Raw genomic sequence first — 56665 nt, 5'->3', positions numbered from 1 at the left:
CATGATCGAGATCAAGGACCGTATGCGTCGCGAAAACCGCAAGACGCTGCTGCTCGGACCGAACTGCCCGGGCACGATCACGCCGGACGAGCTGAAGATCGGCATCATGCCGGGTCACATCCACCGCAAGGGCCGCATCGGCGTCGTGTCGCGTTCGGGCACGCTGACGTATGAAGCAGTCGGCCAGCTGACCGCGATCGGCCTCGGCCAGTCGTCGGCAGTCGGTATCGGCGGCGACCCGATCAACGGTCTGAAGCACATCGACGTGATGAAGATGTTCAACGACGATCCGGATACGGACGCCGTCATCATGATCGGCGAAATCGGCGGTCCGGACGAAGCGAACGCTGCCGAGTGGATCAAGGGCAACATGAAGAAGCCGGTGGTTGGCTTCATCGCTGGCGTCACGGCGCCTCCGGGCAAGCGCATGGGCCACGCCGGCGCGCTGATCTCGGGCGGTGCGGACACCGCTGAAGCGAAGCTGGAAATCATGGACGCATGCGGTATCAAGGTCACGAAGAACCCGTCGGAAATGGCGCGTCTTCTGAAGGCGATGCTGTAAATCGAATTCGCGTGCCGTGGGCGCGCGATTTTGATACGCTTTCGAAGTCCTTTCGTGAGCGAGCGGTCCCGAAAAGCGGGGGAGTGCAGACTCCCCCGCTTTTTTTCGTCCGTGCTCGCGTCGTGTTTCTGTCCGCGCGGTCGATTTTTTCTTATTCTTTTTGCATGCTGGAATTCTTCACGACGCTCAATTGGGGCGCGGTCTTTCAGATCATCGTCATCGACGTTCTGCTCGGCGGCGATAACGCGGTCGTCATTGCGCTCGCCTGCCGCAAACTGCCGCAGTCGGAGCGCATGCGCGGCATCGTGTGGGGAACCGCCGGCGCGATCCTGCTGCGGGTCGTGCTGATCGCGTTCGCGGTCGCGCTGCTCGACGTGCCGTTCCTGAAGTTCGCGGGCGGCCTGCTGCTGCTGTGGATCGGCGTGCGCCTGCTGGCGCCCGCGCACGACGTTCACGACAACGTGAAGCCGGCCGACAAGCTGATCTCGGCGGTGAAGACGATCATCATCGCGGATGCGGTGATGAGCGTAGACAACGTGATCGCGATCGCAGGCGCGGCCGAAGCCGCGGAGCACGAGCACCGGTTGGCTCTGGTGATCTTTGGCCTCGTCGTGAGCATTCCGCTGATCGTGTGGGGCAGCCAGCTGATTCTGAAGCTGCTCGATCGCTTTCCGGGCATCGTGCTGTTCGGCGCGGGTCTGCTCGGCTGGATCGCGGGTGGCCTGATGGTCAACGACCCGGCCGGCGACCGCTGGCCGATCCTCGATACGCCCGTCGCCGAATACGGGATGAGCATCGCGGGCGCGCTGTTCGTCGTGATCGTCGGTTATCTGTTGAAGCGCCGCAACGCGAAACGCGCGGCGGTGTGAGCACGGCATTGCCGGTGCGCCGCTGCCTAAGCCGTGATGCCGTCCGAATGCAAGCCTGGCCATCCGGCTGACTGTGCCGCGCGAGCGTCGCTCGCTACGATTGAAGCGCCTGTTCCCGATCCACGGGCCGGGCGTTTCTCGTATCAGGAGTCTGCCGATGATCGTTACCCTGCCATATTCCCCTTACTCTCAATCGACGCAATTCTCGCGTAGGTCACGCCGCGCACGCTGGCGCGAGAATTGGTTCACGCGCCTCTGCCGGCGCTGCGGCCTCGGCTTCACGTTGATCGAGTTGATGATCGTGCTGGCGATCGTCGGCGTGATCGCGGCCTATGCGATTCCCGCGTATCAGGACTATCTGGCGCGCAGCCGGGTCGGCGAGGGCTTGTCGCTCGCGGCGTCGGCGCGGCTCGCGGTGGCCGAAAACGCCGCGAGCGGCAATGCGTTCAGCGGCGGTTATGCGTCGCCGCCTGCCACACGCAACGTCGAGTCCATCCAGATCGACGACGACACCGGCCAGATCATGATCACGTACTCGACGCGCGTCGCGCAGGCCGGCGCGAACACGATCACGCTGGTGCCCTCGGTGCCGGACAACGCCGATGCGCCGAGCGCACGCGTCGCGTTGAGCAAGGACACGGTGCAGACCGGTGCGCTGACGTGGGAATGCTTTGCGAGCGGCAAGAGCGCGTCGTCGTTGCCGGCGCCGGGGTCGGGGCCGATGCCGGGTGAAGCGCCGACGCTCGCCGCGAATCTGGCGCCGCCCGAGTGCCGTTCGTAAGGGCCAGATGAACGAGCGAACGAGGCGACGGCCGAGCGCTGACCGGACGACTCGTAGCCACAACGTAAAGGGCTGATTTGCAGCCTATTTCGGCCGAACCGGCGCACAGTGCAACGAAATTTTTGTATAGTGCGCCGGTTGCTGACGCCCACCGTTGATTCGATGCCCACCCCTTTCGCGCGCTACCTGTCTCTCGTACTGCTGGCTCTTGCGTTGATCCTCCCCTATGCGGTTGCCAACCATACGTATCCGATCCCAACTTTCTACGCCGAATTCACCTCGCTCGGGCTGTATCTGCTGACCGGGGTGGCCGTCGTGCTGATGGTCGCGACCACGCGGCCGCGCGTGAGCTTCGCGTCGCCCACGGTCGCGCTCGTGCCCTTGCTGTTCGGCCTCGTGCTGGTCGTGCAGACCTTCGTGCTGCCGGTCGCGAAGCCGTCGATGAACTGGCTCGGCGCGGGCTTCCTGCTCGCTGCCTGGATGGCCGTGCACGTGGGTTATGGCTTCGCGCGCGTGAAACTCGACGAGACCGCGTTGCGCTGGGCGGCGGGGGCGTTGATCGTCGGCGGTCTGTTCGCGGTGTTCAGCCAGGTGATCCAGCTGTTTCACCTCGAAACGCGTGTGGCGCCGCTCGTCGTTGCGTACAACCTCACCGTCGATCGCCGGCCGTTCGGCAACATGGCGCAGGCGAACCACCTCGCGACCTATATCGCGTTCGCGATGGCGGGCGCGCTGTACCTCGTGCAGACGCGCCGCATCGCGCTGCCTATCTGGCTGCTCGTGTCGACGATTTTCTCGGTCGGCCTCGCGCTGACCGTGTCGCGCGGTCCGTGGCTGCAGATGGGTGTGATCGTCGTGGCCGGCTTCTGGATGGCGTTCGCGCAGACCCGCAACGAACCGCAATCGCGCCGTAGCAACCGTGACTGGCTGGTGCCGATCGCGCTCGCGGTGCTGTTTTTCGTGGTCAATGCGGTGATTCGATGGGCCAATGCGCGCTTTCACCTCGAACTCGGGCAGTCGGCGGCCGAGCGCTTCCAGGATGCCGGTCAGATCGCGCCGCGCATCGCGCTTTTGAAATACGGCTGGACGATGTTCAAGCAGCATCCGCTGCTCGGCGTCGGCTGGGGCGAATTTCCGAGCTATCAGTTTGAGCTCGTCAGGCAACTGGGCGGCGTCGAAATCGCCAACAACTCGCATGACATCTTCGTCGATCTGCTCGCCAAAACCGGTCTGATCGGTCTCGGGATCGTGCTCGTGGGTCTCGTCGCGTGGCTCGTGCGTGTCGTGCGTGCGCCGCAAAGCGCCACGCGCGTGTTCGGCATCGCGCTCATCGGCGTGCTGACGATGCATGCGCTCGTCGAGTATCCGCAGCAGTACATGTTCTTCCTGTTGCCCGCGATGTTCGTGTTCGGCTTGCTCGAAACGCGGCCGTTGCGCGCGGTGCCCGCGAATCTGTCGCTCGGCGCGTTCGCGGTCGTGGTATTCGGCGGACTCGCCGCGCTGTATCCGATCTTTCGCGACTATGCGCGTGCCGAGGTGCTGTACTACGGCCAGCGTCCAGCCGAACAGTACAGCGCCGCCCCGTCGTTCATGTTCGGCGCGTGGGGCGAATACGGTCTCGCGACGCTGCAGCCGATGAATCCGCTAAACCTGCAACGCAAGCTCGCGATGCACAAGCAGGCGATCGCGCTGTTGCCGGGCGAAACGGTGTTGCGTCGCTACGCGGTGCTGCAGGCGCTGACTGGCGATACCGCGGCGGCGCTCGATACGGTCGAACGCCTGCGGATTTTCGCCGAGGAGCTGAAGGACTGGCCCGCACAGCTCGGCTATCTGTACCAGCTCGTCGACGAGCAGAAGTCGCTCACGGGCTTCAAGGAGCAGTTGGTGAAGCGCTACGGCACGCCGGCAGCCGATGCGGTACCGGACGATGACAGCGACGAAGATTGATCGAACCGCGGGGGCTCGAGCATGCTCCCGCCAAGGCAGGCCTCCGCGCCTCGAAGTTCAAAGCTCTGAATACTTCGCGGCGGTGCCTTTCGCCTTGTCGACGGGGTAGCGCGCTTCGTTCAGCTGCAGTTTTTCCGCTGCCGCGTCGACGAGATCGAAGCCCGCGGTATGGGCCACCAGCAGCAGGTACATGAAGACGTCGGCGCACTCGTGCCGGAGGTTCGTCGATTGCTCGGGATCGCTGAGCAGCGTGTCGATCTGCGCGTCGGACTTCCATTGAATCGTCTCCAGAAGCTCGCCGGCCTCGATGCCGGTGGAGACGATCAGGTTGCGCAGCGTATGAAACTGCCGCCAGTCGCGCGCGTCGCGAAACGCCAGTAGCTGCTTGAGCAGTTCGTCGATGGTCATATTGCTACCCGGATAGTTGTCGATCCGCGCTTCAAGCTTGCGCGACCCAATCCCCCGATTTCCCCCCATGCTTTTCCATCACCTTCACATCGGTGATGGTCATGCCGCGATCCACCGCCTTGCACATGTCGTACACGGTCAGCAGCCCGACCTGCACGGCGGTGAGCGCTTCCATTTCCACGCCCGTGCGTCCAAACGTCTCGACCTGGACCGTGCAATGCACGCCGGGCATCTGCTCGTCGAGTTCGAAGTCGGCCTTCACGCGTGTCAGCGCGAGCGGATGGCACAGCGGAATCAGATCGGCGGTGCGCTTCGAGGCCTGGATCGCCGCGATCCGCGCGACGCCGATCACGTCGCCCTTTTTGGCGTTGCCGTCGCGGATCAGCGCGAGCGTGTCGGGCAGCATGCGGATCGAGCCACGCGCAATCGCGATGCGCCTCGTCTCCTGCTTGCCGCCGACATCCACCATATGCGCGTCACCAGACGCATCGAAATGAGTGAGTTCAGGCATGGTTGACTCCTTCAGAGGGCGCCTATCATAGCAGTGCGGCGTGGCCCCGAATCGTCGTGGCGACTGGTTACACTTGCGCTATGCCGTACCCTGCGTTTTGCCTCGTACGCGTCCTTCGACGCCCTTGCCCGCTATCTTAGTCCGGGCCACGGGCGACGTTTTTCGACTTCGTCAGACCGGCTTCGCGATGCATTCAAAACGATTCCTCGCTGCGTTGCTATCCGTCGCCCTCGCAATGCCGCCCGGCGCGTTCGCGCAATCGACCGGCGGGGTGGCCATCACGCCGGGAACCTCATCGTCCGAGGCGCCGCTCGTCAGCGGCCCGAGCGATGAGCATGCCGAGTCGATCCTGCCGCCCGACATCGTGCGCGGCGTGTTCGGCACCTACGGCGGCGCGCAGAGCCGTTTTTCCAATGGCGGCGCTAGCGGCAGCAATGGCGGCAAAACCGGCAGCAACGACTGGCGCGCGCCGATCGTCGCGCAGCAATTGCCCGATCTCGGCAGCGGCGGCGCCGGTTCGCTGACTCCACAGGCCGAACGCAAGCTCGGCGAGCGCGTGATGCGCGACATACGCCGCGACCCCGACTATCTCGACGACTGGCTCGTGCGCGACTACCTGAATTCGGTTGCCGCCAAGCTCGCGGCCGCGGCCAGCGCGCTGTACATCGGCGGTTATCGTCCGGATTTCGAACTTTTCGCGGCGCGCGACGCACAGATCAACGCGTTTTCGCTGCCGGGCGGTTTCATCGGCGTGAACACGGGGTTGATCGTGGCGACGCAGACCGAGTCCGAACTCGCGGCGGTGCTGGGTCACGAGATGGGGCACGTGCTGCAGCGGCATATCTCGCGGATGATCTCGAACGGCGAGCGCGGCGGCTACGCGGCGCTCGTCGGCGTGCTGTTCGGCGTGCTGGCAGGCGTACTCGCGCATAGCGGCGACCTCGGCAGTGCGATCGCGCTCGGCAGCGAGGCGTATGCGGTCGACAGCCAGTTGCGCTTCTCGCGATCGGCCGAGCAGGAGGCGGACCGCGTCGGCTTTCTGCTGCTCGCCGGCGCCGGCTACGATCCCTACGCGATGCCGACGTTCTTCCACCGGCTCGACCGCGCGGCGATGAACGAAAACGGCATTCCGGCCTACGCGCGCACGCATCCGCTGACCGGCGAGCGGATCGCCGACATGGAGGACCGCGCGCGCCGCGCGCCATACCGGCAGCCGCATCAAGACTCCGAGTACGGCTTCGTGCGGGCGCGCGCGGGTCTGTTGCAGGGCCATTCGCGCAGCGAATACGCGGATGAGATTTCGCGTTTGCGTTCGGAAATCGAGGACCGGACCGCGCTGAACGTCGCGGCGAACTGGTACGGCATCGCGTACGGGCAGATGCTGCTCGAGCGCTACGACGACGCGGCCGCCTCGCTCGCGAACGCGCGCGCGACCTTCGTCTCGGGCGCGCGTGCGGAAGGCGAGCCCGAGCGCGATTCGCCGAGTCTCGACGTGCTCGCGACCGACATCGCGCGGAGTGCCGGTCACGCCGACGAAGCCGCGCGTCTCGCCGAGTTAGCGCAGAAGCGCTGGCCGCAGTCGAACGCGGCGATCGACATGCATATCCGCACGCTGCTGACGCTGCACCGTTTCACCGACGCCCAGGCGCTCGCGAAAAACGAAACCCGGGCGCACCCCGATCAACCCGCGTGGTGGCTGTATCTCGCGCAGGCGAGTGCGGGCAGTGGCGATGCATTGACGCAGCATCGCGCGATGGCGGAGAAGTTCGCGCTGGAGGGTGCGTGGCCGTCGGCGATCCGGCAGTTGAAGGACGCGCGCGACCTGAAGACGATCGGCTATTACGACCTCGCGACCGTCGACGCGCGTCTGCACGAGATGGAGAACCGCTACAAGGAGGAGCGGCTCGACGAGAAGGGGTAGGATGGACGCAGGCGCACGCCGGGCGCGTGCGTCAGACCTGCGCCGCCGCCGGGCTCGCGACGAAGCCGAAGCGCGCGGCCACCTGATCGCGTCGCACGCCTTGCAGCGGCAGTGAGAGTTGAGCGCTCCAGTGGAATGCGCCGCTCAATGAGCCATCGTCGGCGAGCGTCGCGTGATCGGAGAAGATCTCCAGGTCGTGATCGTGCAGCGCCGCGATGCGTGCCGGCTGCGAGCGATCGGCGAACAGAATGCCGCCGTCTTCATCGACGAACACCGCCGCCGGCTCGAACGCGCCGCCGCCCTGGTCGTGCAGCGCGAGCGTGCCATCCGCGCGCGCGGACAATCTGACCACCCACGGCGTGTAAGCGAGCTCGACATAAACCCGCTGCGGCCCGTTCTGGAAATACCACTGCCCGCGCTCATCGGCCTCATAGTTCCGGTTGATGAAGCCCAGCAGCGCCTCGTGCCGGATCGGCACGCCGTGCGCGCCGCTCGCCTGGGCCGCTTCGTCGCGCATGCGCCAGTTGCCGCGCCGGTCGAGCATCAACCAGCCCGTGCAACTCGGCACGTTCGGCCATTTGGCGAGCGACTGTTTGACGATGTCATCCATGATCGACGTGTCGCTCCAGATAGCCGAACACGCGCCGCGACAGCCAGTCGATGCGGCCCGGGAACGGCCCGGTCATGAAACCCGCGTGGCCGCCGTGCTCAGGCTGATAAAGCTCGACCGCCGCCGACACCTCGTGTCGCGACGGCAGCGCTTCGGCCGGCAGAAACGGGTCATTGCGCGCGTTGAGCACCAGCGTCGGCACTTGAATGAGCGGCAGCAGCGGGCGGGTGGTTGCGGTGCTCCAGTAGTCGTCGGTATTGCGAAAGCCGTGCAGCGGCGCGGTCACGACGTTGTCGAACTCGTACATCGTACGGCTCGCGAGCATCGCGTCGCGATCGAACAGGCCCGGGAACTGCTCGAGCTTCTGATTGGCCTTGTGCTTCAGCGTCTTCAGGAAGCTGCGCGTGTAGACGAGGCCGAAGCCCTGCGATAGCGCGCGGCCGCCCGCATGGACGTCGATCGGTGTCGAAATCGCGGCGGCGGCGGCTACCACCTGCGCCGCATCGTCTTGCCGCTCGCCGAGCCAGCGCAGCAGCACGTTGCCGCCGAGCGACACGCCCGCCGCGACCACCGGCCCTCGATGCGCGGCGCGCAGGCGGCGCAGGATCCAGTCGACCTCGTTGCTGTCGGCCAGATGGTAGAAGCGCGGCAGCCGGTTCAGCGGGCCGCTGCAGCTGCGAAAGTGCGGCACCACGCCGTGCCAGCCGTATTCGCGCGCGGCGGCCATCAGCGCGACCGCGTAGTGCGAAGACGAACTGCCTTCGAGGCCGTGGAACAGCACGAAGAGCGGGGCGGTATCGGTGAGCGGTGTATCGTGTGCGACCCAGTCGAGATCGATGAAATCGCCGTCCGGCGTGTCCCAGCGCTCGCGCCGAAACGACACGGCGGGGCGGCGCGCGAACAGCGACGGGACGATCGTCTGCGCATGCCGGTTGGGCAGCCAGAGCGGCGCGCGGTACAGCAGCTCGACGGTCGCCTCGACGGCGGCCGCCACCTTGGCGGGGGTCGTACCGGAGGAAGCGGGTTTATGTGGCGTCGAACTCATACCGGCGGAAAAGCGAAAAAACGTGAATCTGAATCTGTCGTGGTGCCGCGTGTCAGTGCAGCGGGCCCTGGCCATGCCGCATCTTGGTCGCGAACTGGCTGGCGGCCTCGTTCGGCATCGGGCTCGCGTGAATATGCGCAATGCGCCATTCGCCGCGCTCGTGGACCATCACGTAGGTGGTGAAGACCATCGCGGGCGTGGCGGTCGGATCGGCCGGACGATGCGCTTCGGCAATCGCATAGACGACGGTGCCGAGGCTGTCGTAGACGCGGATGTCGAGCGGCTCGATCGACACCGGCAGCGCTTCGAGCTGAGTCTGCAGGCCATTGCGGATGTTCTCGAGACCGTGCAGATGCGAACCGTCCGCGCAGATGCAGCTGACGAACTCCTCGTCGATCCACAAACCCATCAAGCTGTCGATATTGACCTCGGCGACGGCCTGATAGTAGGCGTTCAGGGTATCGGCGGCGGCTTCGAAGATATGGGCAAAACGTGGCATGGCTCGTCAGTCTCTAGTGCGCGGCGCGCGGTTGCGGGTCAGCGGTAGCGGGACGGTCCAGAGCGCCGGACCATCGCCCCCCGGCGTCAGCTTGCCCGCGCCGCAAGGCGCGAACATGACGCGACGCGCTCGGGGGCGTGCGGTGTTGCGTGCAAGTACCAGTCGGCTCAGCGCTGCGCGAGCAGCATGCCGCGCAAATCGCCGAAAACCTGCTCGGCGCTCAAGTGCTTCAGGCAGTTCAGATGACCGAGCGGGCACTCGCGCTCAAAACAGGGGCTGCATTCGAGATGAAGCCATTGTACCTTCGCGAGCTCGGACAAGGGCGGGGTGTGGCGCGGATCGGTCGAACCGAAAACGGCCACGAGCGGGCGGCGCAGCGCGGCGGCGACGTGCATCAGGCCGGAGTCGTTGGTGACCACCGCGTTGGCCCGCGCGATCAGCGCGCAGGCCTCGCCGAGCGCGGTCTGGCCGCACAGGTTGCGCACGTTCGGCGCTTTTTCGGCGATCGCCTGCGCGAGCGGCGCGTCTTTCGGCGAACCGAGCGCGACGATCTGCGTGTACGGGAACGACTGGCCGACCATCTGCGCGAGCGCGGCGAAGTGCTCGGGCGGCCAGCGCTTGGCGGGACCGTACTCGGCGCCGGGGCAGAACACCAGCAGCGGCACGCGGGTATCGAGATTGAAGCGCGCCGACACGCGCGACGCCTCGTTCAGATCCGTGTCGAGACGCGGCATCGGCAGATCTTCGGGGACCTTGGCACCGGGCGCGTAGGCGAGGGCGGCGTAGTGGCCGACCATCGGCGGCCGCGCGTCCTTGCGCGGATTCGCGTGACGCACGTTCAGCATGCCGTAGCGACTCTCGCCGGTGTAGCCGATGCGCAGCGGAATGCCCGCCAGCCACGGAATCAGCGCCGACTTGAACGAGTTCGGCAGCACGTAGGCCGCGTCGTAGCCGACGTCGCGCAGATCGCTCGACAGCTGCCAGCGGCGCAGCATCTGCAGCTTGCCGTGAGCGAGATCGGTCGCGTAGACGTCGCGGATTTCCGGCATGCGTTCGAGCACGGGGGCGACCCAACTGGGCGCGACCGCGTCGATGACGATGCGCGGATGCAATTTCACGAGGCGCGCAAACAGCGGCTGCGCCATCAATGCGTCACCGATCCAGTTCGGTGCGATAACCAACGCGCGACGCATCAGAGTGGGTGTCCGGTGTCGATAACAAGCGCCGCGCGCGATGCGCGTGGCACTCGGATGGGTAAAAGGGGAAAGCGGAAAGCCGCGCGGCGCGAGGGCCTCGCGGGTCGTGCGATCGAGCCTGCGGCGCGGCGAGTGCGCGATCGGAAAGTCGCGCCTCGCGCCGCTGAAGCCGGCTCAGGACCGCTCGATGCGGGGGATCAATGACCCTTGATCACTTCGCCGTCGCGCAGCTTGTAGCGCGTGCTGCAATACGGGCAACGCGCTTCGCCGTGCGACACGTCGATGAACACGCGCGGATGCGCGCTCCAGCGCGGCATGGCCGGGTTCGGACAATATGCCGGCAGATCTTTTGCCGTCAGTTCGACCAGCGGCATTTCCTTGATTTCGCTCATGACACTTTCTCGTTGTATGCGGGGTGCTTGCAGTGCGCCGCCGATGGGCGGCGCGGCACATCTCGAAACGTCGCTCAGATTTTCGTGAGCCAGTGCGCGTACTTCTCGCTCTTGCCGTTCACGACGTCGAAGAAGGCGGACTGCAGCTTTTCGGTGATCGGGCCGCGCACGCCGGCGCCGATCTTGCGATTGTCGAGTTCGCGGATCGGCGTGACTTCGGCTGCCGTGCCGGTGAAGAACGCTTCGTCGCAGGTATAGACTTCGTCGCGCGTGATGCGTTTTTCGATCACCTGGATGCCCATGTCGCGCGCGAGCGTGATCACGGTGTCGCGCGTGATGCCGTCGAGGCACGACGACAGGTCAGGCGTGTACAGCTTGCCGTTGTTGACGAGGAAGAAGTTCTCCCCCGAGCCTTCCGACACGTAGCCGTCGACGTCGAGCAGCAGCGCTTCGTCGTAGCCGTCGGCGATCGCTTCCTGGTTCGCGAGGATCGAGTTCACGTACCAGCCCGACGCCTTCGCGCGCACCATCGACACGTTCACGTGATGGCGCGTAAACGACGACGTCTTCACGCGAATACCCTTGGTGATGCCGTCTTCGCCGAGGTAGGCGCCCCACGGCCACGCGGCGATCGCGACGTGAATCGTGTTGCCCTTGGCCGACACGCCGAGCTTTTCCGAGCCGACCCAGATGATCGGGCGCAGATAGCACGTCTCGAGCTTGTTCTCGCGGACCACTTCGCGCTGCGCGGCGGCGAGCGTTTCATGGTCGAACGGCACGTCCATCTGGAAGATCTTCGCCGAGTTCAGCAGGCGCTTGGTGTGCTCCTGCAGGCGGAAAATCGCGGTGGCGCCGTCGGCCGTCTTGTAAGCGCGCACACCCTCGAACACGCCCATGCCGTAGTGCAGCGTGTGGGTGAGCACGTGGATTTTGGCATCGCGCCAGTCGATGAGCTTGCCATCCATCCAGATCTTGCCGTCGCGGTCGGCCATTGACATACGGTTCTCCAGCAGGTGCGTTATGAGGTGCGGCCATGAGCGCAGGACATAGCCGGGAGCGCTATTTTAGCGTCTTTTGCACACACAACGGGCATTTGGGCGCACCCCGGACGCTATAATCCAGCGCACGCATAAATCAACTCCGGATGCGCCAGCGGGTGGTCTCGCAAGCTGGCGCCGGCCCGGCCTTCTTGACGGCGTTCCCTGCGCCCGCAATCTTCGCCCGATGCTCGCTCGACTGTCCGACACCGATCGCCGCGCTTTTCGTGAAGGCGCGCGCGCCTATGCCCCCACGCTGATGGCAATTTTTTCCTGGGGCCTCGTGACGGGCATCGCGATGAGCAAGTCCGTGCTGACGCTGCCGCAGGCGCTCACGATGTCCCTGCTGTGCTACGCCGGTTCGTCGCAGCTGGCGGTGCTGCCGCTCCTCGCGGCGAAGCTGCCGGTGTGGACCGTGCTGCTGACCGCGGCGATGGTCAACACCCGCTTCGTGATCTTCAGCGTCGGCCTCGCGCCGCACTTCTCGTATCTGCCGATGTGGCGGCGCATCGTGCTCGGCTATTTCAACGGCGACGTGATCTATCTGCTCTTCGTCAAGAAGAGCTTTCCGACCGGCTACGTGCCGGGCAAGGAGGCGTACTTCTGGGGCATGGCAGTATCGAGCTGGCTGTCGTGGCAGGTGTCGTCGATCGTCGGCATCCTGCTCGCGAGCCTGATTCCGGACAACTGGGGGCTCGCGCTTGCCGGTACGCTCGCGCTGTTGCCCATCATGGTGTCGGCGGTCGCGACGCGCTCCACGTTGGCCGCGGTCAGCGTGGCCGCCATCGTGGCGCTGCTCGCGCTCGATCTGCCGTATCGGCTCGCGCTGCCGTTCGCGGTGATCGCGGCGATCGTCGCCGGCAGCGCAGCCGACCTGATGATCGAGCGCGCCGACCTGCGCCGCATCCGCGGCGTGAACGATCGCGCCGGAGATTCCCGATGACCTCAACGCAAATCTGGCTCGCCATCTTCGGCATGACCTTCGTCACCGCGCTCACGCGCGCGATGTTCCTGATCGGCGGCGAGCGCACGGTACTGCCGGCGCGCGTGCAGAAGATGCTGCGCTACGCGCCGGCCGCCGCGCTCGCCGCCGTGGTGGTGCCCGACGTGTTGACGACACCCGACGGACTGTCGTTGGCGGCTTCCAATCATGAGCTTTACGCGACCCTCGCCGGCCTCGGCTGGTTTTTGTGGCGCCGCACCATGCTCGGCACGATCGTGACCGGAATGGTCGTGTTCACGCTGATGCGCGTCTTCCTGTGATGGTCCGGCTCCAAGTGTGGAGATGATGCCGCGCCGCGCGGCAGCGACGGCCTCGCGGTCAAATACGCGAGATTCGCCGCGTCGCGGTCAGATGGCCGTTGGGATCAGTTAAAATGCCCTCTTCCGGGTTGAGCGCGCCCCCGCAAGGCGCCTGGTGCCGCGGCCGGCCGCCGGCGCCCGATCCCGCGGAGCCGTTGGGCCGAAGCGCCGGAGTTCGCCGCGTCTCGTCCCCGCGCGCTGTCCGCCACCGCCTTCTCATCAACTCGCATACTCAAGCCCATGAACAAGGTATTGCGTCTCTCTGACCTGATCGCCGAAGGCAAGCTGTCCGGCAAACGCGTGTTCATCCGCGCCGATCTGAACGTGCCGCAGGACGATCAAGGCAACATCACCGAAGACACCCGCATCCGCGCTTCCGTGCCGGCTATCAAGGCCGCGCTCGACGCCGGCGCCGCCGTGATGGTCACCTCGCACCTGGGTCGCCCGACCGAAGGCGACTTCAAGCCGGAAGACTCGCTCGCGCCGGTGGCGAAGCGTCTCGCCGAGCTGCTAGGCCGCGACGTGCCGCTCGTCGCGAACTGGGTCGAAAACGGCGTGAACGTCACGCCGGGCTCGGTCGTGCTGCTCGAAAACTGCCGCGTGAACAAGGGCGAAAAGAAAGATTCCGACGAGCTCGCGCAGAAAATGGCCAAGCTCTGCGATATCTACGTGAACGACGCGTTCGGCACCGCGCACCGCGCCGAAGCGACCACGCATGGCATCGCGAAATATGCGCCGGTCGCCTGCGCGGGTCCGCTGCTCGCCGCTGAGCTCGAAGCGCTCGGCGAGGCGCTCGGCGCACCGAAGCGTCCGCTTGTGGCGATCGTCGCGGGTTCGAAGGTGTCGACCAAGCTGACCATCCTGAAGTCGCTCGCTGAGAAGGTCGACCAGCTGATCGTCGGCGGCGGCATCGCCAATACGTTCATGCTCGCGGCCGGCCTGAAGATCGGCAAGTCGCTCGCCGAAGCCGATCTCGTCGCCGAAGCGAAGGCGATCATCGACGCGGCCAAGGCCCGCGGCGCCTCGGTGCCGATTCCGACCGACGTGGTCACGGCCAAGGAGTTCTCGCCGACCGCGAAGGCCGAAGTGAAGGCCGTCGCCGATGTGCAGGACGACGACATGATTCTCGACATCGGCCCGGAAACGGCCAAGGTGCTCGCCGCACAGCTCGAGAAGGCCGGCACGATCGTGTGGAACGGCCCGGTCGGCGTGTTCGAGTTCGACCAGTTCGGCAACGGCACGAAGACGCTCGCGGACGCGATCGCGCGCTCGGCTGCGTTCTCGATCGCAGGCGGCGGCGACACGCTCGCGGCGATCGCCAAGTACGGCATCCACGATCAGGTCAGCTACATTTCGACGGGCGGCGGCGCGTTCCTCGAGTTCCTCGAGGGCAAGAAGCTGCCGGCGGTCGAAGTTCTGGAATCGCGGGCTTAACGTGGCGACGCGCTCCCCGGCGGCGAAGTCGACCAAGGCGCGTGGCGCGAAAGCGCCGCGCGGTAGCGCGACAACACCGGCACGGGAGCGCGCGACACGCGCGGCCGCTGCGTCGGCGACGGCCGGACAGGACGTGGCGGCCGAGGCGCTGATAGCGCCCGCGGCCGCCAACGTGCAGCAACTGCCAACTTCTTCACAAGCCGAATCTGGTCAACACGATTCGGCCCAGCCGGAACAGCCTTCCGGCAAGCAGGACAGCAAATCTCCGGCGCGCGAGGCGCCGGTCCCGAACACCGCATCACCCGCCTCACTCCACAAAGCGACACCGGCCCCAACCGGCGCGCGACCCCACGTAGCATCGTTCGATGCGCGAACTCCGCAGCAGCCCCGCAGCGCTCTTTCCAGCGATCCTATCCAGACGAGGAGACTCATGCATCGCGCCACCAAGATTGTCGCTACTGTCGGTCCGGCTTCCAGCACGCCGGAAATCCTGCTGCAAATGATTCAGGCAGGATTGGACGTGGTGCGGCTCAATTTCTCACACGGCACCGCCGACGACCATCGCCAGCGCGCCGAATACGTTCGCGAGGCGGCCCGTCAGGCGGGCCGCGAAGTCGCCATCATGGCCGACCTGCAAGGCCCGAAGATTCGCGTCGGCAAATTCGAGAACGGCCGCACGACGCTCGTCACCGGCAATCCTTTCATCCTCGATGCGGAATGCGAGCTCGGCAACGACGAGCGCGTCGGCCTCGACTACAAGGACCTGCCGCGCGACCTGAAGCCGGGCGACGTGCTGCTGCTCAACGACGGCCTGATCGTGCTCAACGTGCAGCGCGTGATCGGCCAGGAGATCCACACGATCGTGAAGATCGGCGGTGAGCTGTCGAACAACAAGGGCATCAACCGCCAGGGCGGCGGCCTGTCGGCGCCCGCGCTGACCGCGAAGGACATGGAGGACATCCGCACGGCGATGTCGCTCGGCGTCGATTTCATCGCGGTGTCGTTCCCGAAGAACGCGACCGACATGGAAATGGCCCGCCAGCTCGCGAACATCGCCGGCGCGCCGTACGGCATCAAGCCGAAGATGATCGCGAAGATCGAGCGCGCCGAAGCGATTCCGGCGCTGCAAGGCATTCTCGACGCTTCGGACGGCATCATGGTCGCGCGTGGCGACCTGGCCGTGGAAGTCGGCAATGCCGCCGTGCCGGCGCTGCAAAAGCGCATGATCCGCATGGCGCGCGAGTCGAACAAGTTCGTGATCACCGCGACGCAGATGATGGAGTCGATGATCCACGCGCCGGTGCCGACCCGCGCGGAAGTGTCGGACGTCGCCAATGCGGTGCTCGACGGCACCGACGCGGTGATGCTGTCGGCGGAATCGGCGGCGGGCAAGTACCCGGTACAGACCATCGAGACCATGGCCGCGATCTGCGTCGAAGCGGAAAAGTCCGAGCAGTCGGAGCTCGACAAGGATTTCCTCGACCGCACGTTCACGCGGATCGACCAGTCGATCGCGATGGGTGCCCTCTTCACCGCCTATCATCTCGGCGCCAAGGCGATCGTTGCGCTCACCGAATCGGGCTCGACCGCGCTGTGGATGTCGCGCCACTGGACCCACGTGCCGATCTTCGCGCTGACGCCGCGCGTCGGCAGCGAACGCGCGATGGCGCTATACCGCAACGTGACCTCGCTGCATCTGGACACCAACACCGACCGCGACACGGCGCTGCAGCAGGCGCTCGAAACGGTGGTCGGCAAGGGCTACGCGTCGCACGGCGATATGGTCGTGCTGACGGTCGGTGAGCCGATGGGGCAGGCGGGCGGCACAAATACGTTGAAGATCGTGCGGGTCGGTGAACCGTACTGATCAGGGCAGGACTGCTCGATCGGCACGGGCTCGATTGAGCGAAGCAGGCCGGCGAAACCCGCACGGTCCATGTGCGACGGCGCACCAAAGCGCCGGTGTCGCCGCGGGAACGCCGCGTGCTTCGCGATAAAATCGCCGCAAAAGATGCCGACGGCAAAAGAATTCGTTTCAATCCAAGGAGTTTAAGCATGCCTCTCGTATCAATGCGTCAACTGCTGGACCATGCCGCGGAAAACGGCTATGGCCTTCCGGCATTCAACGTGAACAACCTGGAGCAGGTGCAGGCGATCATGGCCGCGGCCGACAAGGTCAACGCCCCGGTCATCATGCAGGCGTCGGCTGGCGCGCGTAAGTACGCGGGCGAGCCGTTCCTGCGTCATCTGATCGAAGCGGCGGTCGAGTCGTATCCGCACATTCCGGTCGTGATGCACCAGGATCACGGTCAGTCGCCGGCAGTGTGTATGGCGGCGATCCGCAGCGGTTTCACCAGCGTGATGATGGACGGTTCGCTCGAAGCCGACGGCAAGACGGTCGCATCGTACGAGTACAACGTCGAAGTGTCGCGCAAGGTCGTCGAAGCGGCGCACTCGATCGGCGTCACCGTCGAGGCGGAGCTGGGCGTGCTCGGTTCGCTCGAAACGATGAAGGGCGACAAGGAAGATGGCCACGGCGCCGAAGGTACGATGACGCGCGAGCAGCTGCTGACCGATCCGGAGCAGGCCGCCGACTTCGTCAAGCTGACCCAGTGCGACGCGCTGGCCATCGCGATCGGCACCTCGCACGGCGCCTACAAGTTCAGCAAGAAGCCGACGGGAGACATCCTGTCGATTCAGCGCATCAAGGAAATCCATCAGCGCATTCCGAACACGCACCTCGTGATGCACGGCTCGTCGTCGGTGCCGCAGGAGCTGCTCGCGGAAATCCGCGAATTCGGCGGCGACATGAAGGAAACCTACGGCGTGCCGGTCGAGGAAATCCAGGAAGGTATCCGTCACGGCGTGCGCAAGGTCAACATCGACACCGACCTTCGTCTGGCGATCACGGGCGCGATCCGCCGCTACATGGCGACCAACCCGGGCAAGTTCGATCCGCGCGATTACCTGAAGCCGGCGCGCGAAGCGGCGATGAAGATCTGTATCGACCGTTACACGCAATTCGGCTGTGAAGGCCAGGCTGGCAAGATCAAGCCGGTTTCGCTTGATAAAATTGCGGAGAAGTACAAGTCGGGCGAGCTCGCGCAAGTCGTCCGCTAAGCTTTAGTTTTGGCTCCGCGCCTGGCCGCGCGCTTAGCCGTTTGGCCAGGTTGTCGTCCGATCGCCGTTCCCGCATCATCGGGGGAACGGCGTTTCCCATTTGTTCCGGTCACATTTTTTGCCCCACTTTTAGCGAACCTCGACGATGTCTACCCTTTACGAATCCACGCTCCGCTCTCTGCCGCTGCTCGGCCGCGGCAAAGTCCGCGACAACTATGCGGTGGGCAACGACCAGTTGCTGATCGTCACGACCGACCGACTGTCGGCGTTCGACGTGATCATGGGCGAGCCGATTCCGAACAAGGGCCGCGTGCTTAACGCGATGGCGAACTTCTGGTTCGAGAAACTGCAGCACGTGGTGCCGAATCACCTGACGGGCGTCGCGCCCGAGTCGGTGGTCGCGCCGGACGAAGTCGAGCAGGTCAAGGGGCGCGCGGTGGTCGTCAAGCGTCTCGAGCCGATCCTCGTCGAAGCGGTGGTGCGCGGCTATCTGGCCGGCAGCGGCTGGAAAGATTACCAGGCCACCGGGTCGGTCTGCGGCGTGCAACTGCCGGCGGGCCTGCAAAACGCGCAGAAGCTGCCCGAGCCGATCTTCACGCCGGCTGCCAAGGCCGAGATGGGCCACCACGACGAAAACATCACCTACGACGAGATGGAGCGCCGCATCGGCACAGAGCTGTCGGCGACGATTCGCGACATCTCGATCCGCCTGTACAAGGAAGCCGCTGATTACGCGGCGACGCGCGGCATCATCATCGCGGACACGAAGTTCGAATTCGGTCTCGATAACCACGGCAAGCTGTACCTGATGGATGAGGCGCTCACGGCCGATTCGTCGCGCTTCTGGCCGGCCGACCAGTACCAGGTCGGCACCAACCCGCCGTCGTTCGACAAGCAGTTCGTGCGCGATTGGCTCGAAACCCAGCCGTGGAAGAAAGAGCCGCCGGCGCCGAAGCTGCCGGACGATGTGGTCGCAAAGACGGGCGAGAAGTACCAGGAAGCGCTCGAGCGCCTGACCGGGCACAAGCTCGACTAATCTGATTGCGCGCGCCGTGTCAGGCGCGCATCGCCCGGAAACAAGGAAGCCGTAAAGATGAGTGAAGCACAAACCGCCCATAAGCATGACGCGCCGGTCGTCGGCGTATTGATGGGCTCCAGTTCCGACTGGGAAGTGATGAAAAACGCCGTCGCGATTCTGCAGGAATTCGGCGTGCCGTACGAAGCGAAGGTCGTGTCCGCGCACCGCATGCCGGACGAAATGTTCGCCTATGCTGAAAGCGCGCGCGAGCGCGGCATTCGCGCAATCATCGCGGGCGCGGGCGGCGCGGCGCACCTGCCCGGCATGCTGGCCGCGAAAACCACGGTGCCGGTGCTCGGCGTACCGGTCGCGAGCAAGTATCTGAAGGGCGTCGATTCGCTGCATTCGATCGTGCAGATGCCCAAGGGCGTGCCGGTCGCGACGTTTGCGATCGGCGAAGCGGGCGCCGCGAACGCGGCGCTGTTCGCGGTGTCGCTGCTGTCCGGCACCAGCGCCGAATACGCGGACAAGCTCGCTGCATTCCGCGTGCGCCAGAACGAAGCGGCGCACGCGATGGTATTGCCGGCGCTGTAAGCGCGCCGGTTGTTTGATAAGACGTCCCCTGTCCGACCCCCGGCCGGGTGCCCGCCGCTCGGTATGCGAGCGCGACGCGTATCCGGCTGCGACCGACCACCAAGATGAACCCTGACAACACACCGGTTTCACCGATTCTGCCCGGCGCATGGCTTGGCATGGTCGGTGGCGGCCAGCTCGGCCGCATGTTCTGTTTTGCCGCCCAGGCGATGGGCTATCGCGTTGCCGTCCTCGATCCGGACGAAACCAGCCCGGCGGGCGCGGTCGCAGACCGCCACCTGCGCGCGGCCTACGACGACGAAGCGGCGCTGACCGAACTCGCGCGGCTGTGCGCGGCGGTGTCGACCGAATTCGAGAACGTGCCGGCCGCGAGCCTCGACTTTCTCGGCAAGACCACCTTCGTGAGCCCGGCGGGGCGTTGCGTCGCCGTCGCGCAAGACCGGATCGCCGAGAAGCGCTTTATCGCGTCGTCGGGCGTGACGGTCGCGCCGCACGTCGTGATCGAGTCGTCGGATGCGCTTGCGGGGCTGGGCGATGCCGCGCTCGAAGCGGTGCTGCCCGGTATTCTGAAAACGGCGCGCATGGGCTACGACGGCAAGGGTCAGATTCGCGTGCGTAACGCCGAGGAAGTGCGCGAGGCGCATGCGTCGCTCGGCGGCGTGCCGTGCGTGCTCGAGAAGCGCCTGCCGCTGAAGTTCGAAGTGTCGGCGCTGATCGCGCGCACGGCGAGCGGGGCGTCGGTCGTCTATCCGCTTGCGCAGAACACCCATCGCGACGGCGTGCTGTCGCACACCATCGTTCCCGCGCCGGATGCATCGCCCGCGCTGGTGCAGCAGGCTCAACAGGCCGCGCTGCGGATCGCCGAGACACTCGGCTATGTCGGCGTGCTGTGCGTCGAGTTTTTCATTCTCGAAGACGGCTCGCTGGTCGCCAACGAAATGGCGCCGCGTCCGCACAACTCCGGCCACTACACGGTCGACGCGTGCGCGACGAGCCAGTTCGAGCAGCAGGTGCGCGCGATGACCAGCATGCCGCTCGGCGACACGCGCCAGCATTCGCCGGCGGTGATGCTGAACATCCTCGGCGACGTGTGGTTCCCGGACGGTCCGAAGCGCGCGGCGGTCACGCCGCCGTGGCAGGAAGTCGCCGCGATGCCGGCCGCGCGCCTGCATCTGTACGGTAAGGAAGAGGCGCGTTGCGGCCGCAAGATGGGTCACGTGAACTTCACCGCGTCGACGCTCGAAGAAGCCCGCACCGCGGCGCGCGATTGCGCGCGGCTGCTGCACATTGCTACCAGCTGAAGCGCGCGCCATGCCGGATCAACAGAAACCCGCCGAGGACGCTACCAACGCGTTGCCGGTCAGCGCCGCGCAGATCGAGCACGCGGCGGCCTTGCTCGACGCGGGTGGGCTGGTCGCGTTTCCGACCGAGACCGTGTACGGCCTCGGCGGCGATGCCGAGAACCCGGACGCGGTCGCGCGCATTTACGCGGCGAAGGGACGGCCGGCCAATCATCCGGTGATCGTGCATCTCGCGCCGCATGGCGATCCGAACTACTGGGTCGAGTATTTGCCGGCCGATGCGCAGCGCCTGATCGACGCGTTCTGGCCGGGGCCGCTCACGCTGATCCTCAAGCGCGCCGCGCGGATTCCCGCGGCGGTCAGCGGCGGGCAGGATTCGGTGGGACTGCGCTGCCCGTCGCATCCGGTAGCGCAGGCCTTGCTCGAAGCGTTCAGCGCGTTGCGCGGCGGCCATGGCGGCGTCGCCGCGCCGTCGGCGAACCGCTTCGGACATGTGAGCCCGACCACCGCGCAGCATGTGCGCGACGAGTTCGGCAGCACGATTCATGTGCTCGATGGCGGCGCGTCGGATGTCGGCATCGAGTCGACGATTCTGGATCTGTCGCGCGGCTTTCCGGCGCTGCTGAGGCCCGGTCGCGTGACGCCGCGGGATATCGCCGACGTGCTTGGCGAGGCGCCGCGTCTGCCCGACGGGTCGGATGCGACCGCGCCGCGCGCGTCGGGCACGTTGAAAGCGCATTACGCGCCGCAGACGCCGCTCGCGCTGCTGCCGTTTAGCGAACTCGAGCCGCTGCTCGCGGTGCGCGCGCCGGGCGAGCGCGTCGCGCTGGTCGCGCGCGCGTCGCGTGCGGGACAGTGGGCCGATGCCGACGGCGTGCATTTCGTCGCGGCGCCGGAAGACCCGCACGTCTATGCGCGCGAACTCTACGGCTTGCTGCGCGCGCTCGATCGCGCGAACGTCACGCGGATTCTGATCGAGAAGCTGCCCGACACGATCGAATGGATCGCGGTCAACGATCGGCTCGGGCGCGCGGCGGCGGCATTCGAAGCGCAGCGCTGAGGTGTTCGGCTAGCTGCGCGGCGTAGCGTGGCTGCCGGAAATAGACAAAGGCCCGGCTCGTTCAACGAGCCGGGCCTTTTGCTGTCCAGGCAAGCTTGACGCCGTGTTACTTGCCAAGCCCGCTAGCAGCGATCTGCTTCTCGACCTGCTGCGCGATCAGCGAGCCCATATGCGTGGTCGGATGCACGAGGTCGGCGAAGATGTAGGTCTGGTCCGCGCCGGCCACCGTGTAGGTTTCCGGCGAACAGAACAGCGACGACGCTAGCGAGTTGCCGAAAGCCGCCGCCGTCTGGCCGGATGCGAGCACGCTCGGGTTCTTCGTCGCGTACGCGGTCGCCGCCGCAGCCATCGACGTCAGGTTACACGCGGTGCCCGTATTCGACACGGTGAAGCCGAGCGCCTGGTAGTTGGCCAACGTCTGGTCCAGCAACGCGAACGAGTCCAGGTAAATCACCTGCGAGGTCGACGCGAGCCCTTGTTTCAGCACGCCGTTGTAGGTCTGAATCAGTGCGTTGATGAGTGCCTGGCCTGATGTGCCCGCGGCGAGACCTTGCGGCGTCTGCGCGATGTCCGGCACGTTTGACACCACCACATGCGTCGCGCCCGCGGCGACGATCTTTTGCACCGTGGCGACGAACGTGGTCGCCGCGGTCTGGATCGCCAGCAACTCGGTCTGCGTGGCCGTAGCCGACGCGGTGGCGGCCGCCGCCTGTGCGGCGGCCGCGCTGCCGCCGGCCTGGAGCACCGCCGTGGCCGCTGCCGTGCCGGCAGCCGAGACCGTTTGCACCGCGACGAAGATGTCGTTCGCGCCGCCGTTGATCAGCACGAGCTGGTTCGAATTGAAGCTGTTGTTGTGCGCAGACAGATACTCGCTGACCTGTGTCGTGACCGGCACCGTAGTCGCGGCCATGTTGTTCGGCGCGAAGCCGACGCCCGGCTGCAGATCGACACGCGAGCCGCCTTGCGCATAACCGAGACCGCCCGCCGCGGTGAGCGGGTTGCCGAAGCCGCCGACGTACGCGGGGGTGAGCGTGCCGCCATAGTACTCGGCGACCTTCTGCGTCCAGATTTCGCCCGGATTCGTCGTGAAGCGGCCGCCGCCCGTGCCGACGTTCGCCTGAACCGCCGCCTGGTAGGTGCCGACATCCGACAGGCTGTCGCCGAACGACACGACCTGCAGCGAGACGCCCCCCGGCGGCGTGTTGCTGCTCGAACTATTGTTGTCGCCGCCACCGCCGCACGCTGCGAGCGCTGCGAACGCTGCGCTCGCCACGGCGATCTGGGTGACGCGCAACCATTGCTGTTTCTTCGAAGCGGTTTTATTCATGTTGACTACATCTCCTCGTATGTGTGGCCCTTGATGCCATGTGTTGCAGGCGGCGTCCACCGCGTTGGCGGCGTGACGACAGCTTACAGAATCTTCTACGGCGTGCGCGATGTCCGCAGCGCGGCCATATGGTTTGGGTTCAAGCCGGGTAGTTCGGCGGTGGCTTTGCTCATGGTGTCGTTCCTACCCGCATGCGGATGCGCGTTCGATCCGGCGTGGAGGCCGCTGGCGCCGCCAGGCATCACCGCGCGCTGCGCATGATAAGCGGCGGCCCAGGCGGGCGGTGCGAACAGCGCGCGCCACTTGTTGCGCCAGCCGCGCACGCTTGCGAAGTCCGCGGCCATCGACGCCCATTCGTGGAACGTCGCTTTCAGCGGGTTGTACGTGTAAAGCGGCTCGACGATGCCGTATTGCGGCGTCTCGTGCGGATCTTCGTCGACGTAGCTGCCGAACAGGCGATCCCAGATCACCAGCACACCTGCGTAATTGCGATCGATGTAGCGATCGTTGCGCGCATGATGCACACGATGGATCGACGGCGTGTTGAACACGTACTCGAGCCAGCCGAGCTTGCCGATCACCTGCGTATGCACGAAGAACTGGAAGCCGAGATTGATCAGCACGATCGCGACGATCTGCTCAGGGGCAAAGCCGAGGAATGCGAGCGGCATCCAGAACACCCACATGCCGGCGATCGGGTACATCAGGCTCTGGCGGAACGCGGTCGAAAAATTCATCCGCTCCGACGAGTGATGCACGACGTGTGCGGCCCACAGCCAGCGAACCCGATGACTGCAGCGATGAAACACGTAATAGAGCAGGTCCTGCGCGACGAACAGCACGACGAACGACAGCCACGTCGCCGGCCATGTATGAATGCGGTAGTGCTCGTAGAAGAACGCGTAGACAGGGATGATCGCGAGCCACGCGAGTTTGTCGGCGGCCTGCTGCAGCAGCGCGAGCGCGGCGTTGCACAGCGTGTCGCGCCAGCTGTAGAGCCGCTCGGCCGGGCGCGTGCGGCTCACGTGCCACGCCTCCCAGCCGATGCAGGCAAGAAAGACGGGCGCCATGGCGAGCAGCAGCAATTCGGCATCGAATTGCATCGTGTCTCCCTTCCTGGTCCCTGACCGCCGCGCGGTACGCGGCGGGTGGTGTCGTTATCGTTGGTGAAGGTCGCGCGGTCCGACGACCGGCGCCCTGCGCTGCAAGCGCGTGGTGCCGCGCACCGCATGATGCCCGACAGCGTACACGGTTAGAAGCTTGCCGCGCGCGGCATCGCTAGAAGGAATACTCAGTGGCCGCCGCGCTTGCGCGGGTTTTTCCTGGGCTTCTCGCGCACTTCCTCGATGGGCGCGGCGACCTTCGTGAAGCCCTGCGACGGGCCTTCGTACACCCATTCGAGCAGCGCGTCGTGTGCGGCGCGCGCCGCTTCGGAATGCGGATCGTTGATCAGGCTGACGACGATGTAGCTGTTGCCGTCGGCCGATGCGACGTAGCCCGCGATCGCGCGCACGTCGCGCAGCGTGCCGGTCTTGATGTGAGCGTTGCCGCCCGCGCCCTGGCTGGTCAGGCGGTTGCGCATCGTGCCGTCGACACCGGCGATCGGCAGCGAATCGACGAACACCTGCGCGACCGGGCTCGCGTTCGCGCGCTGCAGCACATCGGCGAGCGCGAGCGCGGTGATGTGCTCGTCGCGCGACAGGCCCGAGCCATTGTCGAGCGACAGGTATTCGGTGTTCAGGCTGTCGCGGGTCAGGAAAGCTTCGACCGCGCGCGCGGCTTTCGCGGGCGTGGCGGGCGCTCTTTCCTCGGCGGCGCCGATGGTCAAGAACAGGTTGCGCGCCATCGTGTTGTTGCTGAACTTGTTGATGTCGCGAACGATGTCCGACAGCATCGGCCCCTCGTGCGTCGCGACGAGCTTCGCGCCAGCGGGCACCGCGCCTTCGCGGGTCGTGCCCGCGAAAGTGCCGCCAGTTTGCTGCCACAGCGCGAGGAAGCCGCGCGAGAAGAACGTCGAGTGATCGAGCACGGCGACGTTGATCGTGCGCGAATCGCAACGCACCGGCAGGTCGCCGATGAACGACGCAACGAGCGTGCCGTCAGGCTGTGGCGTGACGGTCGGCGTCGGCAGCTCGCCGCGGCATGGGCCGTTCGTCGCGCGCAACTGGTTGTCGATGCGCAACTGAGCGAGCGCGGGCAGCACGTCGATCGCCACCGTGCCGTCCGGCGATGGCGTCAGCGTGAACGACAGCGATTTGAACGCGTACAGCAGCGGATCGGGGCCGACGTTGTACGGTGCGTTCACGTCGTCGTCGAACGCGGGCAGGTCGCGGGTCGACGGATCGAAGTAGCGCTTGTCGAGCACTAGCGCGCCGTCGATGCCGTTGATGCCCGCCTTGTGAATCTTCTGCACGAGGTCGATCAGTTCTTCGGGCACGAGCTTGGGGTCGCCGGTGCCCTGGATGTACAGATTGCCGTGCAGCACGCCGTTCGCGTCGAGCGGGCCGTCCGCGTACGCGCTGGTGCGCCAGCGGTAGCCGGGGCCGAGGATCGACAGGCCTGCATAGGTGGTGACGAGCTTCATCGTCGAGGCGGGCATCATCGGCTTGCCGGCGTTCAGCGCGAGGATCGGCGTGCGATCGCCGACCTTTTCGACGACCACGCTGATCGACGACAACGGCACGTGCGCGCGGTGCAGACCGACCATCACCGGTTGCGGCAGTACCGTCGTGACGTTGACGCTCGGATGTGTGGCCTTGATGCGTGCCTGCGCGGCCAGCGGCAGCAGCGCGCCCGCGCCGAGCGTGGCGGCGCAGAGCCAGACGGCGGCGCGCGTCGCGAAGCGGTTAGGCATGAAGACTGCGCGATGGAGCATACGGCGCGAGCGCAGCGCCATACGGCGTGCGATGGAAGACAGAAAAGCGTGCGTCATGAACGGGTGAACGGGCAAACGGACGAGCGGGATTTCAAGGTGTGCGGCGTGCAGCGTGCGCGGGACAATGAAACGGCAAGCTGGTCGGATCGACGGCGCGGTAGCGCGCCGTCGCGCTACCCAACGGCCGTCGCGCGACGCAAAGCGCCCATTGTAGTGACATGCCGCGACGCTGCGGTGAAAAAAGCGCCACACACCGCGCAGGCCGGAAGCGGGCGCTAGAATGCGGCATCATCCAATCATTTGGAACGGACAACCATGCGCATCCTGCTAGTCGAAGATGACCGGATGATCGCCGAAGGCGTGCGCAAGGCGCTGCGCGGCGAAGGCTTCGCCGTCGATTGGGTCGAGGACGGCGACGCGGCGCTGCACGCGGCGGCAGCCCAGCCTTACGATCTCGCGTTGCTCGATCTCGGTCTGCCCAAGCGCGACGGTCTCGAGGTGCTGCGCGCACTGCGCGCGCGCGGCAATGCGCTGCCGGTGCTGATCGTCACCGCGCGCGACGCGGTCGCCGATCGAGTCAAAGGCCTCGACGCCGGCGCTGACGATTATCTTGTCAAACCTTTCGATCTCGACGAGCTCGGCGCGCGCATGCGAGCGCTGATCCGACGCCAGTCCGGCCGCAGCGATTCGACGATTCGCCACGGCAACTTGACCCTCGATCCCGCGTCGCACCAGGTCACGCTCGATGGCGCGCCGGTCGCGCTGTCCGCGCGCGAATTCGCGTTGCTCGAAGCGCTGCTCGCGCGGCCCGGCGCGGTGCTGTCCAAGAGCCAGCTCGAGGAAAAGATGTACGGCTGGGGCGAGGAGATCGGCAGCAATACCGTCGAGGTGTATATCCACGCACTGCGCAAGAAGCTCGGCGCCGATTTGATCCGCAACGTGCGCGGGCTAGGCTACATGATCGCGAAGGACGCCTGAGCCGATGCGCTCGATTCGCCGACAACTGTTGTTCTGGCTGCTCGCGCTCGTGCTGCTCGGCGTCGGCATCGCGGGTTGGCTGATCTACCGGCAGGCGCTCGCCGAAGCGAACGAACTGTTCGACTACCAGCTCGAGCAGATCGCCGCGGCGCTGCCGGCGGAGCCGTTCTCCCAGGTGCTCGGCCGCGATACCGGCGACGAGGGCATCGTGCTGCAGATCTGGAACCGCAACGGCATGCTGATGTATTACTCGCGGCCGCGCGCGCCGCTCGCGCCGCGCGCTGAACTCGGTTTTTCGACCGAGCGCACCGACCGCGGCGAATGGCGCGTGTATGGCGCGATTGTCGGTGACAACGTCGTGCAGCTCGCGCAGCCGCTGTCGGTGCGCAACCGGCTCGCCGCCGATGTCGCGCTGCGCACGCTGTGGCCGCTGATCGTGCTGCTGCCGCTGCTCGGGCTCGCGGTGTGGGTGATCGTCGGCCGTGGGCTACAGCCGCTGCGGCGCGTGACGAGCGCGCTCGACACGCGTCATCCCGAAGCGCTCGATCCGTTGCCCGATCAGCGCTTGCCGCTCGAAGTGCGGCCGCTCGTGCGGGCGCTGAACGGGCTGCTGCAACGGCTCGCAACCGCACTCGATATCCAGAAGGCGTTCGTTGCCGACGCCGCGCACGAATTGCGCACGCCGCTTGCCGCGGTACAGATTCAGGCGCAACTGGTCGCGCGCGCCAAGGACGACACCGCGCGCGGCGAGGCGCTCGCCGATTTGCAGGCGGGCGTCACGCGCGCGACGCGCCTCGCCGAGCAACTGCTCGCGCTCGCGCGCGCCGAGCCGGACGGCGCCGCCGTCGCCGGGGTGCTCGATCTGCGCGAGCTGCTTCAGGAGTGCGTCGCGACCTACGCGCCACTCGCGGTGAATCGCGGCGTCGACCTCGGCATCGAGGCGAGCGAGCCCGCCAGCGTGACCGGCGACGCCGAAGCGCTGCGCGTGATGTTCAACAACCTCCTCGACAACGCGACCAAGTACACGCCGCGCGGCGGCAGTGTCGACGTCAGCCTGCGCGTCGAGGACGGCCGTCCGGTGGTGCGGATTGCCGATAGCGGCCCCGGTATCGATCCGGCCGATCGCGAGCGCGTGTTCGACCGCTTCTATCGCGCGGGAGCGGGCGCGAATCGCGCGCGCGCCGACGTGACGGGCAGTGGCCTCGGTCTCGCGATCGTGCGCCGGATAGCCACGCAACATCATGCTCAAGTCTCGCTCGGTGAATCGCCGACCGGTGGTTTGCAGGTCATCGTCCGCTTTTGAGCATGGTGGTTTACTGTTCGGCCAAAACCGGCGTTGATGCCGTGGCGACGGGCTGTTTCGGCCGGTCCGATAAGGTTCCCGCGATCTGTCGCTGCTTAAGACTCGTTTAAGTGACGCCCCTTACGCTCCTCGACATCCAAAGTCACTTTCTCCAGTCAGGAGCTCATGATGAACGCGAAAACCTTGTCCCGCGGCGCCGTTGCGGTAGCTGTGGCCGCTGCGCTTTCAGCCGGCTATGTGGCGGGCCATCGCGATGTGCCCGCACCGCAGATCATCTCGCCGGCGGAAGCCGCCGCGATGATGCCGGCCGAAGCTGCCGCCAAAACCGGTATCCCCGATTTCTCCGGTCTCGTCGAGACCTACGGTCCGGCCGTCGTCAACATCAGCGCGAAGCACGTGGTCAAGCAAGCGGCGCTGCGCGGTAATGGCGGCAACCGCCATGGCAACCAGTTGCCGATCGATCCGAACGATCCTTTCTATCAGTTCTATAAGCGGTTCTTCGGCGGCGTGCCCGGCATGCAAGGCGGCGATGGCGGCGACGCGCCCGACCAGCCGAGCGCGAGCCTCGGCTCGGGCTTCATCATCAGCAATGACGGCTACATTCTGACGAACGCGCACGTGGTCGATGGCGCGAACGTCGTCACCGTGAAGCTCACCGACAAGCGCGAGTTCAAGGCGAAGGTGGTTGGCGCCGACCAGCAGTCCGACGTCGCCGTGCTGAAGATCAACGCGAGCGATCTGCCGACTGTGAAGATCGGCGATCCGCGCCAGAGCAAGGTTGGTCAGTGGGTCGTCGCGATCGGCTCGCCGTATGGCTTCGACAACACCGTGACCTCGGGCATCATCAGCGCGAAGTCGCGCACGCTGCCCAACGAAAACTACACGCCGTTCATCCAGACCGATGTGCCGGTGAATCCAGGCAACTCGGGCGGTCCGCTCTTTAATCTGCAAGGCGAAGTCATCGGCATCAACTCGATGATCTACTCGCAGACGGGCGGCTTCCAGGGCCTGTCGTTCGCGATCCCCATCAGCGAGGCGATCAAGGTCAAGGACGATCTCGTCAAGACCGGTCACGTGAGCCGCGGCCGTCTCGGCGTCGCGGTGCAGGGCTTGAACCAGACGCTCTCCGAGTCGTTCGGCATGCAGAAGCCGCAAGGCGCGCTGGTCAGCTCGGTCGACGCCAACGGCCCGGCGGCCAAGGCTGGCTTGCAGCCGGGCGACGTGATCTTGTCGGTGAATGGCGACGAAGTCAGCGATTCGACGGATCTGCCGTCGAAGATCGCAGGCCTTGCGCCGGGCAGTTCGGCAACGCTGAAAGTGTGGCGCGATAAGGCCAGCAAGGACGTGAAGGTGACGATTGGCTCGTTCTCGGACGCGAAGGTCGCGTCGGCGAGCAAGACCGATCAGCAGACCCAGTTGCAAGGCCGTCTCGGTGTCGCGGTGCGGCCGCTGACGCCGGAAGAGAAGAGCAGCGCGTCGGTGTCGCACGGTCTGCTCGTGCAGCAGGCGGGCGGTGCGGCGGCGAGCGCCGGCATCCAGGCGGGCGACGTGATTCTCGCCGTCAACGGCCGTCCGGTCACGAACATCGATCAGTTGAAGCAGATGATCTCGGGCGCAGGCAACAGCATTGCGCTGCTGATCCAGCGGGACAACGCGCAGATTTTCGTGCCTGTTGATCTCGGCTGATCCAGTTGTTTGGGCGGTTCGAAGGGATCGCCCACCCCAGTTTGAGCTGTAGTAGCGATTGCCGGTCCTTTGCATTTACTGCAAGGACCGGCTTTTTTTTCGCCCGTCGGAACCGCGCTGCAGCGAGCGGCATGGACAGACCGAGGGGTGTCAGGCGGCTTGGTGCCACGATGGTCGTGCATGTCGGTCGACGCTGCGGAATGCTTGGCACGCTGGTTGCTTCAATCGTTCAGGGTCTGGACAAGGCCTCGAACAAGGATAGCGAACCGATGAAAACCCAACGCAAGCAGCAAAGGATCGTAGCCGCTGCGCTGTGCGCGGCGCTCACGCTCGGACTGGCGGGCGGCGCGTACGCGCAGCAGGCGGGCGTGACCGGTGGCTCGACGACCGACGACACCAGCGCGGGCAACACCAACGGCGGCGGTCTGCCACAAGTCCAGCAGCAGGGCGACGTATCGTACGTATCGGGCGGTGTCGGCCTCGACGAATCGCGAGCGCTGCGACAAGCGCAAACCCAGTGGCCACTGACCTTGCGTTTCACCGGACCCAACGCAGAGTTTCTTGCCGATGTGCACGTGCGCATCGTGGATGCACACAACAGCGAAGTGCTGAACACGACGTCGCGCGGACCATTCATGCTGGTGCGCCTGAGCCCCGGCCGCTATACGGTGCACGCGAATTACAACGACAGCGAACAGACGCGCTCGGTTAGTGTGCCCGCGCACGGCAACGTAAAATCCGCGTTCACCTGGAACGTGAAGTAACGGCTCGATCCGTCCGCTGCCGCGCAGGAAGCGCGCGCAATCGGCCGGAGTTTGGCCGATAATGAAGCCACGGGCGTGTCCCGTGGCTTTGCCGTTGTTGCGGCAATAGCCGGTAGTGCAGCGCACACCCCATCATGGAGCCTGGACATGAGCGATGCGTCGACATCTGCGGAACGGCCGGACGGCCATACCATCGTGATTCGCGACAACGGCCATCGCGTGCGCGTGATTCACGGCGGCGTGACGATGGCCGACACCCAGGCTGCGCTGACGCTATCGGAGACCGGCCTCGCCGACGTGTTCTATTTCCCGCGCGAGCACGTGAATATGGCCCGGCTCGAACGCTCGACGCACACGTCACATTGCCCGTTCAAGGGCGACGCGTCGTACTTCCATCTGCGCACCGAAGACGGCGTGATCGAGAACGCGGTGTGGTGTTACGAAGCGCCGTTCGAGCAGGTCAGTCGCATTAAGGGCTATCTCGCTTTTTACGCATCGCGTGTCGACCGCATCGATCAGACGTCCTGATCCCGCAGTCGGCGCGTTCATCGGGGGAGGTTGTCATGGAACTGAACGACGCGTTACGGATTCCGCTGCCGCCGTCCGAGGTCTGGGACGCGTTGCAGGACCTCGCGCTGTTGCGTGCCAGCCTCGACAACTGCGAGTCGTTCGTGCGTCTCGCCCACGGCGAATACGCGCTGACGATGACCGTGCCGCTCGGCCCGTTGCGCGCGCATTATCACGCGCGCGCGCACGTTGCCGGCCAGGATTCCGGCCCGGCGGACGCGCAGCGCCGCACCATCAACTTCAAGGCACGAGCCGAGGGCATCGGCGCGTTGCGTGGTCAGATCGAAGTACGTTTGCGCGCGGACGACGGGCGCGAGCGCGGCACGCGCATCGATTACACGTTGTGGGCGACGTCGTCGGGTCCGCTCGCCGAGCTGCCGACGCGCCAGCTCGAGAGCGCCTTGCGGCAGATCGCCGACGACTTTTTCGCCGAGTTCGACGCCGTCGTGCGCGCCAAGCACGGCAAGGGGCCGAACCGCGCGCGTGGCACGGCGCCGCGTCGCCAGTACGTGTTTTTGCGGCCGATCACACTTGGCGGCATCGCGCGGCGCACGCGCATCGAGCACGGCCAGGCTCTGCCCGGACGCGCGGCAAGCGCGTCGCACAGCTGGTCGCATGGCGTGCCGCATCAAGAGCCTGGTCAGCAGGTCGTGCCGTACTGGGCGTGGGCCGGGATGATCTTTCTGGTCGCGCTGTTGTTGTACGTCGCGCGCTGGCTCAGCGAGCATTGACGCCGCGCGGCGCGCGCAGCGCCTGATCCAACGCGCGATAAACATCCCCGCGCGACTACGAAATCCCGGCGGCGCACTACGAAATAGCGGTGCTCTCGCCGCCTTCAACTAATCCCCGCGAAACTCCCGCCGCCACGCGCTGGGAGACGTTCGAAACGCGTCCGCGAAATGCTGCCGCAGCGATGCGGCCGAGCCGAATCCGGCGCCCGTCGCGATCGCTTCGACCGACTCGTCGGTGCTTTCCAGCAGTTGTTGCGCCCGCGCGAGCCGCTGCGCGAGCAGCCACGCGCCGACGGTGGTGCCGGTCGCGAGCCGGAACCGTCGCGTGAAGGTGCGGCGGCTCATCAACGCGCGCGCGGCAAGTGTGTCGAGCGTATGCGGCGCGGCCAGGTTGCCGCTCACCCAGTCGAGCAGGCCAGACAGACGGTCGCCACGCGGGTTCGGCGGCATCGGCTGCTGCACGTATTGCGCCTGACCACCCTGGCGATGCGGCGAGACGACCAGCCGGCGCGCGACGTGGTTAGCCACCCGCGCGCCGCAAATCTTGCGCAGCACATGCAGGCAGCAGTCGAGGCCGGCGGCGGTGCCGGCCGAGGTCAGCACGTTGCCGTCGTCGACGTACAGCACGTCGGGGTCCAGCCGCACGCGCGGGTAGCGGCGCGCGAAGTCGTCGGCCCAGGCCCAGTGCGTCGAAGCGGGCCGTCCATCGAGGATGCCCGCCGCGGCCAGCACGAAGGCGCCGAGGCACAGGCCGACAAGCAGCGCGCCGCGCGCATGCGCGGCCCTCAGCGCGTCGAGAAGCGCGGCGGACGGCGTTTCGTCGGGATCGCGCCAGCTCGGCACGATGATCGTCTGCGCGTCGGCAAGCGCTTCGAGTCCGTGCGTGACCGCGATCGAGAAGCCCGCGGTCGTCGCGAGCGCGCCCGTCTCCACGGCGCAGACGCGGAAGTCAAAGGCGGGGACACCGCCGCCGCGGCGGTCCTCCCCGAACACGACGCACGGCACCGACAGATGGAACGGGCTGATGCGATCGAACGCGACGACGGCGACGACGTGGCGCGGCACCTGATCGGAGATATCGTCGGAAGATGCGAAGGTGGTCATGCCGCACGCCTCATTCATGAATGCCAGAAGTATGGCCCGATTCTAGCGAAGCTTGTCATTTGGGCCGCTGTCGGCGGACAGGCAGCGGAGCAACAATGCCGTCATTGCCGTCGCGCCGCGGCCATCTCGCCGGGCGCGCACCATCGACCGTTTTTCTGACAAGGAGCCCTGCCATGAACACACCTGCGCCGCGCCGTGCGCTGATCGTCATCGACGTGCAGAACGAATACGTGAGCGGCGACCTGCCGATCGAATTTCCGGACGTGCGCACGTCGCTCGCCAACATCGCTCGCGCGATCGATGCGGCGCGCGCCGCCAGCGTGCCGGTCGTCGTCGTGCAGAACGTCGCGCCCGCCACCTCGCCGCTGTTCGCGCGCGGCAGCGCGGGCGCGGAACTGCACACGGTCGTGAGCTCGCGCGCTCATGACCATTTCGTCGAGAAGTCGCTGCCGAGCGCATTCGCCGGCACCGATCTGGCCGACTGGCTCGCCGCCCGGCAGATTGATACGCTGACGGTCACCGGCTACATGACTCACAACTGCGATGCATCGACGATCAACCACGCGGTGCATGCCGGCCTCGCCGTCGAATTCCTGCACGACGCGACCGGCTCGGTGCCGTATGAAAACAGTGCGGGCTTCGCGAGCGCGGAAGAGATTCATCGCGTGTTCAGCGTAGTGTTGCAGTCGCGCTTCGCGGCGGTTGCGAGCACCGACCAGTGGATCGCGGCGCTAAACAGCGGCGCGCCGCTCGAGCGCGGCAACATCTATGCGTCGAATCAGGCGGCGCGAGCGCGCCGTGCGGTTGCCTGAACCCGGCGCGGGGGGCGGGCGGCCCGTTCCACAAATAGAAAGCGGGCGGTTCACCGAACCGCCCGCTGTGCCGATCCTCAACCCTTGCGCGCCTTCTACGCCGCCTTTCTGCGCAACGCCGGACTGACGCGCAAGCCGTCGAACATCACTTCTACCATCTGCTGCGCGTGCGCGCCGAAGTCGGTCGCGTCGGGCAAAAACAGCATGTCGCGCAACGAGCCACCGACGAACGCGTGCACCATCGCCGCGGCCAGTTTCGTGTCGAGGTCGGCGGGCATCTGGCCTTTCGAGATCGCGTTGCGCAGACCGCCCTCGAGCTTCGCGAGCCCCTCGCGCATATTGGTCTGATAGCGTTCCATCACCGGCCCCATCTCTTCGACCAGCTCGCACTTCAGGAACAGGATGTCGAACACGCGGCGGCGGCGGGGATCGTTGGCGGTGTCGCGCAGGCAGACCACACAGATTTCCATGATGCGCCCGAGCGGATCGGTTTCGTTGGGATCGAGCGATGCCGCTTTCAGCTCGTCGAGCGGCAGCAGCACGCGATCGAACATTTCGGTGAAGAGCTCGCTCTTGTGGGCGAAGTGCCAATAAATGGCGCCGCGCGTCACGCCTGCGGCCTGGGCGATATCGGCCAGCGACGTGCGCGATACGCCCTTCTGGAAGAAGATCCGTTCGGCCGCGTCGAGAATGCGGTTGCGCGTCTCCAGCGCCTCTTCTTTGGTTCTTCTGACCATATTGGTATGACCTGCGCTGATCCTGGGGTTTATGCGGGCGTTTTTAAGTCGGCCTGATGACAATTTGACTATTTCCGAACCGAATTGCGACGCGAATTTGCGGCCCCCGATCCCTGGAAGATATAAACGCACTTTTACATGCATTCGTGAATGTATATATAATAGCACCCCACGATCGGATAGCCCAAGCCGTGACGACCGGTTAATATCCGTCACTGTTGTCTTCCAAAACGCTATCGCAGCCGCCAAACGGCGGTGCTGTGCGGCATTCCCCGGTATGGCGCATTCATAGCAGGGCGCCCTGCAGGCGCAGGTTTGCATCCGTGGGCTTCCGGTTGAGCGTCGAGAGGCGCTTGTGTGCGCTGTCGTCCCCGGGGTAGGGATGCGCGCACTTTTTCATTCCCAGTCTTTGACAGAGGTCGCTCCATGCGCGTCGAACGGGTTTCATTCCGCTTAATCAGTGCCGCGACGGCTGCCATCTTGCTGGCGGCGTGCGGACCAAAACAATCTGCCCCGCCGCCCCAGACGCCCGAAGTCGGCGTCGTCACCCTCCAGCCGACGACCGTGCCCGTCGTCACCGAACTCCCCGGTCGTACCAGTGCCTTCCTCGTCGCGCAAGTGCGCGCGCGGGTCGACGGCATCGTGCTGCGCCGCGAGTTCACCGAGGGTAGCGAGGTCAAGGCCGGTCAGCGTCTGTACAAGATCGATCCGGCGCCCTTCATCGCGTCGTTGAACAACGCGAAGGCATCGCTTGCCAAGGCGCAGGCGAACCTCGTGACAACCACCGCGCAGGCCAGTCGCTACAAGGTGCTGGTCGCGGCGAACGCGGTCAGCAAGCAGGACTACGACAACGCGGTCGCCGCCGCAGGCCAGGCCGCCGCCGACGTCGCCGCCGGCAAGGCCGCGGTCGATACCGCGCAGATCAACCTCGGCTATACCGACGTGACCTCGCCCGTAACCGGCCAGATCGGCGTGTCGCAGGTCACGCCGGGCGCCTTCGTGCAGCAGAGCGCGGCCACACTCATGGCCACGGTCCAGCAGCTCGATCCGATGTACGTTGACCTCACGCAATCGAGCCTCGATGGTCTGAAGCTGCGCCGCGACATGCAGGAAGGGCGTCTGAAGACGACCGGCCCCGGCGCCGCGCAGGTCACGCTGGTGCTGGAGGACGGCCGCATCTATTCCGAGAAGGGCAAGCTGCAGTTCACCGACGTGACCGTCGACCCGGGCACCGGCTCGGTCACGGTGCGCGCGATCTTCAAGAACCCGAACCACGTGCTGCTGCCGGGCATGTTCGTGCGCGCGAAGATCGAAGAAGGCGTGAACCAGAACGCGCTGATCGTGCCGCAAGTCGGCGTCACGCACGACCAGAAGGGTCAGCCCACCGCGCTCGTCGTCGACAACGACAACAAGGTCGAGCTGCGTCAGCTCGTCACCACGGGCACTTTCGGCTCGTACTGGGTGGTGTCGAACGGCCTGAAGCCGGGTGACCGCGTGATCGTCCAGGGCACCGACAAGGCGCGTCCCGGCCAGCAGGTCAAGCCCGTGCCGGCGCAACTGCCCGGCACACCGGCTTCCGACGCGGCCGCTGGCGGCGCCCAGACAGGTCAACCCGCGGCTCAGCCTGCCTCCGCCGCTTCGGGCGCGTAATAACAGGGAGCCCGCCTCATGGCAAAGTTCTTTATTGATCGCCCGATTTTTGCATGGGTGATCGCCATCATCCTGATGCTCGCGGGTCTCGCGTCGGTGTTCACATTGCCGATCGCGCAATACCCGACCATCGCGCCGCCGGCCATCCAGATCAGCGCAACCTATCCGGGTGCTTCGGCGGAGACGGTGCAAAACACCGTCACGCAGGTGATCGAGCAGCAGATGAGCGGTCTGGACCACCTGCTGTACCTCGCGTCGACCTCGGACGACTCGGGCACGGCCACCATCACGCTGACGTTCGCTGCCGGCACCAACCCTGACATCGCGCAGGTGCAGGTGCAGAACAAGCTGCAGCTCGCCACGCCGCTGCTGCCGCAGGCGGTGCAGCAGCTCGGCACCCGGGTCACGAAGTCGAGCAGCAGTTTCCTGCTGGTGATGGCGTTCGTGTCGACCGACGGCAGCATGAACAAGTACGACCTCGCGAACTACGTCGCGTCGAACATCCAGGATCCGATCAGCCGTATCGACGGTGTGGGTACGGTGACGCTGTTCGGCTCGCAGTACGCGATGCGGGTCTGGCTCGATGCCAACAAGCTGAATAACTTCAGCTTGACGCCGCTCGATGTCCAAGCCGCGCTGCAGGCGCAGAACGTGCAGGTCGCGGGTGGCGCGCTCGGCGGCACGCCGTCGGTGCCGGGCCAGGTGCTTCAGGCCACGATTACGCAGGCCACGCTGCTCAATACGCCCGAGCAGTTCGGCAACATTCTGCTGAAGGTGAATCAGGACGGCTCGCAGGTGCGTCTGCGCGACGTGTCGCACATCGAGCTCGGCGGCGAAAACTACAACTTCGACACCAAGTACAACGGTCAGCCGACGGCAGGCTTCGGTATCCAGCTCGCCACGGGCGCGAACGCGCTCGCCACCGCGAAGGCGGTGCGCACGAAGATCGCCGAACTGTCGAAGTACTTCCCGCACGGTCTGGTGGTGCAGTACCCGTATGACACGACGCCGTTCGTGCGCCTGTCGATCGAGGAAGTGGTCAAGACGCTGCTCGAAGGTATCGTGCTGGTGTTCCTCGTCATGTACCTGTTCCTGCAGAACCTGCGCGCCACGCTGATCCCGACGATCGCGGTGCCGGTGGTGCTACTCGGTACGTTCGCGATCATGAGCGTGGTCGGCTTCTCGATCAACGTGCTGTCGATGTTCGGTCTCGTGCTCGCGATCGGCTTGCTGGTGGACGACGCGATCGTGGTGGTGGAAAACGTCGAGCGGGTGATGCAGGAGGAGGGCTTATCGCCTCGCGAGGCAACCCGCAAGGCGATGGACCAGATTACCGGCGCGCTCGTCGGCGTGGCGCTCGTGCTGTCGGCGGTGTTCGTGCCGGTGGCGTTCTCGGGCGGTTCGGTCGGGGCGATTTACCGGCAGTTCTCGCTGACGATCGTCGCGGCGATGGTGCTGTCCGTGCTCGTCGCGTTGGTTCTGACGCCGGCGCTGTGCGCGACGATCCTGAAGCCGATTCCGAAGGGTCATCACGAAAAAGCTACCGGCTTCTTCGGCTGGTTCAACCGTACCTTCAACCGGAGCCGCGACAAGTATCACTCGGGCGTGCACCACGTGATCAAGCGCTCGGGCCGCTGGCTCATCATCTATATGGTGGTGATCTTCGCGGTGGGCCTGCTGTTCGTGCGTCTGCCGAAGTCGTTCCTGCCTGACGAAGACCAGGGCACGATGTTCGTGCTGGTGCAAACGCCGTCGGGTTCCACGCAGGAAACCACCGCGCGCGCGCTGAAGGACGTGTCGGACTACCTGCTGACCGACGAGAAGGCGATCGTCGAATCGACCTTCACGGTGAACGGCTTCAGCTTCGCGGGTCGTGGCCAGAACGCGGGTCTGGTGTTCGTGCGGATGAAGGACTACGCGCAGCGTCAGCATGCGGACCAGAAGGTGCAGGCACTGGTGCGGCGGCTGTTCATGCACTTCAGCGGCTACAAGAACGCGGTCGTGTATCCGGTCAATCCCCCGTCGATTCCTGAACTCGGCACCGCGGCGGGCTTCGACTTCCAGTTGCAGGACCGCGGGGGCATCGGTCACGCGAAGCTGATGGAAGCGCGCAACATGCTGCTCGGTCTGGCGGCGAAAGATCCGACGCTCGCGCAGGTGCGTCCGAACGGCCTGAACGATACACCGCAGTTCAAGGTGAACATCGACCACGAGAAGGCTTCGGCGCTCGGCGTGTCGCTCTCCTCGATCGACCAGACGTTCTCGATCGCCTGGGCCTCGGCGTACGTGCAAAACTTCCTCGACACCGACGGCCGGATCAAGAAGGTGTACCTGCAGGGCGACGCGCCGTTCCGGATGAAACCGGAAGACGTGAATGCCTGGTTCGTGCGCAATGGCGCGGGCGCGATGGTGCCGTTCTCGGCCTTCACGAACACCGCGTGGACCTTCGGTTCGCCGAAGCTCGAGCGCTATAACGGTATCCCGTCGGTGGAAATCCAGGGTGCGGCCGCGCCGGGCAAGTCGACCGGTCAGGCGATGGTGGCGATGGAGCAGATCGTCACCAAGCTGCCGGCGGGTGTCGGCTACGAGTGGACGGGTCTGTCGCTGCAGGAGCGTCAGTCGGGCTCGCAGGCGCCGATCCTGTACGGCATCTCGATTCTCGTCGTGTTCCTGTGTCTTGCGGCGCTGTATGAAAGCTGGTCGATCCCGTTCTCGGTGATCATGGTGGTGCCGCTCGGCGTGATCGGCGCGCTGCTGGCCGCGACGCTGCGCGGGCTCGAGAACGACGTGTTCTTCCAGGTGGGTCTGCTGACCACCGTGGGTCTGTCGGCGAAGAACGCGATTCTGATCGTGGAATTCGCGCGAGAACTGCAGCAGAGCGAAGGCATGGGGCCGATCGAGGCCGCGCTCGAAGCGGCGCGTTTGCGGTTGCGACCAATTCTGATGACCTCGCTCGCGTTCATTCTCGGCGTGCTGCCGCTCGCGATCAGTAACGGCGCGGGTTCGGCCAGCCAGCACGCGATCGGTACCGGCGTGATCGGCGGCATGTTGACGGCGACCTTCCTCGCGATCTTCATGATCCCGATGTTCTTCGTCGTGATTCGCGCGAAGTTCGGCGGTGAGAAGGAAGACCCGGACGAGGCGCTGCGCCACTACGAACAGCACCATCCGCACGATCCGCAAGGCGGCGCGACGGGTGGCACGACCGACGGGTCGAATGGCAATGGCTCGGGCAAGGATGGGCATTGAGATGCAAAAACACTCTTTGATTGCAGTGGCAGTCGCGCTGCTCGCCACGGGTTGCACGCTGGCGCCGCATTACCAGCGGCCCGCGGCGCCCGTAACGGCGACCTTCCCGACCGGCGGCGTGTACGACCAGCAGCCGGGCGCGCAGGGCGCGCGCAGCGCGAACGGCCAGGCCGCCGCCGACATCGGCTGGCGCAACTTCTTCGTCGATCCGCGTCTGCAGCAGCTGATCGAAATCGCGCTGAAGAACAACCGCGATCTGCGTGTGTCGGTGCTGAACATGCAGGCGTCGGCGGCGCAGTACCGCATCGTGCGCGCGGGTCTGTTCCCGACGCTCAACGCCGCGGCTTCGCAAAGCAGATCGCGCACGCCGAAGGACCTGACTTTCACCGGCGTGACGATCTCCAACACGTATTCGGTGGGCTTGAACGCGTCGTGGGAAATCGACTTTTTCGGGCGCGTGCAGAGTCTGAAGGATCAGGCATTGGCCAAGTATCTCGGCACCGCGCAGGCGCGCAAGGCCGCCGAAATCGCGCTGGTCTCGCAGGTGGCGAATCAGTACATGACGGTGCTCGAACTGGACGATCTGCTGAAGGTCACGCAGAACACGCTGGTTACGGCGCAGGAGTCGTATCGCATCACCAAACTGCAGTTCGACAACGGCACGGGATCGGAACTCGATCTGCGCCAGTCGCAAACGGTCGTCGAGACCGCGAGCGCGAACCTGCAGTCGCAGATGCGTTTGCGGGCCCAGGCCGATAACGCGCTGGTGCTGCTGATCGGCGAGCCGTTGCCGGCGGATCTGTCGCCAGGCCTGCCGCTGAGCGACCAGAATCTGCTCACGGATATTCCGGCGGGCCTGCCGTCCGATCTGCTGACGCGTCGTCCGGACATCATGGAAGCCGAGGAGAATCTGCTCGCGGCCAACGCGAACATCGGCGCGGCGCGCGCCGCGTTCTTCCCTAAGGTCACGCTGACGGGCAGCGCCGGCACGTTGAGTCCCACGCTCGGCGGCCTGTTCAAGCCGGGTTCGGCGGCATGGAGTTTCGCGCCGTCGATCACGCTGCCGATCTTCGAGGGCGGTCAGAACATGGCCAATCTCGATCTCGCCAACATCGAGAAGAACGTGCAGATCGCCACGTATGAAAAGGCGATCCAGACGGCCTTCCGTGAAGTGGCGGACGGACTGGCCGCGCGCGGCACCTACGACGAGCAGATCGCGGCGCTCGAGCGGGATGTCGCGGCCGAGCAGCGCCGGCTGGATCTGTCGACCCTGCGTTACAAGAACGGTGTCGACAGCTATCTGTCGGTACTGACCGCGCAGACCGCGCTGTACGTGGCTCAGCAGGCGCTGGTGACCGCGCGCATGGAGCGTCTGCAGAACCTGGTCACGCTGTATCAGGCGCTCGGCGGCGGCTGGATCGAGCACAACGGCGACCAGCCGCGTCCCGCCGACGCGCCGGTCGACTACGGTGCGGCGAGCGCGCCGGTCGCGGCATCGGCGGCGACCGCGGGGTGAGCCCGGCAGGTTGATGAAACGCTGAAGCAAAACAGAAACGCCACGGCATGCCGTGGCGTTTCTGTTTATGCGCGGCGCTCGGTGCCGCGTGAAGCATCAGCGATGCATCAACGGGATCAATGCAGATCCACCGCCCGCAGCATCTCGTTGCCCTGCGGCTCGCTGCCCGCGCTATTGTCGAGATCGTGCCCGGCGCGGCGAAGCTCGCTCTTCGCCTTCTTCTCGCTCTTCACGCCGTTGAAGATCAGGTTCAGCACGACCGCCGACACCGACGCAAGCAGAATCCCGCTGTGCAGCAGCGGCGACAACGCCGGCGGCAGTTGCGCGAAGAAGTGCGGCGACACCACCGGCACGAGGCCGAGCCCGATGCTGACCGCGACGATGAACAGGTTGTGCTGATTCCTGACGAAGTCGACTCGCGACAGCACCTTGATGCCGTTCGCCGCGACCATGCCGAACATCACGATGCCCGCGCCGCCGAGCACGAACGCCGGCACCGACGCGACCACCTGCGCCATCTTCGGAAACAGTCCGAGCAGCACGAGGATCACGCCGCCCATCGCGCAGACGAAGCGGCTCTTCACGCCGGTCACGCCGATCAGCCCGACGTTCTGCGAGAACGACGTATGCGGGAACGAGTTGAAGATGCCGCCGATCAGCGTGCCGAGACCATCGACGCGCAAGCCGCGCACCAGCGTTTTCTGATCGACCGGACGATCGACCATGTCGCCGACCGCGAGGAACATGCCGGTCGATTCGATGAATGTGACGAACATCACGGTGACCATCGTCGCGATCGATAGCGGATCGAAGCGCGGCAGACCGAAGTGGAACGGCATCACGAAGCCGACCCACGGCGCGTGCATGACGCCGTCCAGGTTGACGCGGCCGAGCATCAGCGCGATAGCGAAGCCCGCGACGATACCGAGCAGCACCGAGATATTGGCGACGAACCCCCTGGCAAACTTGTTGATCAGCAGGATCAGCGTCAGCACGAGCAACGACAGGCCGAGGTAGACCGGATTGCCGTATTCGGGATTGCCGACACCGCCGGCCGCCCAGTTGATCCCGACTTCCATCAGCGACAAACCGATCACCGAAATCACGACGCCGATCACGACCGGCGGGAAGAAGCGCAATAGCTTGCCGACTGCGGGCGCGAGCAGGATACCGATCACGCCGGCCGCGATCGTCGAGCCGAAGATGTCGAGCAGGCCGAGCGAAGGATTGGTGCCGATCGCGACCATCGGGCCGACGGCCGCGAACGTGCAGCCCATGATGACCGGCAGGCGGATGCCGAAGATCCACAGTCCGAGCGTCTGGATCAGCGTGGCGATGCCGCAGGAAAACAGATCGGCGCTGATCAGAAAGGCGACCTGGTCTTTCGGCAGCTTCAGCGCGGCGCCGATGATGAGCGGCACCGCGACCGCGCCAGCGTACATGACCAGCACGTGCTGGATGCCGAGAGTAAGCAACTGGCCGGCCGGTAGGCGCTCGTCGCACGGGTGAACCGTGTTCGCTTGCATATCGTCTGTCTCCACCATCTCGTTTTGGGATGACTCCAAGGTATCGGGGACGAAAAGTCGCAACAAGACCATACGTGGCTATTCCGGCATTCCCGGCGACGATATGCACAGGCCTATTTTGAAAGGCAAATCAAAGCCGCGCGTGGGACGGATCGGCAGCGCAGCGGCGGCAAGCCCTATGCGGCGGCGATTGCCGGCGGTGCGTTGCGTGCGCGGCGCGGCTTCGTCGTCGGCGGGGATATGTGTGAGAATCAATGGCGTGTATCACGCTTCACGCATAGTCCTGTTTTGACGACGCTCGCCGCACGAGGGGGTTAACCCGCGAATGGGCTTGTTCCCGCGAGTTTTTCGACCCGTTCGCCGAACGTTCGCGGTGTCGCGGCGGCCTGGTTTATTTGCTTCGCTTGCATGTCTCGTCGCCAGCCTCGCTGGCTCCTTCCTCACTGTCATTCCAACGTCCTTGCGCTCATGAGTTTTCTCGGCATCGACCTCGGCACCGGCTCCCTGAAAGCGGCAATCGTCGACGAACATGGACGCGAGCAGGCGGTATCGAGCGTCGCGTATGCCCTCGTTACGCCGCACGCGGGTTGGGCCGAAATCGACGTCGAGACGTGGTGGAACGCGCTCGTCGATGCGATGACGGGCCTGCCGCGCGAGCTGCGCGATGGCGTGCGCGCAATCGGCTTCTCCGGTCAGATGCACGGCGTCGTGCTGCTCGATGCAAGCGGCGCGGCGGTGCGGCGCGCGATGCTGTGGCCCGACTCGCGCGCGCTCGCCGTGCTCGACGCGTGGCCGGAGCCGCAACCGAATCCGGTCGCGCCCGGCATGGCCGGTCCGCTGCTGCGCTGGCTCGTGCTGCATGAACCGGAGGCCGCGCGCCGCACGCGCTGGGCGTTGCAGCCGAAGGACTGGCTGCGCGTCGCGCTCGGCGGCGCGTGCGTAACCGATGCGTCCGACGCGTGCGCGACCGCGCTCGCCGATCCCGCCGGCGCGTGGGACACGGCACTGCTGGAGCGGCTCGAGATTCCGCGCGAGTGGTTCGCGCCGCTGGCGTCGTCGTATGCGGCGTCGGGCGCGCTGTCGCCGCAGGCCGCGCAGGCACTCGGCTTGCGGGCCGGTATCGTGCTCGCGACCGGCGCCGCGGACACACCGTGCGCGGCGCTCGGCAGCGGACTCGCGCAGGACGGCGACGCGCTGCTGACGACCGGCAGCGGCGGACAGCTCGTCGTGCTCGCGAACGACGAGCCGGCGCCGCTGAAGGGTTTGCATCGCTATCGGGCGGCGAGCGATCACTGGTACCGGATGGCGGCGATGCAGAACGTCGGCATCGCGTTGGAGCGGGTGCGCGGGTGGCTGTCGTATGAGTGGGCGCAGGCTTACTGCGACGCATTCGGCGATGCCGCTGATGCAGCCGCCGATGCAACGGGTCACGCCGCGTCGACGCTGACTTTCCTGCCGTACCTGACCGGCGAGCGCACGCCGTGGCTGAACCCGCAGGCGCGCGGCGGCTGGCTCGGTTTATCGCTCGAGCACACGCGCGGGGCGATGATGCGCGCCGCGTTCGAGGGCGTGGCGTTCTCGTTGCGTGCCGGGCTCGACGCGATTCGCGCGAGCGGCGCACCTGTGACGGCGCTCAAGCTCGCGGGCGGCGGCTCCGTCGATGCACGCTGGCGGCAACTGCTCGCCGATGCGCTCGACGTCGAGCTGCACGCGGTCGATTGCCCGAACGCGGCGCCGCGCGGCGCGGCGATCCTTGGCGGCCTCGCGTGCGGCCACTGGCTTACGCGCGATCTCGCCGCGCTCGCGCCGGGCGCGACGCGCGTCGCGGGTCCGCGAGGTGATGCGGCCCTTGCTGAACGGTATGCGGGCTTCGTCGAGCTGTACGGCCGGGTCGAGCCGTGGTTCGGTGGCGGGGCACCGCGCGGAGCGCAGTAGCAGCGGCGGCGCAGCCTTCGCGCGCTATGCAATACCATTACGCTTTTCGTGCGCCACGTGGTCGCCGGGCACGCGATGCCCATTTCGCATTCACGCACTCACGCACTCACGGACTGGGAGGAGCATTGACGATGAAGAGCAAAGCAGCAATCGCATGGAAAGCCGGCGCCCCGTTGACGATCGAGAAAGTCGATCTCGAAGGTCCGCGCGCCAGTGAAGTCCTGATCGAGGTGAAGGCGACCGGCATCTCCCATACCGACTACTCCATCACACACCGTCTGCCGCTCGAGCGTATCAACGAGGGCTTTGATCTGATGAAGAAGGGCGAGTCGATCCGCTCGGCCGTGCTCTACTAAGCGAGGAATCTCACGATGCTCGAACTACTATCGTCGCACGCCTGTCATGGCGGCGAGCAGCGCTTTTACCGGCACGAGTCGCGCGCGATCGGTCTGCCGATGCGCTTCTCGGTCTATCTGCCGCCGCAGGCGTTGCATGAGAACGCGGGACGTGTGCCGGCGTTGTTCTATCTGGCCGGACTGACCAGCACGGAAGAAACGTTTCCGATCAAGGCCGGCGCGCAGCGCTTCGCGGCACAGCATGGGCTCGCATTGATCGCGCCGGACACGAGTCCGCGCGGCGCGGGCGTGCCAGGCGAGAGCGATGCGTGGGACTTCGGCGTCGGCGCGGGCTTTTATGTGGACGCCACCGAGGAGCCGTGGTCCAGGAATTACCGGATGTACTCATACGTGCGGGATGAGCTGCGCGAGACGGCGCTTGCGAACCTGCCGATCGATGGCGAGCGCCTCGGCATCTTCGGTCACTCGATGGGCGGGCACGGTGCGCTGGTGCTCGCGCTGCGCAATCCGGACATCTATCGGTCGGTGTCGGCGTTCGCGCCGATCGCGGCGCCGATGCGTTGTCCGTGGGGCGAGAAGGCGTTCAGCGGCTATCTCGGCGAGAACCGTGAAGCGTGGAAGCAGTACGACGCGAGCGAGCTGGTCGCGCACGCGACGCGCAAGTTCGCGGCAGGGATTCTCGTCGATCAGGGACTCGCGGATCAGTTCCTGCCCACGCAGCTGAATCCCGACGTGTTCGAAGCGGCGTGCAAGGCCGCGGGGCAGCCGTTGACGTTGCATCGTCACGAAGGCTACGACCACGGCTACTACTTCATTTCGACGTTCATCGAGGATCATCTCGCGCATCACGCGAAGGTGTTGCTAGGCTGAAAAGCGTCGTAAACCGCGGCGCTAAATGAAAACGGCGGCACGTGATGTGCCGCCGTTTTTTTCCTGTGATCTACGAAAGCGCCGCTCAATGCCGCTTCAGCAGACTCCCGCCATACACCATCGCCGATAGCACCGTGATCCAGAAGCTCGTCGGCCAATCGGTATAGAACGCGAGCGACAAGCCGAGCCACGCCTGCGCGAGTGCGAAGACGGCCGCGAGCACGAGACCGGTGGACAGCCGCGTGCTCAGGTTCTGCGCGGCGGCGGCCGGGCCTACCATCAGCGTGAACACGAGCAGCACGCCGACGATCTGCGTGCAGGCGGCAACGGCCAGCGCGGCGATCGCGAGAAACAGCACCGACACGCGGCGCAGCGACACGCCCTTCGCTTCGGCCAGCTCCGGTTGCAGCGACGCGAACAGCAGCGGCCGCATGATCGCCGCGAGCGCCCCGAGACTCACTACCCCGAGCGCGGCAAGCACCCCGAGCGTCGACGCATTGACGCCGAGCACGTTGCCGAACAGCAGCGCCGTCACCTGCGTCGCATACGCGGTGAAAAAGTGCAGAAACAGCAGCCCGAAGCCGAGCGACAAGGAAAGGATCACGCCGATCGCGACGTCGCGGCCAGCGAGCCGTTCGCCGAGCGCGCCCATGCCGACACCGGCCGCGAGCGTGAAGCCGATCATCCCCCAGATCGGCGAGATGCCGATCAGCACCGCGCCGGTCGCGCCGGTGAAGCCGACATGCGACAGTGCGTGGCCCGCGAAGGTCTGTCCACGCATCACCAGAAAATAGCCGACCACGCCGGCCAGCACCGCGACGATCCCCGACGCCGCGAATGCGTTCACCATGAAATCGTATTCAAACATCGTGCTTGTGTCCGTCGCGTGATTCGTGCGGGTTCGAGTGACTGTGTGAGTGGCCGTGTGAATGACCGTGGCCGTGATCATGCGGGTAGCCGTGCGAATGCGTATGTCCGCCTTCCTCGTCGTGTTCGTGCTCGTGATCGTGCTTCTCGACTTCGACGCCGCCCGACATCACGAAGATGCGGCCATTCACGCGCATCACGTCGATCGGCGAGCCGTACAGACGCGACAACACCGGCCGCGTGATCACTTCGTCGACGGTGCCGAGCGCCGCGACGCCGCTGCCGAGATACAGCACGCGATCGATCGAGTTCAGCAGCGGATTGAGTTCATGCGCGGAGAACAGCACCGAGATGCCGAGCTCCCGCTGCACGCGCCGCACGAGTTCGACGACGCTCTTCTGATGATGCGGATCGAGACTGATCAACGGCTCATCGAGCAGCAGCAGTTTCGGATTACCGAGCAGGCATTGCGCGAGCAGGAGCCGCTGCCGTTCGCCGCCCGACAACTCCGACAGCGGCCGCTTCGCGAGATTCGTCCCACCGACGAGTTCGAGCACCCGATCGACGTCCCCGCGCGTTTTCGCATCCGCATGCGGCAAGCCCCAGCGATGACCATCGGCGGCCATCGCGACGAAATCGCGGCCGCGCACACGGCGGCCGGCGAGCGCGCTGCGCGTCTGCGGCATATAGCCGATCGACGCGTTGCCGCGCTCGACCGTCTGCCCGAGCACGCGAATCGCGCCGGCCGCGGCGGGCACGAGGCCGAGTACCGCGCGCATCAGCGTCGTCTTGCCCGCGCCGTTCGGCCCGAGCACACCGATGAACTCGCCCTGGTTCACGTCGAAGCTGGTGTCGCGCAGGATCGTGCGGCCGCCCAGATCGAGCGTCACGTTGTCGAGTTCGAGCACGGGCGTGTCGCCGCGCGCGGTCGGTGCGCATGCCGGCGCACCTGCTGGCGTTCGATGGCCAGTCGGAGTCATGGAGTCTGTCCTTTTGCGTTGGTCGCACCGTTCGGGCCGTTTGTATCACCCGCCGCGAGCGCCTTCTGCAGCGCGTCGAGCTGCGTCAGCATCCACGTCTGATAGGTCTTGCCGGCCGGCAGGGTTTCGGTGACGCTCACCGTCGGTACCTTCGATTGTTGCGCGAGCTTCAGCATGCGTTGGGTCAGCGCCTCGGTGGCCTGGCTGTTGTAGATCAGCACGCGCACGCGCCGCTCGCGCAGATCGCGTTCGAACGCGGCGATATCGGCCGCGCTCGCTTCGGTATCGTTCATCGCGGCGAGCTGGAAGCGCTGGTTGCGCATATTCAGGCCGATCGCGTCCGACATATAGCCGAACACCGGCTCGGTCGCCGTGACCGGCAGGCCCGCATAGCGGCCATGCAGCTCGGCTACCTTCGCGTCGATCGGCTTCAGCGAATCGAGAAACTTCGCGAGGTTCGCATCGTACGCCGACTTGTGCGCCGGGTCAGAAGCGCTGAGCGCGTCGCTGACCGCGCGCGCGACTTTGGGCATCGTCGCCGGGTCGTACCACAGGTGCGGATTGTCCCCACCTTTTTTGCCCACCAGATCGGCCGCGACGATCACGGTGCGCTGCGCGCCTTTCGACGCGGCCAGCAGCTTGCCCATCCACGGATCGTAGTCGGCGCCGCTGTATACGATGAGGCTCGCGTGCTGCAACGCGCGCGCGGTGGCCGGGCTCGCTTCGAACAGATGCGGGTCCTGGTTCGGGTTGTTGAGGATGCTGGTCACGTCGACACGATCGCCGCCGAGTTGCCGCACCACATCGCCATAAAAATTCTCCGCGGCGACGACCGAAATCTTCGCGTCGGCGGCGAACGCGCCATGGCCGAAGCCGAGCGCCGCGAGCGCGAGCAGACACGTGCGCAGATGGGTGCGTACAGACATCGAACCCTTCAGCGCGCGCTGCGCTCGGGACAACATCAAGCGGATCGTTTTCATCGTTGTTTCCTGCTGCTTGAGAGTTTGAATGAGTTACTCGGGGTGGCAAGGCCAAATACAGCGCGGCGCCGCGCGTCTGATTACGACGAAGCGCCCGCTGCGCCGCCGCCAGGCTTCGCGGCTCGCGCACATAGCCCGCACAGGCCGCTCAACTCGATCACCTGGCGATGCACCTCGAAGCCATGCGCGGGCGCACTGTGCGACAGGCGGTCGGCGAGTTCGTCGCCGGGAATCTCGACGGTCGCGCCGCAGCCGTCGCACATCAGGAACTGGCTGCGATGCGGCACGCCGATTTCGCAGCAAGCGACGAACGCGTTCTTCGATTCGATCCGATGCACGAAGCCATGCGCGACGAGAAAGTCGAGCGCGCGGTAGACGGTGGTCGGCGGCATGCGACCGCGCTCGGGCGCGAGCGCGTCGAGCAACTCGTACGCGCCGACCGGCCGCTCGCTTGCGACGATCGCCGCATACACCTGGCGACGCAGCGGCGTCAGCGCGAGCCCCTGCGCCGCGGCGTGCGCATCCGCATGCGCGAGGCGCATGGCGTGCTGTTCGGCGAGCGAGGTAGTCATCGGTGTGAATCTCCTGGCGTGACGCCCCCGGGCGGGCGACGAGGTCGAAATGATATAACGTATCGCGATTTCTTGTCAGCAGCGCGCATCTTCGCGGATTGGAAGCCTGCCGCGCTGCACCATCGAAATTCGTCCGCGTGCCTTGACATGACCCGGCCCGTATCCGATCATTCGATCACTAGCCGAGCAAATGATCGCGCGATGAGCGTTCGCTCACTACGCGCGAGGTTGTAAAAAACGAACCGGAGACAGGCAGTGGCACGATTGCAGGATAAGGTCGCCATTCTGACGGGCGCGGCCAGCGGTATCGGTGAAGCGGTGGCCCTGCGCTATCTCGACGAAGGCGCGCGCTGCGTGCTGGTCGACGTGAAGCCGACCGACAGCATCGGCGGCGCGCTGCGCGGCACCTACGGCGAGCGCGTGTTGAGCGTCAGTGCCGACGTCCGGCGCCGCGAGGACATCGAGCGCATCGTCACGAGCACGCTCGGCTGCTTCGGCCAGATCGACATTCTGTTCAATAACGCGGCGCTGTTCGACATGCGCCCACTCCTCGACGAATCCTGGGACGTATTCGACCGCCTGTTCGCGGTCAACGTGAAGGGCATGTTCTTCCTGATGCAGGCGGTCGCGCGGCAGATGGTCGAGCAGGGCCGCGGCGGCAAGATCATCAACATGTCGTCGCAGGCCGGCCGGCGCGGCGAGGCGCTCGTGTCGCACTACTGCGCGACCAAGGCGGCGGTGTTGAGCTATACGCAGTCCGCGGCGCTCGCGCTCGCGCCGCATAAGATCAATGTAAACGGCATCGCGCCGGGCGTCGTCGACACGCCGATGTGGAACGAGGTCGACGCGCTGTTCGCACGCTACGAGAACCGGCCGCTCGGCGAGAAGAAGCGCCTCGTCGGCGAGGCCGTGCCGCTCGGCCGCATGGGCGTGCCCGACGACCTGACCGGCGCCGCGCTGTTCCTCGCGTCTGCCGATGCCGACTACATCACCGCGCAGACGCTGAACGTCGACGGCGGCAACTGGATGAGCTGAACGAAGAGCAGGGAGCGGGCACGTTGGCTGCTCGGAGCGGCGCGTCATTCCGTCAAACGAACGCAGCATCACATAACGTATGAGAAAGGAGACAACCATGAAACCAGCTTTCAAATTCGCGCTGAAGGCGGCCGGTGCCGGCGCGGCCACCTGCTTCGCGCTGAGCGCATCGGCGGCGACGGTGACGATCGCGACACTGAACAATCCGGACATGATCGAGCTGAAGAAGCTGTCGCCGGCGTTCGAAAAAGCGAATCCGGACATCAAGCTGAACTGGGTGATCCTCGAGGAAAACGTGCTGCGTCAGCGCGCGACGACCGACATCACGACCGGCAGCGGCCAGTTCGACGTGATGACGATCGGCGCGTACGAAACGCCGCAATGGGGCAAGCGCGGCTGGCTCGCGCCGATCACGAACCTGCCCGCGAACTACGACCTGAACGACGTCGTCAAGACGGCCCGCGACGGCCTGTCCGCGAACGGCCAGCTGTACGCGCTGCCGTTCTACGTCGAAAGCTCGATGACCTATTACCGCAAGGATCTGTTCGACAAGGCCGGCCTGAAGATGCCCGACCAGCCGACCTATGACCAGATCGCGCAATTCGCCGACAAGCTCACCGACAAGTCCAAGGAGCAATATGGCATCTGCCTGCGCGGCAAGGCGGGCTGGGGCGAGAACATGGCGTATGGCACGACGGTGGTGAACACCTTCGGCGGCCGCTGGTTCGACGAGAAGTGGAACGCCCAGCTGACCTCGCCGGAATGGAAGAAGGCGATGACGTTCTATGTCGATCTGCTGAAGAAGGACGGTCCTCCGGGAGCGAGCTCGAACGGCTTCAACGAAAACCTGACGCTGATGTCGTCCGGCAAGTGCGCGATGTGGATCGATGCGACGGTCGCGGCCGGCATGCTGTACAACAAGCAGCAGTCGCAGATCGCCGACAAGGTCGGCTTCGCCGCGGCGCCGGTCGCGGTCACGCCGAAGGGCTCGCACTGGCTGTGGGCGTGGGCGCTCGCGATTCCGAAGTCGTCGAAACAGCAAGATGCGGCGAAGAAGTTCATCGAGTGGGCCACCTCGAAGGATTACATCGAAATGGTCGCGAAGGATGAAGGCTGGGCCTCGGTGCCCCCGGGCACGCGCCAGTCCACCTATGCGCGCCCCGAGTACAAGCAGGCCGCGCCATTCGGCGACTTCGTGCTGAAGGCGATCCAGACCGCCGACCCGGATCATCCGACCTCGAAGCCGGTCCCTTACACCGGTGTGCAGTTCGTCGGGATTCCCGAGTTCCAGTCGTTCGGCACGGTGGTCGGGCAGAGCGTCTCCGGCGCGATCGCTGGTCAGATGACGGTCGACCAGGCGCTCGCGGCCGGCAACGCGGCCGCGGATCGCGCGGTCAAGCAGGCGGGTTATCAGAAGTAACTGCGCAGAAGTAACTGCGCAGAAATAACCCGGCAGGCCCGCCGCATCGATCGATGCGGCTCATGCAGCAGGGCGGCCGTTCGCCTGCGCCGCAGCACGTACGCGGCGCAGGCGAACGCTCCGCGCATTACCGAACAGGTGGTCCATCATGCGTCCTTTGCGCCTACCTTTGATGCACGCCCATCCCCAGACAGAAAAAGAACGCGAGGAGCGTAAGGCCAATTCGGCCCGCTGGCTCGTGGCGCCGTCGGCCAGCGTTCTCGTGCTGTGGATGGTCATTCCGCTCGCGATGACGATCTGGTTCTCGTTCTCGCACTACAACCTGCTGAATCCCGATCTGCGCGGTTTCGCCGGTTTCGACAACTACCGCTATCTCGCGACCGATCCGTCGTTCGGCCCGTCGATCGCGCACACGATCGAGCTGATCGTGTGGGTGCTCGTGATCACCGTGGTCGGCGGGGTGCTGATGGCGATCCTGTTCGATCGCAAGTTCTACGGGCAGGGCATCGCGCGCCTGCTCGCGATCGGGCCGTTCTTCGTGATGCCGACGGTCAGCGCGCTGATCTGGAAGAACATGATCCTGCACCCGGTGTATGGCCTCGTCGCGCAGGGCATGCGCGCGCTCGGCATGCAGCCGATCGACTGGTTCGCCGACTATCCGCTGACCGCGGTGATCATGATCGTCGCGTGGCAGTGGCTGCCGTTCGCGTTCCTGATCCTGTTCACGGCGATCCAGTCGCTCGACCAGGAGCAGAAGGAAGCCGCGAAGATCGACGGTGCGGGTCCGTTCTCGATGTTCTTCTACATCACACTGCCGCATCTGAGACGCGCGATCGCGGTCGTCGTGATGATGGAGACGATTTTCCTGCTGTCGATCTTCGCCGAGATCTACACGACCACGGGCGGCGGCCCCGGCAACGCGACCACCACGCTGTCGTATCTGATCTTCTCGCTCGGCCTGCAACAGTTCGACGTCGGTCTCGCATCGGCGGGCGGTATTCTCGCGGTCGTGCTGGCCAACATCGTGTCGTTCTTCCTCGTGCGGATGCTCGCGAAGAACCTGAAAGGGGAGTACGAAAAATGAGCCACGTTGCCTCTACTGCTGCATCGACGACCCAACCCGTCGCGTTGCCGACCAAATCGCCATTCGACACGATTCGCCGCGGCATTCCCGGCGTGATCGCGTGGCTCGTCGCGTTGCTGCTGTTCTTCCCGATCTTCTGGATGACGATCACCGCGTTCAAGACCGAGCAGCAGGCCTACGCGTCGTCGCTGTTTTTCATGCCGACGCTCGACAGCTTCCGCGAAGTGTTCGCGCGCAGCAACTACTTCGCGTTCGCGTTGAACTCGGTGCTGATCTCGGTCGGCGTCACGCTGCTGTGCCTGATCCTCGCGGTGCCGTGCGCGTACGCGATGGCGTTCTTCCCGACGCACCGCACGCAGAAGGTGCTGCTGTGGATGCTGTCGACGAAGATGATGCCGTCGGTCGGCGTGCTGGTGCCGATCTATCTGCTGTGGAAAAACAGCGGCCTGCTCGATACGGTGTCGGGTCTGATCATCGTCTACACGCTGATCAATCTGCCAATCGCGGTCTGGATGGCGTTCACGTACTTCGCCGAAATACCGCGCGACATTCTCGAAGCCGGGCGCATCGACGGCGCGGCGACATGGCAGGAGATCGTCTATCTGCTGATGCCGATGGCGCTGCCCGGACTCGCGTCGACCGCGCTGCTGCTCGTGATTCTCGCGTGGAACGAGGCGTTCTGGAGCATCAACCTGTCGAGCTCGAACGCCGCGCCATTGACCGTGTTCATCGCATCCTATTCGAGCCCTGAAGGATTGTTCTGGGCGAAGTTGTCTGCCGCTTCGTTGCTGGCGGTCGCACCGATCCTGATCGTCGGCTGGCTGTCGCAGAAGCAGCTGGTGCGCGGCCTCACGTTCGGGGCGGTCAAGTGATGGCGGACCCGACGGCGGGTCCGGGCGTCGCGCGATATGCGTTGATCTGCGATTGCGACGGCGTGCTGATCGACAGCGAAGCGGTGGCCGGGCGCATGCTGGTGCGGGAACTCGAGGCGCGCTGGCCCGGCGTCGACGTCGAGCCGGTCGTGCTGCCGCTGCTCGGGCTGCGCATCGAGCGCGTGCTGCAGGACACTGCGACGCAGCTCGGCCAGCAGCTCGGCGCGGACGATATCGACGCAATCCGCCGCGCGGTCGAAGCGGCGGCGATCGATGCGCCCGCGGTCGACGGCATCGAGATGGCGCTGACCCAGGTGCCGCTCGTCAAAGGCTGCGCGAGCAATAGCTTCCGGCCGTACGTCGAGACGGTGCTGGCGCGCACGGGCCTGAAGCGGTTCTTCGGCGAGCGGTTGTTCTGCGCCGACGCGGTGCCGAATCCGAAGCCCGCGCCGGACGTGTATCTGGCGGCGGCGCAAGGCTTCGGGCTTGCGCCTGCCGCGTGCCTCGTCGTCGAGGACAGCGTGACGGGTGTCACGGCGGCGGCCACGGCGGGCATGGCGGTGCTGGGGTTTATCGGCGGCGGTCATGCGAGTGATGCGCAGATCGAGCGTCTGCACGCGGCGGGCGCGCGTCATGTATTCGACGATATGCGGCAGTTGCCCGACCTCGTCGCGCAATGGTCACTGTCCGTGACGGCCGCGGCACCATGAGCGCGCGAACCTATGCGACACGACACGGCATCAGGTAGCAGCACGAAGTAACGAGCAGCATCGAACAGCATCGAACAGCATTACACGGAGACACATCATGGCAAGCGTAACCTTGCGCAACATCAGAAAGGCCTACGACGACAACGAAGTGATGCGCGACATCAATCTCGACATCGCCGATGGCGAGTTCGTCGTGTTCGTCGGGCCGAGCGGTTGCGGCAAATCGACCCTGATGCGGATGATCGCGGGCCTCGAGGACATCACGGGCGGCGATCTGAACATCGACGCCGTGCGCATGAACGACGTGCCGCCGGCCAAGCGCGGCATCGCGATGGTGTTCCAGTCGTACGCGCTGTATCCGCACATGACGCTGTACGACAACATGGCGTTCGGCCTGAAGCTCGCCGGCGCGAAGAAGCCGGAAATCGACGCGGCCGTGCGCAACGCGGCGAAGATTCTGCATATCGACCATCTGCTCGATCGCAAGCCCAAGCAGTTGTCGGGCGGACAGCGGCAGCGCGTCGCGATCGGCCGCGCGATCACGCGCAAGCCGAAGGTGTTCCTGTTCGACGAGCCGCTATCGAATCTCGACGCCGCGTTGCGCGTGAAGATGCGCCTCGAGTTCGCGCGCCTGCACGACGAGCTGAAGACGACGATGATCTACGTGACGCACGACCAGGTCGAGGCGATGACTTTGGCCGACAAGATCGTGGTGTTGTCGGCGGGCAATCTGGAGCAGGTCGGCAGCCCGACGATGCTGTATCACGCGCCCGCGAACCGTTTCGTCGCAGGTTTCATCGGTTCGCCGAAGATGAACTTCATGGAAGGCATTGTGCAGTCGGTGTCGCGCGACGGTGTCGCGGTGCGTTACGAGACCGGCGAGACGCAGCGGGTGTTGGTCGAGCCCGGCGCGGCCAAGCAGGGCGACAAGGTGACGGTCGGCATTCGCCCCGAGCACCTGCACGTCAGCACGACCGAGGACGGTATCGAGGCACGCACGATGACGGTCGAATCTCTCGGCGATGCCGCGTACCTGTACGCGGAGTCGAGCGTCGCGCCGGACGGTTTGATCGCGCGGATTCCGCCGCTCGAACGTCATGCGAAGGGCAACACGCAGAAGCTCGGCGCGACTCCGGAGCATTGCCATCTGTTCGACAGCGACGGGAAGGCGTTCCAGCGCAAGATTGTTGAGGTGTTGGCGGCGTGATCGGGCGATGGCGCATTGCGGAAACAGACGGCGCACTCAAGGCGCTGTCTTTCGAGGATGTTGGGCGCTTTGGGTTCCCGATGTGAAATAAAAGCAGGGAAAACCTCCGGACGGCGGGAGCCGTCCGGTTCGGGGAAAGCGACGCTATTCGCTCATGAGACGCTTAAGCTCATTAAGAAAAGACTCGGCGGTATGTCCCCACAGCGTCGGATCAAAGCCCGCTCCATAGCTTCTTTCAAACGCACAATCCAGATCGGCCGAGTGCTCATCCATGAACGAATTGATTTCATGAATCAAATTCGAATAAGTGTGGGGGCTGTCCTTTTTGTAACAAGCCACGATTTCGGCAATGGTTTCGCCAAAAAGGTCAAAGTCCTGACCAAAATATACGTGAAATATGCGGTGCATCGCGGGGTAGCGTTCGGGCGACATCGTTTTCCGTTCAATCAATATAAGCGGTAAGCACATAATATGGCATGCCATTATAGGGTTCGTACCTTAGAAAGACTGTCACTCTGTTCATTTTCGTCAACTTTCCTGTTGCCCTCGATATCCTATATCCAACGTCGCCTGCGACGTGCTTAATCAGCGTAAGAGTAATATCTCGCGTCGGATTCTGCGCCCACGCGCGGAGTCTAATTGCGTTTGAAGACATAACTTCCGATATAGCCAATTCCGCAGTTCCGCGGTTTGTGAACGATGACACGACTTTCCGCTGCGGCTCATTTACCAGTCTTTCCCGCAACTGCGCTTCAGTCCTTCCGACATGTTTCAAAAGCGTATGTCCACCGATCCTGCTGCCCTCCTTCGCTTCATGCATGTCCAGGTTGATCCGGCCTATTGCTATGCGCGCAGCGCGCGCCGCCCTGATCGAGCCAGCGAAGCCGAATGGCACGGCGATATCGAGGGACAGGCCGATATTGTTCGCCATGTCGGGGCTCGCTTGCATCGCTTCAGCGAGTTTAGTCGTGCCCCGCTGGGTCAGCGTGGCCGTGTCCTGACCCGTCCAGACCTGCCGCAGGCCAGCCGCCGCTGAGTCGGAGCCATGTACCCCGAATACGACACAACCGGCTTTGCTCGCCATCGTCGGATCTGGCGAAGCGCAAAGCGCACCCGCACCGACCATTTCCAGCACGCCGCCGACGACCTGTAAACCGCCCCAAAGCCGGTTGGAAAGCATTTCCGACTGGCTGATCGACTGGCGAGACAGCACGGCCGCGAGTTGCGGAGCACTCAGTACAACCTTCACTCCTTCGGCGTTATCGGCACCGGGCATATCGAAACCCCCTGTGTTTTTGTGGGGCTCCAATGCTGACTTGCTGACCGCCTCTCAAGATTGGGACAA

The 56665-nt window shown here is 65.4% G+C and carries 52 protein-coding genes and 1 pseudogene (1 of these 53 only partly in view); 33 read left to right on the top strand and 20 right to left on the bottom strand.

Annotated elements, in window-relative coordinates; all coding sequences use genetic code 11:
- The 4 genes from sucD to AB3X95_RS08030 all read left to right on the top strand — a co-directional run.
- Positions 1-562: the 3' portion of a succinate--CoA ligase subunit alpha gene (gene sucD, locus AB3X95_RS08045; RefSeq protein ID WP_008920420.1), read on the top strand. 320 nt of this gene lie to the left of the window's left edge; 562 of the gene's 882 nt are visible here — the last part of the coding sequence; the start codon falls outside the window, past its left edge; the stop codon is at positions 560-562.
- A 164-nt stretch (positions 563-726) separates the two neighbouring features.
- Entirely contained in the window at positions 727-1431 is a 705-nt protein-coding gene (locus AB3X95_RS08040) for a TerC family protein (RefSeq protein ID WP_176365630.1), read from the top strand.
- 157 nt (positions 1432-1588) lie between these two features.
- Positions 1589-2212: a pilin gene (locus AB3X95_RS08035; protein ID WP_368621046.1), complete on the top strand. Its 624-nt coding sequence runs from the start codon at positions 1589-1591 to the stop codon at positions 2210-2212.
- Between the two features lie 162 nt (positions 2213-2374).
- Positions 2375-4159, top strand: a complete 1785-nt coding sequence (locus tag AB3X95_RS08030; RefSeq protein ID WP_176121774.1) for a Wzy polymerase domain-containing protein — start codon at positions 2375-2377, stop codon at positions 4157-4159.
- A gap of 57 nt (positions 4160-4216) precedes the next feature.
- Here AB3X95_RS08030 and AB3X95_RS08025 read toward each other — a convergent pair whose 3' ends face one another.
- Together AB3X95_RS08025 and moaC are read right to left on the bottom strand one after the other, a co-directional pair.
- Positions 4217-4567 (bottom strand): nucleotide pyrophosphohydrolase, encoded by a 351-nt coding sequence (locus AB3X95_RS08025; RefSeq protein WP_176110255.1) that lies wholly within the window; start codon positions 4565-4567, stop codon positions 4217-4219.
- 31 nt (positions 4568-4598) lie between these two features.
- Complete coding sequence (gene moaC, locus AB3X95_RS08020) at positions 4599-5078, bottom strand: cyclic pyranopterin monophosphate synthase MoaC (RefSeq protein ID WP_176121772.1); 480 nt, start codon at positions 5076-5078, stop codon at positions 4599-4601.
- Between the two features lie 187 nt (positions 5079-5265).
- Between moaC and AB3X95_RS08015 the strand changes: the two genes are divergently transcribed.
- A complete protein-coding gene (locus AB3X95_RS08015; protein ID WP_368621045.1) occupies positions 5266-6999 on the top strand; it encodes a M48 family metalloprotease in 1734 nt (577 codons plus the stop codon).
- A 31-nt stretch (positions 7000-7030) separates the two neighbouring features.
- Here the strand turns inward: AB3X95_RS08015 and AB3X95_RS08010 are convergent, their stop codons facing one another.
- From AB3X95_RS08010 to AB3X95_RS07985, 6 genes are all read right to left on the bottom strand, one after another.
- Positions 7031-7609, bottom strand: a complete 579-nt coding sequence (locus AB3X95_RS08010; RefSeq protein WP_176121770.1) for a DUF2946 family protein — start codon at positions 7607-7609, stop codon at positions 7031-7033.
- The gene (locus AB3X95_RS08005) at positions 7602-8654 is read right to left on the bottom strand and encodes a hydrolase (protein WP_176121769.1); all 1053 of its coding nucleotides are present in this window, start codon (positions 8652-8654) and stop codon (positions 7602-7604) included. The genes AB3X95_RS08010 and AB3X95_RS08005 overlap by 8 nt, the downstream gene beginning before the upstream one ends.
- A gap of 52 nt (positions 8655-8706) precedes the next feature.
- Positions 8707-9153: a nuclear transport factor 2 family protein gene (locus tag AB3X95_RS08000; protein ID WP_176121768.1), complete on the bottom strand. Its 447-nt coding sequence runs from the start codon at positions 9151-9153 to the stop codon at positions 8707-8709.
- Between the two features lie 167 nt (positions 9154-9320).
- Positions 9321-10346 carry a lipopolysaccharide heptosyltransferase II gene (gene waaF, locus AB3X95_RS07995; RefSeq protein ID WP_368621044.1) on the bottom strand — a complete coding sequence of 342 codons (1026 nt, stop codon included), beginning with the start codon at positions 10344-10346 and terminating at the stop codon, positions 9321-9323.
- Positions 10347-10546: 200 nt separating this feature from the next.
- On the bottom strand, positions 10547-10741 hold the full coding sequence (locus tag AB3X95_RS07990) for a zinc-finger domain-containing protein (RefSeq protein WP_013090430.1): 195 nt from the start codon (positions 10739-10741) through the stop codon (positions 10547-10549).
- A 74-nt stretch (positions 10742-10815) separates the two neighbouring features.
- Complete coding sequence (locus AB3X95_RS07985; protein ID WP_176105138.1) at positions 10816-11739, bottom strand: branched-chain amino acid transaminase; 924 nt, start codon at positions 11737-11739, stop codon at positions 10816-10818.
- A gap of 226 nt (positions 11740-11965) precedes the next feature.
- Between AB3X95_RS07985 and AB3X95_RS07980 the strand changes: the two genes are divergently transcribed.
- The 9 genes from AB3X95_RS07980 to AB3X95_RS07940 all read left to right on the top strand — a co-directional run bounded on the left by AB3X95_RS07980 (position 11966) and on the right by AB3X95_RS07940 (position 21607).
- Positions 11966-12721, top strand: a complete 756-nt coding sequence (locus AB3X95_RS07980) for an AzlC family ABC transporter permease (protein ID WP_176121766.1) — start codon at positions 11966-11968, stop codon at positions 12719-12721.
- On the top strand, positions 12718-13041 hold the full coding sequence (locus AB3X95_RS07975) for an AzlD domain-containing protein (RefSeq protein WP_176105140.1): 324 nt from the start codon (positions 12718-12720) through the stop codon (positions 13039-13041). The genes AB3X95_RS07980 and AB3X95_RS07975 overlap by 4 nt, the downstream gene beginning before the upstream one ends.
- 279 nt (positions 13042-13320) lie before the next feature.
- Complete coding sequence (locus AB3X95_RS07970; RefSeq protein WP_368621043.1) at positions 13321-14514, top strand: phosphoglycerate kinase; 1194 nt, start codon at positions 13321-13323, stop codon at positions 14512-14514.
- Positions 14515-14944: 430 nt separating this feature from the next.
- Positions 14945-16381, top strand: coding sequence for a pyruvate kinase (gene pyk / locus AB3X95_RS07965; protein ID WP_013090425.1), 1437 nt, complete (start codon positions 14945-14947; stop codon positions 16379-16381).
- A gap of 188 nt (positions 16382-16569) precedes the next feature.
- Positions 16570-17634 carry a class II fructose-bisphosphate aldolase gene (gene fba / locus AB3X95_RS07960; protein WP_184226434.1) on the top strand — a complete coding sequence of 355 codons (1065 nt, stop codon included), beginning with the start codon at positions 16570-16572 and terminating at the stop codon, positions 17632-17634.
- Between the two features lie 145 nt (positions 17635-17779).
- Positions 17780-18670 carry a phosphoribosylaminoimidazolesuccinocarboxamide synthase gene (locus AB3X95_RS07955; protein ID WP_013090424.1) on the top strand — a complete coding sequence of 297 codons (891 nt, stop codon included), beginning with the start codon at positions 17780-17782 and terminating at the stop codon, positions 18668-18670.
- A 57-nt stretch (positions 18671-18727) separates the two neighbouring features.
- Positions 18728-19246, top strand: a complete 519-nt coding sequence (purE, locus tag AB3X95_RS07950; RefSeq protein WP_013090423.1) for a 5-(carboxyamino)imidazole ribonucleotide mutase — start codon at positions 18728-18730, stop codon at positions 19244-19246.
- A 104-nt stretch (positions 19247-19350) separates the two neighbouring features.
- Positions 19351-20547, top strand: a complete 1197-nt coding sequence (locus tag AB3X95_RS07945) for a 5-(carboxyamino)imidazole ribonucleotide synthase (RefSeq protein WP_176121763.1) — start codon at positions 19351-19353, stop codon at positions 20545-20547.
- A 10-nt stretch (positions 20548-20557) separates the two neighbouring features.
- Complete coding sequence (locus AB3X95_RS07940) at positions 20558-21607, top strand: L-threonylcarbamoyladenylate synthase (protein ID WP_368621042.1); 1050 nt, start codon at positions 20558-20560, stop codon at positions 21605-21607.
- A 106-nt stretch (positions 21608-21713) separates the two neighbouring features.
- On the opposite strand, the gene AB3X95_RS07935 is transcribed toward AB3X95_RS07940, so the two are convergent.
- The 3 genes from AB3X95_RS07935 to dacB all read right to left on the bottom strand — a co-directional run bounded on the left by AB3X95_RS07935 (position 21714) and on the right by dacB (position 25866).
- Positions 21714-22934, bottom strand: coding sequence for an SGNH/GDSL hydrolase family protein (locus AB3X95_RS07935; protein WP_368621041.1), 1221 nt, complete (start codon positions 22932-22934; stop codon positions 21714-21716).
- Between the two features lie 95 nt (positions 22935-23029).
- Positions 23030-24037, bottom strand: coding sequence for a sterol desaturase family protein (locus AB3X95_RS07930; protein ID WP_368621040.1), 1008 nt, complete (start codon positions 24035-24037; stop codon positions 23030-23032).
- Positions 24038-24225: 188 nt separating this feature from the next.
- The gene (dacB, locus tag AB3X95_RS07925; RefSeq protein WP_368621039.1) at positions 24226-25866 is read right to left on the bottom strand and encodes a D-alanyl-D-alanine carboxypeptidase/D-alanyl-D-alanine-endopeptidase; all 1641 of its coding nucleotides are present in this window, start codon (positions 25864-25866) and stop codon (positions 24226-24228) included.
- Positions 25867-26124: 258 nt separating this feature from the next.
- On the opposite strand from dacB, the gene AB3X95_RS07920 reads away from it, so the two are divergent.
- The 6 genes from AB3X95_RS07920 (at position 26125) to AB3X95_RS07895 (ending at position 31838) form a co-directional block, all read left to right on the top strand.
- Entirely contained in the window at positions 26125-26787 is a 663-nt protein-coding gene (locus AB3X95_RS07920; RefSeq protein WP_368621038.1) for a response regulator, read from the top strand.
- Positions 26788-26791: 4 nt separating this feature from the next.
- Positions 26792-28090 carry an ATP-binding protein gene (locus tag AB3X95_RS07915; RefSeq protein ID WP_368621037.1) on the top strand — a complete coding sequence of 433 codons (1299 nt, stop codon included), beginning with the start codon at positions 26792-26794 and terminating at the stop codon, positions 28088-28090.
- 168 nt (positions 28091-28258) lie between these two features.
- Entirely contained in the window at positions 28259-29776 is a 1518-nt protein-coding gene (locus AB3X95_RS07910) for a DegQ family serine endoprotease (protein WP_368621104.1), read from the top strand.
- Positions 29777-30045: 269 nt separating this feature from the next.
- Entirely contained in the window at positions 30046-30540 is a 495-nt protein-coding gene (locus tag AB3X95_RS07905) for a carboxypeptidase regulatory-like domain-containing protein (RefSeq protein WP_368613544.1), read from the top strand.
- 147 nt (positions 30541-30687) lie between these two features.
- Positions 30688-31068, top strand: coding sequence for a DUF427 domain-containing protein (locus AB3X95_RS07900; RefSeq protein ID WP_013090413.1), 381 nt, complete (start codon positions 30688-30690; stop codon positions 31066-31068).
- A gap of 35 nt (positions 31069-31103) precedes the next feature.
- Positions 31104-31838 (top strand): CoxG family protein, encoded by a 735-nt coding sequence (locus tag AB3X95_RS07895; protein WP_368621036.1) that lies wholly within the window; start codon positions 31104-31106, stop codon positions 31836-31838.
- Positions 31839-31946: 108 nt separating this feature from the next.
- Here AB3X95_RS07895 and AB3X95_RS07890 read toward each other — a convergent pair whose 3' ends face one another.
- Positions 31947-32942 (bottom strand): helix-turn-helix domain-containing protein, encoded by a 996-nt coding sequence (locus tag AB3X95_RS07890; RefSeq protein WP_176121754.1) that lies wholly within the window; start codon positions 32940-32942, stop codon positions 31947-31949.
- A gap of 173 nt (positions 32943-33115) precedes the next feature.
- Between AB3X95_RS07890 and AB3X95_RS07885 the strand changes: the two genes are divergently transcribed.
- On the top strand, positions 33116-33754 hold the full coding sequence (locus tag AB3X95_RS07885) for an isochorismatase family protein (RefSeq protein WP_176365644.1): 639 nt from the start codon (positions 33116-33118) through the stop codon (positions 33752-33754).
- 95 nt (positions 33755-33849) lie between these two features.
- Here AB3X95_RS07885 and AB3X95_RS07880 read toward each other — a convergent pair whose 3' ends face one another.
- The gene (locus AB3X95_RS07880) at positions 33850-34491 is read right to left on the bottom strand and encodes a TetR family transcriptional regulator (protein WP_176110258.1); all 642 of its coding nucleotides are present in this window, start codon (positions 34489-34491) and stop codon (positions 33850-33852) included.
- Positions 34492-34917: 426 nt separating this feature from the next.
- Here AB3X95_RS07880 and AB3X95_RS07875 point away from each other — a divergent pair, with 426 nt between their 5' ends.
- Genes AB3X95_RS07875 through AB3X95_RS07865 form a run of 3 tightly spaced genes read left to right on the top strand, consistent with a single transcriptional unit; the run spans position 34918 to position 40906 of the window.
- Positions 34918-36141, top strand: coding sequence for an efflux RND transporter periplasmic adaptor subunit (locus AB3X95_RS07875; RefSeq protein ID WP_184226428.1), 1224 nt, complete (start codon positions 34918-34920; stop codon positions 36139-36141).
- Between the two features lie 18 nt (positions 36142-36159).
- Positions 36160-39390 (top strand): efflux RND transporter permease subunit, encoded by a 3231-nt coding sequence (locus AB3X95_RS07870; RefSeq protein ID WP_176121751.1) that lies wholly within the window; start codon positions 36160-36162, stop codon positions 39388-39390.
- Between the two features lies 1 nt (position 39391).
- Positions 39392-40906 carry an efflux transporter outer membrane subunit gene (locus AB3X95_RS07865; protein WP_368621035.1) on the top strand — a complete coding sequence of 505 codons (1515 nt, stop codon included), beginning with the start codon at positions 39392-39394 and terminating at the stop codon, positions 40904-40906.
- A gap of 116 nt (positions 40907-41022) precedes the next feature.
- Here AB3X95_RS07865 and AB3X95_RS07860 read toward each other — a convergent pair whose 3' ends face one another.
- Entirely contained in the window at positions 41023-42432 is a 1410-nt protein-coding gene (locus AB3X95_RS07860; protein ID WP_368621034.1) for a nucleobase:cation symporter-2 family protein, read from the bottom strand.
- Positions 42433-42900: 468 nt separating this feature from the next.
- Between AB3X95_RS07860 and AB3X95_RS07855 the strand changes: the two genes are divergently transcribed.
- From AB3X95_RS07855 to fghA, 3 genes and pseudogenes are all read left to right on the top strand, one after another.
- Complete coding sequence (locus tag AB3X95_RS07855; RefSeq protein WP_368621033.1) at positions 42901-44367, top strand: xylulokinase; 1467 nt, start codon at positions 42901-42903, stop codon at positions 44365-44367.
- Between the two features lie 131 nt (positions 44368-44498).
- A pseudogene (locus AB3X95_RS07850) lies at positions 44499-44630 on the top strand (S-(hydroxymethyl)glutathione dehydrogenase); the annotation flags it as partial.
- 108 nt (positions 44631-44738) lie between these two features.
- Positions 44739-45593, top strand: a complete 855-nt coding sequence (gene fghA / locus AB3X95_RS07845; RefSeq protein WP_368592277.1) for an S-formylglutathione hydrolase — start codon at positions 44739-44741, stop codon at positions 45591-45593.
- 85 nt (positions 45594-45678) lie between these two features.
- On the opposite strand, the gene AB3X95_RS07840 is transcribed toward fghA, so the two are convergent.
- The 4 genes from AB3X95_RS07840 to AB3X95_RS07825 form a co-directional block, all read right to left on the bottom strand.
- A complete protein-coding gene (locus tag AB3X95_RS07840; RefSeq protein WP_176121745.1) occupies positions 45679-46461 on the bottom strand; it encodes a metal ABC transporter permease in 783 nt (260 codons plus the stop codon).
- Positions 46454-47440 carry an ABC transporter ATP-binding protein gene (locus AB3X95_RS07835; protein ID WP_368621032.1) on the bottom strand — a complete coding sequence of 329 codons (987 nt, stop codon included), beginning with the start codon at positions 47438-47440 and terminating at the stop codon, positions 46454-46456. Before AB3X95_RS07835 ends, AB3X95_RS07840 begins: the two co-directional genes overlap by 8 nt.
- Entirely contained in the window at positions 47437-48420 is a 984-nt protein-coding gene (locus tag AB3X95_RS07830) for a metal ABC transporter solute-binding protein (RefSeq protein WP_184226422.1), read from the bottom strand. Before AB3X95_RS07830 ends, AB3X95_RS07835 begins: the two co-directional genes overlap by 4 nt.
- Positions 48421-48500: 80 nt before the next feature.
- Positions 48501-48992 (bottom strand): Fur family transcriptional regulator, encoded by a 492-nt coding sequence (locus AB3X95_RS07825; protein WP_176384408.1) that lies wholly within the window; start codon positions 48990-48992, stop codon positions 48501-48503.
- Between the two features lie 255 nt (positions 48993-49247).
- Between AB3X95_RS07825 and AB3X95_RS07820 the strand changes: the two genes are divergently transcribed.
- The 6 genes from AB3X95_RS07820 to AB3X95_RS07795 all read left to right on the top strand — a co-directional run bounded on the left by AB3X95_RS07820 (position 49248) and on the right by AB3X95_RS07795 (position 55320).
- Entirely contained in the window at positions 49248-50027 is a 780-nt protein-coding gene (locus tag AB3X95_RS07820; protein WP_176105164.1) for an L-iditol 2-dehydrogenase, read from the top strand.
- A 97-nt stretch (positions 50028-50124) separates the two neighbouring features.
- A complete protein-coding gene (locus tag AB3X95_RS07815) occupies positions 50125-51447 on the top strand; it encodes a sugar ABC transporter substrate-binding protein (protein ID WP_176365652.1) in 1323 nt (440 codons plus the stop codon).
- A gap of 148 nt (positions 51448-51595) precedes the next feature.
- Positions 51596-52531 carry a carbohydrate ABC transporter permease gene (locus AB3X95_RS07810; protein WP_176121740.1) on the top strand — a complete coding sequence of 312 codons (936 nt, stop codon included), beginning with the start codon at positions 51596-51598 and terminating at the stop codon, positions 52529-52531.
- Positions 52528-53403, top strand: a complete 876-nt coding sequence (locus AB3X95_RS07805; protein ID WP_176121739.1) for a carbohydrate ABC transporter permease — start codon at positions 52528-52530, stop codon at positions 53401-53403. Before AB3X95_RS07810 ends, AB3X95_RS07805 begins: the two co-directional genes overlap by 4 nt.
- Positions 53403-54113 carry an HAD family hydrolase gene (locus AB3X95_RS07800; RefSeq protein WP_368621031.1) on the top strand — a complete coding sequence of 237 codons (711 nt, stop codon included), beginning with the start codon at positions 53403-53405 and terminating at the stop codon, positions 54111-54113. Before AB3X95_RS07805 ends, AB3X95_RS07800 begins: the two co-directional genes overlap by 1 nt.
- Positions 54114-54210: 97 nt before the next feature.
- Positions 54211-55320 carry an ABC transporter ATP-binding protein gene (locus tag AB3X95_RS07795; RefSeq protein WP_176121737.1) on the top strand — a complete coding sequence of 370 codons (1110 nt, stop codon included), beginning with the start codon at positions 54211-54213 and terminating at the stop codon, positions 55318-55320.
- Between the two features lie 144 nt (positions 55321-55464).
- Here the strand turns inward: AB3X95_RS07795 and AB3X95_RS07790 are convergent, their stop codons facing one another.
- Positions 55465-55752: a contact-dependent growth inhibition system immunity protein gene (locus AB3X95_RS07790; protein ID WP_176121736.1), complete on the bottom strand. Its 288-nt coding sequence runs from the start codon at positions 55750-55752 to the stop codon at positions 55465-55467.
- Between the two features lie 10 nt (positions 55753-55762).
- Positions 55763-56596, bottom strand: coding sequence for an RNase A-like domain-containing protein (locus AB3X95_RS07785; protein ID WP_368621030.1), 834 nt, complete (start codon positions 56594-56596; stop codon positions 55763-55765).
- Positions 56597-56665: the final 69 nt, after the last annotated feature.

Origin of the sequence: Paraburkholderia sp. BR13444 (assembly GCF_040948755.1) — a bacterium.
Taxonomy (GTDB): domain Bacteria; phylum Pseudomonadota; class Gammaproteobacteria; order Burkholderiales; family Burkholderiaceae; genus Paraburkholderia; species Paraburkholderia youngii.
Note: the sequence above shows the minus strand (reverse complement) of the source record. Positions and strands in the feature narration are given on the sequence as shown.

Bases quoted from the DNA above. Each gene is read 5' to 3' on its own strand.
- AB3X95_RS08040 (WP_176365630.1), top strand. From the start codon at position 727: ATGCTGGAATTCTTCACGACGCTCAATTGGGGCGCGGTCTTTCAGATC.
- AB3X95_RS08035 (WP_368621046.1), top strand. From the start codon at position 1,589: ATGATCGTTACCCTGCCATATTCCCCTTACTCTCAATCGACGCAATTC.
- AB3X95_RS08030 (WP_176121774.1), top strand. From the start codon at position 2,375: ATGCCCACCCCTTTCGCGCGCTACCTGTCTCTCGTACTGCTGGCTCTT.
- AB3X95_RS08025 (WP_176110255.1), bottom strand. From the start codon at position 4,567: ATGACCATCGACGAACTGCTCAAGCAGCTACTGGCGTTTCGCGACGCG.
- moaC (WP_176121772.1), bottom strand. From the start codon at position 5,078: ATGCCTGAACTCACTCATTTCGATGCGTCTGGTGACGCGCATATGGTG.
- AB3X95_RS08015 (WP_368621045.1), top strand. From the start codon at position 5,266: ATGCATTCAAAACGATTCCTCGCTGCGTTGCTATCCGTCGCCCTCGCA.
- AB3X95_RS08010 (WP_176121770.1), bottom strand. From the start codon at position 7,609: ATGGATGACATCGTCAAACAGTCGCTCGCCAAATGGCCGAACGTGCCG.
- AB3X95_RS08005 (WP_176121769.1), bottom strand. From the start codon at position 8,654: ATGAGTTCGACGCCACATAAACCCGCTTCCTCCGGTACGACCCCCGCC.
- AB3X95_RS08000 (WP_176121768.1), bottom strand. From the start codon at position 9,153: ATGCCACGTTTTGCCCATATCTTCGAAGCCGCCGCCGATACCCTGAAC.
- waaF (WP_368621044.1), bottom strand. From the start codon at position 10,346: ATGCGTCGCGCGTTGGTTATCGCACCGAACTGGATCGGTGACGCATTG.
- AB3X95_RS07990 (WP_013090430.1), bottom strand. From the start codon at position 10,741: ATGAGCGAAATCAAGGAAATGCCGCTGGTCGAACTGACGGCAAAAGAT.
- AB3X95_RS07985 (WP_176105138.1), bottom strand. From the start codon at position 11,739: ATGTCAATGGCCGACCGCGACGGCAAGATCTGGATGGATGGCAAGCTC.
- AB3X95_RS07980 (WP_176121766.1), top strand. From the start codon at position 11,966: ATGCTCGCTCGACTGTCCGACACCGATCGCCGCGCTTTTCGTGAAGGC.
- AB3X95_RS07975 (WP_176105140.1), top strand. From the start codon at position 12,718: ATGACCTCAACGCAAATCTGGCTCGCCATCTTCGGCATGACCTTCGTC.
- AB3X95_RS07970 (WP_368621043.1), top strand. From the start codon at position 13,321: ATGAACAAGGTATTGCGTCTCTCTGACCTGATCGCCGAAGGCAAGCTG.
- pyk (WP_013090425.1), top strand. From the start codon at position 14,945: ATGCATCGCGCCACCAAGATTGTCGCTACTGTCGGTCCGGCTTCCAGC.
- fba (WP_184226434.1), top strand. From the start codon at position 16,570: ATGCCTCTCGTATCAATGCGTCAACTGCTGGACCATGCCGCGGAAAAC.
- AB3X95_RS07955 (WP_013090424.1), top strand. From the start codon at position 17,780: ATGTCTACCCTTTACGAATCCACGCTCCGCTCTCTGCCGCTGCTCGGC.
- purE (WP_013090423.1), top strand. From the start codon at position 18,728: ATGAGTGAAGCACAAACCGCCCATAAGCATGACGCGCCGGTCGTCGGC.
- AB3X95_RS07945 (WP_176121763.1), top strand. From the start codon at position 19,351: ATGAACCCTGACAACACACCGGTTTCACCGATTCTGCCCGGCGCATGG.
- AB3X95_RS07940 (WP_368621042.1), top strand. From the start codon at position 20,558: ATGCCGGATCAACAGAAACCCGCCGAGGACGCTACCAACGCGTTGCCG.
- AB3X95_RS07935 (WP_368621041.1), bottom strand. From the start codon at position 22,934: ATGAATAAAACCGCTTCGAAGAAACAGCAATGGTTGCGCGTCACCCAG.
- AB3X95_RS07930 (WP_368621040.1), bottom strand. From the start codon at position 24,037: ATGCAATTCGATGCCGAATTGCTGCTGCTCGCCATGGCGCCCGTCTTT.
- dacB (WP_368621039.1), bottom strand. From the start codon at position 25,866: ATGACGCACGCTTTTCTGTCTTCCATCGCACGCCGTATGGCGCTGCGC.
- AB3X95_RS07920 (WP_368621038.1), top strand. From the start codon at position 26,125: ATGCGCATCCTGCTAGTCGAAGATGACCGGATGATCGCCGAAGGCGTG.
- AB3X95_RS07915 (WP_368621037.1), top strand. From the start codon at position 26,792: ATGCGCTCGATTCGCCGACAACTGTTGTTCTGGCTGCTCGCGCTCGTG.
- AB3X95_RS07910 (WP_368621104.1), top strand. From the start codon at position 28,259: ATGAACGCGAAAACCTTGTCCCGCGGCGCCGTTGCGGTAGCTGTGGCC.
- AB3X95_RS07905 (WP_368613544.1), top strand. From the start codon at position 30,046: ATGAAAACCCAACGCAAGCAGCAAAGGATCGTAGCCGCTGCGCTGTGC.
- AB3X95_RS07900 (WP_013090413.1), top strand. From the start codon at position 30,688: ATGAGCGATGCGTCGACATCTGCGGAACGGCCGGACGGCCATACCATC.
- AB3X95_RS07895 (WP_368621036.1), top strand. From the start codon at position 31,104: ATGGAACTGAACGACGCGTTACGGATTCCGCTGCCGCCGTCCGAGGTC.
- AB3X95_RS07890 (WP_176121754.1), bottom strand. From the start codon at position 32,942: ATGACCACCTTCGCATCTTCCGACGATATCTCCGATCAGGTGCCGCGC.
- AB3X95_RS07885 (WP_176365644.1), top strand. From the start codon at position 33,116: ATGAACACACCTGCGCCGCGCCGTGCGCTGATCGTCATCGACGTGCAG.
- AB3X95_RS07880 (WP_176110258.1), bottom strand. From the start codon at position 34,491: ATGGTCAGAAGAACCAAAGAAGAGGCGCTGGAGACGCGCAACCGCATT.
- AB3X95_RS07875 (WP_184226428.1), top strand. From the start codon at position 34,918: ATGCGCGTCGAACGGGTTTCATTCCGCTTAATCAGTGCCGCGACGGCT.
- AB3X95_RS07870 (WP_176121751.1), top strand. From the start codon at position 36,160: ATGGCAAAGTTCTTTATTGATCGCCCGATTTTTGCATGGGTGATCGCC.
- AB3X95_RS07865 (WP_368621035.1), top strand. From the start codon at position 39,392: ATGCAAAAACACTCTTTGATTGCAGTGGCAGTCGCGCTGCTCGCCACG.
- AB3X95_RS07860 (WP_368621034.1), bottom strand. From the start codon at position 42,432: ATGCAAGCGAACACGGTTCACCCGTGCGACGAGCGCCTACCGGCCGGC.
- AB3X95_RS07855 (WP_368621033.1), top strand. From the start codon at position 42,901: ATGAGTTTTCTCGGCATCGACCTCGGCACCGGCTCCCTGAAAGCGGCA.
- fghA (WP_368592277.1), top strand. From the start codon at position 44,739: ATGCTCGAACTACTATCGTCGCACGCCTGTCATGGCGGCGAGCAGCGC.
- AB3X95_RS07840 (WP_176121745.1), bottom strand. From the start codon at position 46,461: ATGTTTGAATACGATTTCATGGTGAACGCATTCGCGGCGTCGGGGATC.
- AB3X95_RS07835 (WP_368621032.1), bottom strand. From the start codon at position 47,440: ATGACTCCGACTGGCCATCGAACGCCAGCAGGTGCGCCGGCATGCGCA.
- AB3X95_RS07830 (WP_184226422.1), bottom strand. From the start codon at position 48,420: ATGAAAACGATCCGCTTGATGTTGTCCCGAGCGCAGCGCGCGCTGAAG.
- AB3X95_RS07825 (WP_176384408.1), bottom strand. From the start codon at position 48,992: ATGACTACCTCGCTCGCCGAACAGCACGCCATGCGCCTCGCGCATGCG.
- AB3X95_RS07815 (WP_176365652.1), top strand. From the start codon at position 50,125: ATGAAACCAGCTTTCAAATTCGCGCTGAAGGCGGCCGGTGCCGGCGCG.
- AB3X95_RS07810 (WP_176121740.1), top strand. From the start codon at position 51,596: ATGCGTCCTTTGCGCCTACCTTTGATGCACGCCCATCCCCAGACAGAA.
- AB3X95_RS07805 (WP_176121739.1), top strand. From the start codon at position 52,528: ATGAGCCACGTTGCCTCTACTGCTGCATCGACGACCCAACCCGTCGCG.
- AB3X95_RS07800 (WP_368621031.1), top strand. From the start codon at position 53,403: ATGGCGGACCCGACGGCGGGTCCGGGCGTCGCGCGATATGCGTTGATC.
- AB3X95_RS07795 (WP_176121737.1), top strand. From the start codon at position 54,211: ATGGCAAGCGTAACCTTGCGCAACATCAGAAAGGCCTACGACGACAAC.
- AB3X95_RS07790 (WP_176121736.1), bottom strand. From the start codon at position 55,752: ATGTCGCCCGAACGCTACCCCGCGATGCACCGCATATTTCACGTATAT.
- AB3X95_RS07785 (WP_368621030.1), bottom strand. From the start codon at position 56,596: ATGCCCGGTGCCGATAACGCCGAAGGAGTGAAGGTTGTACTGAGTGCT.